Genomic DNA, 48,314 nt, shown 5'->3' on the forward strand with positions numbered 1-48,314 from the left:
TGGTCAAGCACCACGCCCTCGTAGACAGTTCCACCCAGAGTGAGCGTCACGTAGCTCCGGCCCTTCGCATAGTCGTAATCCCAAGTTCCCGTGTAGGCGCCTGTCACCGTACCGTCGGCATTGAGCTGCATGTTCTGTTCCTGGTTCACCGCCACGGAATCTTCCCAGGTCTGCGGGTTGTTCCTGGGCGGGTTATGCATAATCACCTTGTACGGGCCCGCGATATCGCTGCGGTCGAGCGCACGCGCCGGTAGCCCGTAACCCTCGTGATACTCAAAAGGTGCCGCCACAATCCAACCCATCCTGTTAAAGAACAGCTGGTGAGTCTCGACATTGTGCCAACCCGTATGGTTGTTGAACTTGCGGTGATAAACCAGATACATGCCGCCATCGTCGTCGCGCAACAGCGAATTGTGCCCATCCGCAATTTCGGCCCGGTCTTCGGCCCAGAAACTCCAGCGGTAATTCGCGACAATCGGGAATCCGCGGTCGGTATTGCCCCAATAGTTCAGGATAAACTTTTCAAAAATCGCAGGAGTCCCATCCACATCGACATAGGGCCCCTTCACGTCCTTGCTGCGGAACACGCGCATGGTGTAGCCGCCCTCGGGCGAATAGAACCCGTAACTCACGAACAGGTAGTAGTAGCCATTGCCATCCGCATCCTTGAAATACTGGATGTACGAACCCTCGCCACTCACATAATAACCGCCACCCACGTGGATGCCCATGTAAGGGTCCTCGAGCATCGAAGTCCCGCTCCACTTGGCAGCGCCATTGTTCCCGTACTTGTACGAATAGTCCCTGAGACCGGTAGACTCATCGAGCTTGACCAAGAAAAGCCCGCCGCTCCACGAACCGTACAGGAGCCACAGGTTTCCGTCCTCGTCGTAGAACACGTTCGGGTCGATGCAGCTGGAACCATAGCCGCCATCCCACTTGCCCAAATTAGTGACACCGTTGTTCGCGATATAGTAACGCTCGTCGATTGTCGAAGAACCGGTCACCTTCGCGTAGTCGGCATTGGCGGCAGAACCCGCCGTCTGCTTGTCCATCCCGCCGTAGACGACCGCACCCTTGTACTCGTACGGCCCCTCGATCTTGTCGGATATCAGGAGTACAATGGAACTTTTCCAGTCCTCGCCCGCCATCGAAAAGTACAGGCACCACTTTTTCAGCTTCTTGTTCCACACGATATCGGGCGCCCACAGGTTCCCCTTGGCGGTCGCGGAATTCGTATGTTCCGCATAGTCGGCTTCCGCCTTGAACACGCTGTAGTAATCGTCCCTGGCCTCGTTGCCAGTGACATACACCTTGCCGTCCCTCGAAAGCTGCGGCGTAAACGGGGTCCAGTCCAGCATATCGCGGGAATATGCCGCCCCGTTCATGGTCCCGAATATGTAATAATACTTCGTCCGCGACTTGGCCGCATCGTTTTCAGGATACGAATTCCCGCCCGCGTCCTTATAGACCACAATGACGGAAGGATCGTGAACGGCGACCGAGGCCGCAAATGCGGCAACAGCCGCGAGAGATAAGGCGACACACGCCGCCCTGAATGTTTCCAATACACCCATACCACACTCCTTTCCAGAGAATATATAAAAAATCTACACTTTTTGCAATTAAAAGTCAATAGTTTTACAATATTTTAGAATAATATGATGAGGTTTTAACAACACTTTGCTTAAAAAAAGTCTACATTTCGCAAGATGCACCACGAAAGGCGCCTTAAACGCCCGTTTATTCCCTTATAACCGCATATTGCAGGGCGTAGAAGAGCCGCATCCAGTTGTTGGACTGCGTACCATCGAAGAAGAATACCTCGTCGACACCACCGCGGATACCGCCATAACCGATTGTGGGGTTGAATGCGGCAGCAAAGCCTTCGCCCGAATCAAACTGCCTGGATTCCAGCAGCGTTCCGTCAATGAACGTGGTTACGCTATCGCCGTGAATCTTGAACGAGTAGTTATGCCACTTACCGTCGAGCACCCCGTTTGCGCGGCCGAACAGGGCGTTATACGCCCCCGTCCTGGTATCGAGCCTGAGGTTCACCGCACCCGTAGCACCGCGCTTCTGCAGTGCAAAACCCGTACTGTCATTCTTGGCAGAAATAATTTGCGCGTACTCGCTCACCTGCATGGAATCGATATTGAACCAAATGGAAAGCCCCATGTAGTTGCCGTCTTCGGAGAAGGGCTTGAAATCGGGAATGTAGAACCAGTTGTCGGTAGAATCCACCCAGCGTGAATTGCCGAGCACAGACGCAAGCTCGTTGCCGGTGGCGAGCGCCGCTTCGGACGGCGCAACAGAATCAAAATGCTCCACATAGCGGGCCAGAGCCAAATCAATACGGTCGCTGGACTGGCACGATTCCACGATGTCAAGGGAAATCGCGCCATTCTCGTCGAAGGCTACCCGCGGCAGCACGCCCCAATAAACAGCGGAATCAGAAGCCTTTGCCGTGGGGGCGTCCGCAAGTTCGGCGCGGCTGAGACGCACCATGTTGCCGTCAGCATCCAGCAGGCAGGGATTCTTCACATCCGGGAGCCGGACCGCGAAAGGCATATCCTCAAACACTTCATCCGACGAGGCCAAATCCACAAAACCCTCAGGAAGCACGAGCGCGACAGCGCCCTTGAATTCCGCATCCAGTGCACGGTCGATATTCGTGGAATTTTCCTCGACGCTCCAGGATACCGCCACGGAACGCACGTCACCCTCCAGAGGGTGCACCGAAACGGATTCGTAATCGCCCACGGGCAGGCTATCGAGCGACATCACGCCCGACGCGCACTCAATCGAGGTCGCCACATGCCTGTAGTCCACCGTATCTACATACAAAGTATCGCCTACGGTATCGGCGTTGGCCTTGAACACCACGACGGTATCGCCCACGACAACATCCAGGTTCTCGACAGAAACAAGAATCCGCGCAACGCCCTTGTTACCGGTATTTGTCTCGATAAGGATTCCCGCGGAATCCGTAGAAGACGTATTGCTGCAGCCCGCAAAGAAGGCGAGCACGCACACCGCGGCAAAAGCGAACGCGAGTCGCCCCGCATCAAAGATATTCCTAAAGCATCCCATAAACGCCTTCCTCCCTACGCCTCGCCCGTTCCGGACGGTTTATTGTTTTCGCGGATGTTGCTGAACACGTGCAGGTTCACATGTTCCACGACGGTCGGCGTCTCGTTATCGGCCATCACGATCTGGCGCACCTGCGCCTTGAATTTTTCGGCAGCCTTCTCGACCTTCGCCTGCGCGGATTTCGACACCGCGAACGTGAACGTGGTCATGTCGCGGGACTCGCTCCCTTCGGATTCCAGCGCCAGCTTCGAAAGTTCCAGGCACTGCTTCTGGAACTGGAGCACCATCTGGCTCTTGCTCTGCTGCACCGTGGCAAGGCTATCCTTCGTCGGCTTCCAGAACCCGCGTTCGTCCTTGCGCACGAGCGACATCTTCTGCATGAGTTCAAGGCTTGCCTTCAGGCGCTTCTCGGATACAGGCGGGAAAATCTTCGCCGCAAGTTCCGATACGTCGTCGCCCACATCCATCACCTCGAGAATCGCGTAGACAGTACTATTATACCAGTTGCCAAAGAACTCGTAGCTGTCCGGGTCCACAATCGCCTGCGGGTTCTTGTTCAGGCGCATCATGGCATCAAACGCCGCTTCGCGCACCTGGGCAGTCTTCCCCTGGTCGAAATCGACCATCGCCTCGAAATACCTCGCCTCGTTCCCCTTGAGCCCGATAACGTTTATAAAACGCTCGCGCATGTTGTCGGTCACGCGCTTGCCCTGCACCACGTCGTTGAAATAGCTGCGGGTATTCGGGAGCCCCAGCAAGTTGCAGAACTCAGTACGCGAAAACGAAGGCTCCGCCGCCTGACGGCGCTCCTGGTATTCGGCCAGGAACTTGCGGAACTTGGTAAACTCGAAAATGTTTACGAAGGTATTCATGATATTAAATATACATAAAAATGTAGTACATAGTATAGTAAAAACAAAAATATATGTTATTTACCCATTTTTTTGCTAAAAATTGAGAATTATTTAATTTTTTTCTTGCATTTTATAAATTTTTATAGTACATTTTGTAGTACATTGACGATAAAAAGGTAGTACACTACGTAGTATCGTCATCAGGGATGTTAAAAAAATCAAAAAGGAGTAACCCATGTTACGCAAGACCCTTCTCGCCACATGCATTGCCGGGGCAGGCATTGCAAGCGAATCTCTCGCCGCAGGCGAGGCTCTCGTCAAAAGGCAATTTGAATACCTGGACAGGGGCGTTGTCGCCGTACGGCAGAACAATTACAGCGCACTTGTCAGCTGGCGAAGCCTCGCCACCGACGAAAGCGACCTCGGATTCAACGTTTACCGAACAACTGACGGAAAAACCGTCAAGTTGAACCAGACCGTACTTACCAAGGGTACAAATTTCACCGACGGTACCGCCGACTTTTCGAAGGCCAACACCTACTCCGTCAAGAAGGTACTGAACGGCGTAGAACTCGGAACAAACGGCAGCTACACCATGCCCGCGAACAAGGGAATCGGAGCGTATGTCACCGTTCCCGTCCCAAATATCACATCCACCGTCCATTTCGTGTGGGTGGGCGACTTTGACGGGGATGGCGCATACGACTACCTGCTCGACCAGCCCGCACTCGACCACCAACAACTGCAGGCATACTCGAGCCAGGGAAAGCACCTGTGGACTCTTGATCTTGGCCCGAACAGCGAGAACAAGAACAACATTACACCGGGCGCATCAACGCTCGACGTGGGCATGTGGGACGGGGCAACCGTCTATGATATCGATTCCGACGGCTTTGCCGACGTTATCGTACGAATAGCCGACGGTGTCACCTTCGGTGATGGCAAAAAATTCACGCTCAGTGGAACGAACGCCCAGGCCATAGCCGTCCTGGACGGGCGTACCGGCGCACTGAAAACATACGCTCCTGTCCCCGATGACTACATCTCGATCGGTCCGATGGCCTGCATGATGGAAATCGCCTATCTCGACGGAAAAAATCCGAGCGTCGTCACGTGGATAAAGAACAGGAATGCGGACAAGAGCTTCAACAGCATGACCGTCGCCTACCGCGTCGAGAAGGGAAAGCTCACGCAGCAGTGGAAGCACGATGCGCGCAAAAGCGGCGGCGGAGCCGAAGCGCACCAGATTAGAATCGCCGATGTGGATTACGACGGCAAGGACGAAGTGTTGCACATGGGCTACGCACTGAACGGCGACGGAAGCCTGCGTTACCAGATTCCCGAAGTCGTTCACGGTGACCGCTGGTACGTAGGGGCATTCAACAAGGGCGACAAGGTGATGATGGGCTACGGAATACAGCAGGACCATCCGAAAAACCTGCTCGAATACTACTACAACGCCTCCACCGGCAAGGTCATCTGGACCCACTACGGCGACGAGTCCTGCGCAGGCCAGTGCGACGTCGCACGCGGGAACATCGGTGACATCGACCCCGATTACGACGGATTCGAAGTCTGGAGTTTCCAGGGAACCTACAACGGCGTCACCAACAAACTTATCGCCAGCAACTACCTGTACCCCGTACTCCGCTACTGGTGGGACGGGGATCTCGCGGCAGAAAGCTACAATGACGGAAAAATCGAAAAGTGGGATTACAAGAACAAGTCGGTTGGCCGTGTGGCAACCACATGGAAAATCTACGGCAGCAGCGGGAGCGAGAGGGGCGTGGGAATGTTCCACGGGGATATCTTCGGTGACTGGCGCGAAGAATCAATCCTCGTGAACTACGACACGAAGGAACTCGTGATATTCACGACAGACATCGCAAGCGAACACCGCTTCTACTCGCTGATGCAGAACCCCTGCTACCGCATGGGGACTACTGCGAAGGGCTATGTGCAGGCAAGCATGCTCGACTACTTCCTCGGCTACGGCATGGACATGCCCCCGAAACCGGATATCGAGATTGTCGGAGGACTACGCGAAGAATCCTTCGCCGACGTCAACTCCTCAAGCGCAGAAATCGTCGGGCCACAGTCTTCCAGCGCAGCAGAAGGCATATCTTCCAGCGCGGAAGGAACCGAGGGCACCACCGCCGTCGAATCCTTGACACCGCGCAACGCAATTAGCGGCCGTATCGACGGTAGCACGCTCCTTCTCAAGGGCATCGACGGCGGCGCGCACGATATCAGCATCTTCGACATGCAAGGCCACCGCATCGCGGAATTCCGCGCCGCGCAGGGGAACGAACTCCACATCACCCTGCGTCAAGGCGCCTACCTCGTCAAAGTCTCGCAAGGCAACAGGACCCTCGGGATATTCAAGGCCGTAAGGCGATAACTCTCGAAGCAACACACCTCCAAAAAATCCCCGGACACCTCGGCTGGGGATTTTAAACTTTTGAGAATGACTGCGCGGGTTTAATGCACCAAAGATGACCGCGAAGTTTACGGAACCTCAACAGAATCCAGAATCTTCTGCACGACAGTCTCGGCGGAGACTTCTTCCGCTTCGGCCTCGTAGCTCAGGATAATGCGGTGGCGGAGCACTTCCATGGCGACGGCCTTCACGTCTTCCGGCGTCACGTAGGCGCGGCCCTGGATGAATGCGTGGGCCTTCGAGGCCTGGGCAAGGCCGATGGATGCACGCGGCGAAGCGCCCACTTCCACAAAGCCCACCAAGTCGCTACGCTTGATGCTGCCCGGATCGCGGGTAGCAAGCACCAGGTTCACGATGTATTCGCGCACGCGTTCGTCCACGTACACCTGCTTCACCAGCTGGCGGGCGGCAAGGATATCTTCCTTCGTGGCGACGGCCTGCGGCTGGCGGAGTCCCGCACCGGCGACGGCATCGAGAATCTTCATTTCGTCGGCCTTGTTCGGGTAGCTGACCTTCACCTTCAAGAGGAAACGGTCCACCTGAGCTTCGGGCAGCGGATACGTACCTTCCTGCTCGATGGGGTTCTGCGTGGCAAGCACCAGGAACGGCTCGTCCAGCTTGAACGTCTCGTCACCGATGGTGATATGGCGTTCCTGCATCGCTTCGAGCAAGGCGCTCTGCACCTTCGAGGGAGCACGATTGATTTCATCGGCCAGCACCAGATTCGTAAACAGCGGGCCCTTGCGGGTCTCGAACTTCGCTTCCTTCGCGTTGTAAATCGTGGTACCCAGCAAGTCGGCCGGCAACAGGTCGGGCGTGAACTGGATGCGCTTGAAGTCGAGCGACACGGCATCGGCAAAAGCCTTCACCGCAGTCGTCTTGGCAAGGCCCGGCAAGCCTTCCAGCAGCACGTGACCGTCGGCCAAAATACCCGTCAAAATGCTTTCCACCAGAGCCTTCTGGCCAATCACCGTCCCTTCCACTTCACGCAGCAAGTTCATGCAGAATGCGCTCTGCTGCCTAACCTTTTCCGAAAGTTCCTGAATATCCATTTAGTTAACCTCTATGATTTTTACGGACATTAAAATACAAAAATTGCCCCGAGAAAAAAAATTTCTCCCCGTTTATGTTACATTTATTGCGTAACATGGTGCATTTTACCGAAAAAGATCTCAAAATTTACGAGGAAAAAATCCTCAAGCAGCCGCAGCCCCTGCCCGACAAAAGGGGATTTAAGCAATTCCTGATACTCATCGGCATCGTATTCGCAATCTTCGTTTTCGCATTACTTCGCGGACCACGCGGCCGCCCTGAAGACGGTTTACTGTTCACCATCGCCAGCGACCCCTCCGTAATCAAGAGCCTTCAACTTTGGCACGTTTTCGAATTTGCCAAGTTCCTCCCCGCAATCGGGATTTTCATCTGGTATTCGACATGCATCCCCTTTTTCAATAAGCACATCTGGAAAGACAAGGATCCGTCAGCGAACCTCCCTCCCGAGGATTTCTGGCTCAGGAACTTCAAGATTGCCCTGAGCATCGCATCGTTCCTTTTCTTCTTTTCCCTAGAAACTTTCGCCCGCGGGGAATACGACGGCCTGTTCTATTCCGGCCTGGGCCAGCCTGCATACATCATCGCGTTAGGCTACCTGGTCGCATCTACTTTGTACATCATCAACGCGTTCTTCCCCATAATCAAGAGGCTCCGCCCCAAGTACGGCATAACCCTGCTCGCATTCGCCGCAATCCTCGAAGCATGCGTCAAGAACTGCTTTTCGTAAAGGCATAGACGGGGGGGGGACCGCCCTTTTTAAAAAACTAGCCATCAGAATCAAAGCCATAATTTATCATAAAATAAAAGCGATTTCTCGGTTCATCAATTTCCCGTCCATATCGCAACTCTACCGAAAAGGCCTTATACGCCAAATAAATTCCGGTACCAAACTCATGATAAAAACCCGTAGCCGGAGAACCTAAACCAGCTTCATTCTTATCTACACCGTGGGCATTACGCGAAATGTGTTCACTTAGCCCCACTCTAAGATTTTTACTTACAGGATATTCTTCGATCAACATCAATCCGCCGTAAATAGGGACTTGCTTGTCAACCACTAAAACAGACATACCGAACCAGCCTTGAACGCCTACGTATTCCCATCGGGAACCAGCAAGGCCGCTTATCGAATAAAGATTTTCCGAATAAAGTCCCAGAACCAAATGGCTGTATCTAAACAAAAGAGAAACATCTAAATCACCAAAGAGTTCTACATCAGAATAGTCACTCTGCAACCGATTCTTGCCTCGATGGAGGTCACCGACTTTAGCAGTCCCTCCGATAACAATAGCAGTTCCGTCTTCTTTCACATTCATAAACTGCGCTGCAGAAGGCGGATGACTTGAGCACCCCGCAAGCAGCAGGGCGCATACCGTCAAAGCAATCCATAAAATTCCGCGGGCCATTATCTATAAAATAGAATATCTAGGCAAAAACCGAATTCATTCCATCCAACAATTCGTGGACTTCATCAAATAAAACGGACTTACAAATACAGCCCTAATCGGATGTCGCACTTGACGCCGGCAAAATCGGCGTAGTTCATCCACACGGCGCAACCGGCGCTCACGCCGTTGATAAGCACATCCTCGTCCTCGATAATGTTCTTGCGGCTTTGCAGGGTATGCTCGTAACGGATGCCCAGCGAGTAGTGGAACAACGGTTCAACATAATCATCGTTGTCAAACAGCTCATAAGACGAGATGCCTATACCAACTTCGGGCGCGATTTTCCAAATACCGTTCATGTCGATTGGCGGCCTGTAAAAGACGTTTGCATCGACAAATGCCATCGATAAATTAGTGCCGCCACCAAACGACATAAAAAGTTCACCAAACCGGGAAACAAAAGCCCAAACAAGTTCCGCACCTCCCGCCACATCTTTTTCTTCAGCAAAGAAAGGCATGGTCAGCGCAATTCCCAAGTAGCCCGTCTTGTAATTTCGATTCTTCTCGCGCCATTTTTTCTGATTTTCCTTGGCTCGGCGCGCATTTTCATCATTTTCGCGCTTGTGATATTCACCTTGGCGCTTTTTACAATCATAATCGTCGTCTCTGCACGAAGTCGCCCATTCGGCAATACCAAAAATCACATCCAGCACAGAAGGCTTATCATCACTGTTCGAATTCGAGGAACCCGCCCATGCCGGAAAAACAAGCATGCACACGCATGCTAGAACAATCCGCAAATTGTGTTTCGGCGAGAACATACCTAACCCCCATATCCATGAAGATATATTAACGCACTTGAAAATGAGCGTAGGTTATCAGCAAATTCCGTGCGTTCGTCGGGATTATTTCTTCTTCGCTTTCGGGGCGGGCACTTCCGGCAGCATCGCGTCCAGAAGCTTCGCCAAAAATTCGCTGTCTTCAATCTGTTCGTTGGTCACGCGGAGCATGGGCTTCGCACCATCGTAGGGTAATTGCTTCTTTGCGCCGGGGAGCATCGCCACAGCCGCCGGCACGGGCTTCACCAGCAGGCGGTCATCGTAAATCCCGCCGAAGATTTTCCCGTCGGCATACAGAATGTACTCGCCCATCATCTTGCGGGTGGTCACGCGGAAACCACCTTCAAGCAGCTCCCCATTGAACTGCTCCAAAACGTGGTCACGAAACTTCTCTGAACTCGGCATGGTTACAATATAACAATTAATTTGTATATTCTCCCTATGCTCAACTACGTATTCCTTATCCTCGCCATTGTTGCGGAAGCCGCCGGCACCACACTGCTCAAGATGTCGGAACAGTTCACCAAACTCGTCCCTTCCATCGCATCGCTCGTCTGCTACGTGGCGTCGCTTTATCTGCTAAGCCTTTGCATGCGGACTATCCCCATCGGCATCGCATATGCCACCTGGTCGGCGCTCGGCATCGCGCTCATTACCGTCAGCGGCATTTTCTTTTTCAAGCAGATGCCGGATTTGGGCGCCATTATCGGGCTCGTCCTGATTATTTCCGGCGTTGCCGTGCTGAATCTTTTCTCGAAGATGGATATCCACTAGAGCTAGAATTCCGGCATGCTGAAATCGCCGTAAAGCTCGCGGCCGTCGAATACCCAGACAACCATCTTTTTGCCTTCCAGGAATTTTGAACGGCCCTTGAACAAGGTCGGGCCCAGGTTCCCCCCACCGATTCGGCTGCGGGTAAAGGTCTTTATCCCTGTCGCCTGCGCTATGTAAGCGCCGATATTGGAAGAACTGTTCCAGCCAAAATCGGCATTGCTGTCGCCGATAACCACGATGGGAGCGTCCTTGGAACCATGGTAGCGTTTACCTTCGGCATCTACGGTCTTCAGCACACGCACGTCGTAATCGGGATAGCTGTTATACTTCAGGTGGTAAAGATTCCCAGAGCCGGGGACAACCGTATCGCGCAGGAACCACTCTCCCCTCGGGACATCCAAATCCATCTCGTTGATGGTATCGGCAATCATCTGGGCAAGCAATTGCCGGCCAGCGCTGGTATAGTGGCTTTCGTACGCCTCGAACATGGGCGTTTCCTCGTTCTTTTCGAGAAACTCCTCCACGGCATCTACAACGACAACACCTTCGTCCTGCAAAGCATCCACCCATTCTTCATATTGCGGAGCAACAATCCCACCCGACAATTCTTCCGAATAATGTTCCGCCTCGATTTGCAGTTTGTCCGGAACCGGCACCACAACCAGCTTGATACCGCGCACTTCCAGCGAATCGTTGAAGGCGACAAAGGAATTCAAGTTTTCTTTCCAGTCCACCACCAGGTTGACAAGACTTTCCTGCAGGAATATCCAGTCGTCAACGCCGTTCACCGCACAGCGGGCCTCTTTCAGTTCACCGCCGCATTTTTCAAGATCGTCTTCAATCTGTTCCTGAACTTCCGGTGGGATTTCGGGGCGCAAAGACCACCAAGCCGTGACAAGCATCGCCGCCACCGTCGCAAGCCCCAAGGCTACCATCAGACATTTTCGAGAAACCATTGCAGCGTCAAATTTAGTTTTTATATTTGTTTATTGCACACAAAATACTTGTAGGAGAAGATAATATGAACTTCAAACGCTCCAGCAGCATTGTAATCGCGGCTCTTGCCTTCGGGATTGCGCTTGTCGCCTGCGATTCCGATTCGTCTTCCGGCCCGCAAAATGACCCCGCCTCTTCGAATGCGTATGACCGCGTCAGCGTTGGCCCTACTAGTTATGGCGAAATTATTTTGGTTTCAAGCTCCAGCGCCACACCGAAGGACGTCGTTCTGAGTAGTAGCGAAAAATCGAGCAGCAGCGAGACAAGTGTGTCCAGTTCATCTAGCGCAGCCGTCTCGAACGTGGAATACGGCACGCTCGCCGATTCCCGCGACGGCAAGAGCTACAAGACCGTGAAAATCGGCAGCCTCACGTGGATGGCCGAGAACCTGAACTATGACAACAGTGCTACCGCCACGGGTTCCATCGATTCAAGCTTCTGCTACGACGGCATTCCCGCGAACTGCGAAAAGTATGGCCGCCTTTACCAGGAATACGCCGCGACGGCCGTGTGCCCCGAGGGTTGGCGCCTCCCCACTGCGGACGACTGGCGCGACCTGACCACTACGGCGAAGAGCGAGTTCGGCGACAACAACGGCTCCCTGCGCGCTGTGGGTGAATGGGAAAATACGATTTTTGGAGACAACGTAACGGCCACGAACGCAAGCGGGTTCTCCGCTCTCCCGGCAGGTTACCGCGCCAAGACGGGCGAATGCGACGGCGAGGGCACCAAGGCCTATTTCTGGGGCGAAGACAACATGAATCACTACGCCTGGATACTCTCGAACCAGTACGACATGGAGAAGGAATCCATGCAGCGCGGGTACTATGCCTACGCCGTGCGTTGCGTCAAGGAATAGTAAATCAGGAAGCGCGGACTAGGAACCGCGTTTCATCTCGGCCATGACCATGCCCGCGACAATCGCTACCGCACCCGCGATGGCGACAGGCGTGATGCGTTCCCCGAGGGCGATGACCGCCGTGATGATGGTGACGAGCGGGATGGCGTAGATGTAGTTGCTCGCGAGCACCGTGCCGAGCTGCTTCAGCACCTTGTTCCATGCGAGGTAGCCGAGCAGCGACGAGAAAACCGTGAGGCAGACGAAGTTGAACGATACGACCGGTTCCGCGAAATTTTGCCACGGGATATCGAACGTTTTGTGGATATCGCCACCCGCCTCGAAGAATAGCGCGGGCAGCGACATGAGTGCCCCGTAAAAGAACATCTTGCGGGTTATGAACAAAGTAGAATACACGCCGTTGAACTGGCGCACGACCAGCGAATAGATGGCCCACATGACGGACGAGGTGAACGCGAGCATGTCGCCCACGGGCGAAAGTTTCAGGATGAATTTCCCGTTCAGCACCACGAGCACCATCCCGACAAACGTAATCAGGCACCCGACAACCTGCCGCTTGCCGAGGCGCTCCGCCTTGTACAGGATGCCCCCGAAAATCATGGTGAGCAGCGGGTTCGTGCACACGATGAGCGAGACGTTGCTGCTGGGTGAAAGCGAGAGGGCCGTGTTCTCGGCCCAGAAATAGAGCGTGCAGCCCGTGATACCGCAGACGAACAGGATGATTTCGTGCTTCCAGTTCTTGCAGCGGAACTTCTTGTGGGATGCCGCGAGCAGGATAAGGTAGGTGACCGCGAACCGCAACGTAAAAATCTGCACCGCGGTAAAACCGTGATTCAGCAGCACCTTCGTGCTCACGAAACTCGTGCCCCAGAACGCAATCGTCGCGATGGCGAGGATATGCCAGAGGGCCATGTTGTTGCGCGCGGGTGTCATCGGCCACAAAGATAGAAAAAAGGGATGCTTAGCCGTCGGTTGATTTTAAATTTATGCAAATATTTGCATAAACGCATTGACAAGGTATAGTCTTTTTCTATATTTACCTACCGAAAAGATATGCTAAGGCGGCCTTTTTCGAAGACCATACGATGAGATTATCTATCGTCTAGGTTGGTGAGCTTGTCGAACCACGTCTTTCGTCTATCTATATTTTAAGGCTATAACAAACAAGAGGCAAAAATGTCCAAGATCGAAACTTTGTGCGTACAGGGCGGCTGGCAGCCGAAAAACGGCGAACCGCGCGTCCTTCCCATCTACCAGAGCACCACTTTCAAGTACGAGTCCAGCAACGCGATGGCCGACCTGTTCGACCTGAAGGCCAGCGGCTACTTCTACACGCGCCTGCAGAACCCGACCAACGATGCCGTGGCATCCAAGATTGCGGCCATGGAAGGCGGTGTCGCTGCGATGCTCACGAGTTCCGGTCAGGCGGCGAACTTCTTCGCCGTGTTCAACATCTGCGAGGCGGGCGACCACTTCATCAGCACCAGCGCTATTTACGGCGGTACGAGCAACCTCTTCAGCGTTACCATGAAGAAGCTCGGTATCGAATGCACGTTCGTGGACCAGGACGCTAGCGACGAGGAAATCGAGAAGGCTTTCCGCCCGAACACCAAGTGCTTCTTCGGCGAGACGGTGGCAAACCCCGCCGGCAAGATTTTGGACCTCAAGCGCTTCGCCGACATCGCCCACAAGCACGGCGTGCCGATGATTGTGGACAATACGTTCCCGACTCCGATTCTTTGCCGCCCGATTGAATTCGGCGTGGACATCGTGACTCACTCCACCACCAAGTACATGGACGGTCACGCGATGGCTGTGGGTGGCTGCATCGTGGATAGCGGTAACTTTGACTGGGAAGCCCATCACGACAAGTTCAAGGGTCTCACCGAACCGGACCCGAGCTACCACGGCCTTGCCTACACGAAGGCTTTCGGCAAGGGCGCCTTCATCACGAAGGCTACGGCCCAGCTGATGCGTGACCTCGGCAGCATCCAGGCTCCGCAGAACGCGTTCCTCCTGAACGTTGGCCTTGAAACGCTCCATCTGCGCATGCCGCGCCACTGCGAAAACGCTCTCGCCTGCGCGAAGTTCCTGCAGAACCACCCGAAGGTGGCCTGGGTCGATTACGCGGGCCTCGAGGGCAACAAGTACCACGAACTTGCCAAGAAGCAGTTCAAGGGCGGGCTCCCGTGTGGCGTGCTCACCTTCGGTATCAAGGGTGGCCGCGAAAAGAGCATCCAGTTCATGGACAACCTCAAGATGATCTGCATCGTGACCCATGTGGCCGATGCCCGCAGCTGCGTGCTGCATCCGGCAAGCCACACGCACCGTCAGCTCAGCGACGAACAGTTGATCGAGGCAGGCGTTGCTCCGGACCTGATCCGCTTCAGCGTCGGTATCGAAAACGTCGAAGACATCATCGCGGACCTCACGCAGGCTTTGGACAAGGTGTAATTCCCGAAGATGAGAACCTCCTTCGTAAAGGTAATCGCGAATATCTGCGCCGTGGCTCTGGCCACGGCCAGTTTCGCGTTTGCAAAAGGGAACGCACAGGCGGCCGAAGACATCAAGATTGTCAAGATAAACGACAGCAACTTCGAGAAAGAAATCCTGCAGTCGAAAAAGCCAGTGATTCTGGACATCACTTCCACAAGCTGCCCGCCCTGCCTCATCATGATTCCGACCCTCATCGGCATCGCCAAAAATTACAGCGACATCAAGATTGCGACCGTGGGAATCGACGAGCCGAACATAGACAAGATAAAGGCTTCACTCCCGATTCAAGCGTTTCCGACATTCTTCTTCATCCGCGACGGAAAGTTTATCAACCAGCTCGTCGGGGCAGTCAAGGAAGAAGATCTGTTGAACGCCCTGCAGTATACGCCGGACCCGAAAGTGAAGGCAAATGCGGCAAGGCCGAAAAAAGTCAAGAACACGCAGAAGAATCTCGTCTGCAAGGTAAACGGCCAGTTCAACGGTCTCAAGAACCTCGTCACCATTTCGTTCGTGTTCGGTGACTACGAAATCAAGAATGTCGACATCGTCACCGACGTGTTCGTGCCGCCCGAACTGAGCGACAGGCGCGAACAGATGATAGAACACGTGCGTGCAAGCGGCAAGGGCGAGGTCGAGCCGACCATGACTGGATTCCGCATGCACATCGACAACGATTGCCGATTCATGAAGGCGATGGACATGAAACGCACTTCGACCTATGGCGAAATGCGTGCCGGTCTCGAATTGCAGGGTTTTTCCTGCAAGTAGCGGCGCAGGGCTATTTTCCCGTTTCGTTTCCAGTAAAATAATATAGATTTGAAGAGCGTATGCCAAAAAGAAAGACGAACCAGACTCTTCTCGCAGGCATCAGCTCCGTCATGCTGATGCTCACGATGGTCGCCACCGTGGCCATCATCAAGCTTTCCTCCGTTCTGGGAGCGTCCGCCTACCTCCTCTTCATCGCGCTCGTCCTCATTATCTCCGTAACCGGGTTCCTCCTGTGGACCCGCTACCGTTCCACCGAGACGGCGCAGCAGGTTGCCGACCTGATGAAAGAGGTGATGACATCCCCGATGGAGAAGAATCTTTCGGGAGATTCGCAGTATGCCGTTGCCGTGAAGCCGAACGGCCAGATAGACCCGAGGCTCACGAAATACATGACGAAGCTTGCGCCCACGGTAAACGCCATCGCAAGTTTCTTCAAGGATTTCATATATTACGACGGCGTGGCCGAAAAGTTGCGCAACCACTTTGAACTGGGCGAAGGCAGCGACACGTTCCAGGAACTTTCGACCATATTCCTCTCGGACATCAACTACCTTTCCGAAAAGCTCGGCCACGAAATGAGCCTCGACTCGTTCGAGTCCTGCGGTTTTGTTTCGCTACTGCTGCGCCTGCGGACAAACGCACCCGCCACGACGGACTGGAACCGCCTTGTTCTCCAGTCATTCGTCGACAAAGAAATCGAGATGGGTCCCCTGGTGCAAAACCTGGAAAGGAACCACGCCCAGATAGAGACCACCGGAGAGATATTCCTGTTCAGTTCGATATTCGGAGGATTTTCTCCCGATGCCGTCCGCAAGTACTCGCGGCTCCTTTATGACTATTCCGCGGCGCTTGCAAACATCGACGGCAAGCTCACTCCGGACGAGGTGCAATGGCTGCAGTACCTGGAAAGGCACATCGGGAACAACCGCTCGGCAGCATGGCGCCCGGGATTCGTCAAGTGCTCCACGCGACCGGTGAACTACAAGAACACGCCTCTAAAAGAAGCCGTCTCGCGCAACATGCGACCCGCAAAGGAAGAACGCGTCCCGCAGGGCGAGGCGGTGAAGCAGCTCGATTCGCTCATCGGCCTTTCGTCGGTGAAGAAGGAAGTCGTCACGTTCTACAACTTTATCCGCGTGCAGAACGAACGCAAGAAGAAAGGGCTTTCCGTTCCGCCGACATCGTACCACCTGGTGTTCTCCGGAAATCCCGGCACGGGCAAGACGACAATCGCGCGCATCATGGCCGAAATTTTCAAGGACCTGGGCGTTCTCCGCAAAGGCCACCTGGTAGAGGCGACGCGGGCAGACCTGGTCGCAGGCTACATGGGACAGACGGCCATCAAGACAAACAAAGTAATAGACGACGCCCTGGACGGAGTCCTGTTTATCGACGAAGCCTACACGCTCGCGCGAAGCGCCGAAAACGACTACGGGCAGGAGGCCATCGACACGCTCCTCAAGCGCATGGAAGATGACCGTGACAGGCTCGTGGTCATCATCGCCGGCTACACGGACGAAATCAAGCGCTTCGTGAACTCGAATCCCGGCCTCTCTTCGCGATTCAACAGGTACATCAACTTCCCCGACTATTCGGAAGACGAGCTCGCGCAGATTTTCAGGTCGTTCCTCGCGAAATACGACTACAAGATAGGCAAAGCCGCAGAGGCCGCCATGAAGCGCTGCATCGCCGATGCCGTCAGCAAGAAAGACAGCCGGTTCGGAAACGGACGCTACGTGCGCAACCTGTTCGAAAAAGTCATCGAGAAGCAGGCCAACCGCCTTGCAGCTTCCCCGGATCTTGGCAGGGTCGACGTAAGCGACCTCATCGCGACCGATTTCGAGCAGGCCGCCGCCGAAAAATAAAGCTACTCCCCGACAATGACCTTGTAGAATTCAAGGAACTGCGAAGGCGAAAGTTCCTCGGCACGGACCGTCGTAGGATAATCCAGAAGTTCGATGGCTTCCTGGATTTTCTTCTTGTCGTAGGCGCGACCGAAGGAATTCGCGAGCGTCTTCCTCTTCTGCGTAAACGCGGCCCGCACGAAGTCGAAGTAACCCTCGGGGACCTGGAGCGGACATTCCTTGGGCGTGAGGAGCATCGTAGCGCTGTCCACGTTCGGGCGCGGCGTGAAGTGTTCCGGGCCGATCTTCCTCAGTATCTGCGTATCGGCGAACGCGGACACGAGTACGGATAAACTTCCGTAGTTGCTGCTGCAGGGCGACGCGCAGATGCGTTCAGCGACTTCGAGCTGCACCATCCCCATGAATCCCCTGGTCAGATGGAGCTTCGGCATGAGCCCCGCGATAATCGCCGTGGAAACGTTGTACGGGAGATTGCCGGTGACCCACGGTTTTGCGTGCGCATCCAGGAATCCCTGCAGGTCGAACTTCAGGAAGTCGATATTCTCGATGCGGAAGTTTTCCCGGCCCCGGAATTTCTGTTCCAGAAATTCCACGCACTGCTCGTCGATCTCGACGGCAGTGAGTTGCACGGCGCGCCCGAGCAGATGCTCGGTCAGCGCCCCGTGCCCGGGGCCAATTTCAAGCACGTAGTCGCCCGCCTCTGCAGGCAGGTCCCCCGCAATCATCTGCGCGGTAGGTACATCCAGAAAGTTTTGGCCGAATTTGCGGCGGCGTGCTCTATCCATACCGAAAAATTAGCAATTCGAATCCGGCGGAGCAATCCTATTCCTGCGCAAAGCGGAACACATGGCGGTTGCAGCTCGTGGTAAGCAGGTAATGCTTGTCGCGCTGGACCTTCATGAACATGTTCACGAGGTAGGCACGAAGTCCCGTCACCGAACGCTCCAGGTCTGTCAGGTCCATGAGTTTCCCGTCGTCCTTGATGACAAGCAGGAATTCGCCCTGCAGCACCTGCAGCGAGACTTCCATGTAAACCTTCCGTCCCGCATTGCTCTCGTAGACGGTCATGCCGAGTTCCTCGAGCAGGAGCATCGCCTTCACGATTCCGGCGTCATCCACGGACGCATCCTTCAGCTTCTTCCCGATGATATCGCGGTACTTGACCAGGTTTTCGGGATTCAGCAACAGATCGTACATATACCAGTGTCCCGTTCCTTCGGATTCTTCGAGAAGGAGCGGAAAACCGGATCTACCGTAGAGCACGAGCTGGACAATGCAGCACACTGCAAAAGCAACAAACGGAGAAACGCCAAATCCGAGCCACACATTACCATCGCCCCAGAGCGGCACACCGCCCAGGACACAGGCTACCGGGCCGAGGAACACCGCGACAAAGATGAACAGGAACGAGAGAATCGGCTTTTCGTGGACATGATAGGCCGCATATATCTTCACAAAAGCGAGCGGACACAGCCCGACAGCGCAGGCGCGAATCGCAAAGGCGAGTTCGTCCGCGGCGCTTGCCGAACTGATGTGGAACAGGCGCGCGAGCAGGGGCGCAAACGCCAGCAGGAGCGCGGTAGCGACCAGAGTCTCCTTGAGCGACACCCAGTTCACGAATTTCATCATCTGCGCGACCCCGTTACCGTTTTCCTCGCCTCGGTAGATGTTGATAATCGGCTCGGCCGCCATCCAGATGCCATTGAATACGACGCTGAGTTCAAGGATTTCGTAAATAACCGAGAGGATGGCAATCCTGTCGCTGCCGAAATGGGTGACGAAGTAGAAGTTCATGACTGCGGCAAACAGCGCAAAGAAAAGATACTCGCACGCTTCCGCCATGCTGAACCGGACAACCTTCGCGACATCGCGGATCTTGAAATACCACACAAACTTGAGCGTATTGCCCTTCCGCACAAAGTGCGAACAAAGCACAAGGATGCTGAGAACAACGGAAAGCACCGTCCCGAGCGCGATTCCCGACATTCCCCAGAACTTGCAGAACACGCACGAGAAGACCAGGTTTCCAAGCAGCAGCACCGCATACGAGATATTGCATGTCTTCATGTCACCGTCGACATACACCATCTCCTGCAAGATATTGTTCAGCGGGATTACGAAGGCAAGTCCCAGGAACCATCCGTAAAACTCGTTCACGAATTTCAGCTGTTCGGCATCTATTCCCGACGTATCGAGGAACAGGCGCCCGACAGCAAAAAGAGCCACCATCAGGATCCCGACCGCAAAAGAAAGGATTATCCCCTGTCCGAAAAAACGGTCCGCACGGTGCTTGTTCAGGCGCCCCAGCTCAATCGAATAGCAGACGAGGCTCCCCACCATGACCATCGCGCTCAGAAACAGGATGAACGAGAACATCGGCGTGAAGAAGGATATCGCCGCCAGCGCATTTTCGCCCAGGAACCGGGCCGCGACCACCTTGTCGATGAAGATGTTCACGAGTTCAGCACAGACCGAAAACGATGCCGTAAAGAGCATCGACGTAAACCGCCTTCCGCAAAATGTCTGGCTGATGCGCATACGGAATGAAATAATAGAATTTTTACTTCAGGCGACGCAAGATAGCCTTCTGCGCATCGGTAATGCGGTAGCTTTCGCACGCCTTCTGGATGGACTTCGCGTGAATCCACGGCGAAAGCTTTCGGCCCTCGATGTAGGGGAACGTCGCATCCCACTGCTTGGCAAGCGCGGTCGCGAAATACCAGGCGACGACCATCTGCACGTAGTAGCGGTCGGTGGGGCATTCCGCGCGGCCGTCGTCATTAAACAGAGATTCATCAATAGCCGCGACCCACTTCAAAAACTTCTTGTCGAATCGCACGTCCAAAAAGAACGTCATGAGCATGTTCACGCCGAAGCGAACCGTGTAAGGGTGCTTTGACTTGAGCCATTTTTCGATGCACGACACGAACCGCTTTTCGTCCTTGAGCAATGCCTTTGGCGATTTGCCATCGCATACCGCCCAGTTGTCGATGTAGGGCAGGAACTGTTCGATGCGGTACAGGCACTCGTCCGCATCCTTAATGCGTTCGACCACGAAGAGGTGAACCTGGTTTTCTTCAAAGTACTTGTGCGGCAGTTTGTCCAAAAACTTGGCGACATCGGCCGCCGCGAACTCCTTCGCAATCTTTCGCATGGTAGGCACCCGCACGCCGATAATCGATTTCTTGTCGATGTTCGGCAACAGCGACGCATGAAAGTCGCGGTACTTCAAATCCTGTTCGGCCTGCAGTCGCTTTAGGAGTTCGGCATGGGTCATGGGCTACCTTTTTAGCAAAAGCGCCTTTCCGGCGACGCGGCCGTTCACCTGCAGCACGCCCACGTAGCGCCCGCGGGCAATCGCACCGGCATCGAGCGCATCGCTATACGCACCTGCGGCACGGCTCCCCAGGTTGAACGAGCGCACCACGCGACCCTGCATGTCTACAAACGCGAACTTCACGGCGCCCGCGGCAGGAATTTCGAAGCGGAGCGCCACATGCGGGCCATGGAATGCGGCACCGAACCCGAGTCCAGACGCAACCGCAATTTCGAAGTTCCCGACCGTCTTCTCGATTTCAAGCTGCATCGTAGCGGGCTTGCTCCAGAGCGTGTCGGAACCGAGCAAAACGCCCACGCGGTAGGAGACTTCGAACTTCCCAGACGGCGCCTCGACATTTTCGAGCGAATCGAGCAGGGCCTCGCTTGCAGAATCCAGCGCGAGTACCTTCGTTGCCGCCGTATCCATCACGAAGGCATCTTCGAGAAGCTTGGCGCGGACATTCTTTGCAATCCCGGTGTTGCTATTGTACACGGCATTCTCTTCTGCAAGCATCGGCGGGTTCGGCATGCCGCGCAGCAGCGGATAGCTCACACCCTCCTTGATGTACCACACGGAATCGAAATCGAACGCGGAGAAGGATTTTTGCTTACGCATTGCCGAGGGCGAAAGTCCGGTATTCGTCGCCAGTGTATCGATACAGCCGTCGGCAAGGAAGTAGAACTCATCCGAAGGCATCGACCCTCTGGGCAAGTCAACGCAAAAACGGTTTCCGTCCTTAACGGCCGTTCCGGAAGCATACCCCCTCACCTTCGTAGCGCTACCGTTGACACTGGCAAATCCAAAGCCATATGGCGTTTCATTCGCCGACACATCGCCCGTCGAATAGCAATCTTCAATTACAGCCTGATTGATATTGGCAAAACCGCCAGCCTCCTCTACATTTCCCGTAGAATAGGACCGCCTGATAGTTCCATCATTTTCGCCGACAAAACCGGCAGCCGCGCTTGCATTCCCCATCGCAAACGAACGCTCAATCACGCCTTCGTTCTTGCCGACAAATGCTCCAGAATAGGAATAATTTCCACTCCCCTTGACATTTCCGGCAGCATAGCTTTCAGAAATAGTCGCCTGGTTCAAGCCCACAAAGCCACCGACACAATACATGCCCCCAACATCGACAGACGCATGCAGCCCTTTCAATTCCTTGCTATAAGCTTTAGCGATCAGGCCACCGACATAGGCCCCATCCTTCGCGTCAATAACGCCCGTTGCAGCAGAGTTCGTTATAGTCCCGCTATCAATCGCGACAAGGCCACCTATTCCATCAATATAAAAATCCTCGTATTCGTAATCCTTTATTTTGTGGTCAACATAATAATACACGCCGCGTTCTTGGATAATCTGTTTCGCATCAATATTTACAGATGCGTCGACTATACGCCCGGTTCCCGTATTCATGGCGGCAATTCCACCAATCGGGCCACGGCCATTATTCAACGACACCTTGGCAGACGAAAGCTTGATAAGTCCCCTGTTGACAAGAGCAATTCCACCAACGAGTCCCGAGCTATCGCTCCAGACAGCATCAACATTCACGTTGAGGACATCGCCATCGTTTATCACGGAAATACCCGCCAAAGATGACCCGCCAAAAATTCCCTTGACTGAACAATTTTCTATAAGCCCCTTGTTATCGTAAACAAGACCCGCACCGCCAAAAGTTTTCTTGAACAAGACATCCATATCAACATGGCTTACAGTCCCCATGTTCACGCCGGCCAAGGCGCCAACTTTATTTACATTTCCTTCTTCTCTGCTTATCTCATACCTCTTGAAGGACAAGCTATCGATTACACCTGTTTTTGCAATCGTATCCACAAGCCCCGTGGGTTCACTGTCCCAGAAGTCCATATAAAGGTCGCTGATACTGTGACCGCCGCCGTGAATTTTTCCAGTAAACAATCTCGAGGTATCCTGCGGTATATATCCGCCCAAAACAACACCATAGCAATTGCAAAAATCTTCGAGTATTTCAATCTTGCCAATAGGGTTGAATCCAATGCCTCGCCCGCTGAAAAGGGTTTGGGTCTTTGAGGCAGAAGCATCGATATCATTAGCCACACGATAGACGGACGAAAGCTTGTACTTTCCGTACCCGATTGATTTCAAGTCACCGTATGTCTTGATCAGGAACGGATCGCTCTCAGTACCGGAGCCAGCCATTTTGAGCATCGTCTGGTCAACATCCAAATTCGGATAGACTTTTTCCTTCATTGTTTTGGATATACGGTAAGCCGAAGTAAACCAAGACAAATAGGGATAGGTTGTATCTGCAGCAATGCTCCAAGTTGAAACGAAATCCCAATCCTTGTAATTTTCCTTCGTAACCATCTGCCGCGTAGTGCGGAGTTTCCCACCAGCCGTTACATTAACAAACCAAAGAGAGCTATCGCCATACACCGACGTATAAGTCGACTTGTCGGCATCCCCTGCAACAACTCCCCATTTAGAAGACCCCACTACACGGCCTGCGGCAAAGGAGTTTTTCACGGTTGCATTGTCGGAGTAGCCAAACAGACCACCGACATTCTTTGTACCCACGACATTCGCAATCGAATAGCAATCCGCTACGCTAGCCGCGCCCAAATGCCCTACGAGGCCGCCCACATTTTCGTTTCCCGAAACGAGGAACCTGGATGCGCTCTTTGCGAGAGATCCCGAAGATTTCTTACCGACAACGGAGCCTACGTAATTTTCGCCAGAAACATCATACTTTACAAAGATTTTTTCGAGCGTAGCACCTTTATCGACACCGGCGAGGGTACCGACATAGTTCTTGCCATGGATGGCACCCCTAGTATCCGCAGGCCCATACGAATTATCTTTTCCAAGATACGAAGCCGTATCAAAGACGACGCCGCTCACCTTGGCACCCGCCGCCAGAGCCCGGAAAAGCCCTACGGAATCCTCGTCGGGGCGGTTGATGTTCAAGCCCGCAATAAACTTGTTATTCCCGTCAAACACGCCGCTGAATTCTCCAATCGGTTCGAAGCCCTTGCAAAGAGTGCTGTCGGCATTGCAGTTCTCCCTGAACGAACTCGCGGCATTGATATTGCTCATCAGCTTGTAATACTTGTCAAGCCCGTATTCGTACTTGCCGATATACTTGAGGTCATCGTAATCGTAAATCTTGTAGGGGTTCCTTTCGGTACCGGTACCAGCGAGCATATTTACCGTACCGTCGTCTTCGAGCGTGCCCGGCAATATCGGGTCCATGCCCTTGAAGTACGGGTAAGAAACGCCTTCCTGGATAGCCCACACGGTATCGAAGTTGAAACCTTCGTATGTTGACTGTTTCAACATTTCTTCGGTGGTATTCCCTCCGTACACGTTTCCTGTAACAGTACTGTCGAAATAACATGATTTGATGTGTTCGCCCGACCCGAAGAAGTTTCCTCCGATAATTCCTTCCGGGTCGGGAGCCTTCAGGATACTCGCAGAATAGATGTTCTGTTGCAAGGTGCCCGATGAAAACTCATCCGAAATGCCCATAACGCCACCCACGTTCTCGTAACCCTTGACGACATTCACCGAGAACGCGTCTACAACCCTCGAAGCGGAAGCGCCAAAAATTCCACCGACAATATCGCCCGACGTTACATAGCCGGTAGTCCCGACCACATGGATTTCACTTATGCGGGTAGCACCCATCAATCCGCCGACAAACGACATCCCCGACACGTTCCCGTTCAAGGAGACAACGTTAGTGACACGGGAGTTATCGATTTCACCCGCCAGCGCACCGACATACCAATCCCCTTCGACTTTCGCGTTTTCAAGTTTCAGGTTCTTGATGTCAGCGTCATCCGCCACCCCGAACATTCCCGCAAAGTCACGATACGGGTCGACAATCGTCAGGTTCTTGATGGTATGGTTTTTTCCGTCGAAGACTCCCGCGAACACATGCACGCTATCGCCGATGGGCCTAAAATTGACCCCGGCAGCATCGATATCGGCAGTCAGTTCGTAACTTGCCACCAGCGGGTAGGCCATGTCGTTTCCGATTTTCTGGAGTTCCGCAAGTGTCGAAATCTTTATCCCGTTGGGTACAGCCACGTAGCTCGACGTTCCCCAGACGGTATCGCCTTCGTTTACCACGCCGATTCTATAGCCATAATAGAGCGTATCTCTCCTTAATATAAAACTTGTATAATCGCCACTAACGGTATCATATTTATCGCCCAGATTCACCCAGCCGAGCCACTTGCCGACAAGTTCGCCATCGACCTCGGTAAGCGAGGCAACAGGCGGCTGCTCTTGCCACTTTGCCGCCACAGTCGGAGTCGCAATCGGGATAAACGACTTTTTCGAATAGGGGTTGTTCGCCAGGTACGGGAAAGTCTTGCCTTCGTCTATGTCCCAATAACGAATAAAGTTCCCCGTAGGCGAATAGCAAGCGCCTTCATATATAAAGTATTCGCATGTATCCGTACCATCAACGACATACTCATCATAACCCAGAGTGTCCCAGCCCGCAAACGACGAGAGCTTCATCATCTTCGCGGTAGAAAGCCCCGTGCCGCCTGCACTCGTATCGAGTCCCGAAATTTCGGTATTCCAGTAGGAGCTAAAAATTGTATCGGGCGAATATCCAATAAGCCCGCCTACAAGCGAATCGCCCAAGACCTTGTTTGCCGCATAGGAATTGAAAATGGAAGCACCGGAGCCTGCAACGCCACCGACCTTGTTGTTTCCGCGCACCTCGCCCATGGCGAACGAACTCTGTACAAAGCCACCGCTCCCGACAACACCACCCACATAGCGTTCTCCTTCTACCTTTCCGATGGCATACGAATGGGATACCGTTCCCTTATCGTTATCGCCAACAATGCCGCCAATATCTTCATCAAATTCATAGCCGTAACGTACCAAGTCCATTGTAGACACGCACATTTGAACATCACCTTCGGATTCTCCGGCGATGCCACCGACATTATTCACATCGGATTCTCCCGGGACAATCGTTCCATTGGAACGGCTGTTAGTAATACGCCCGTCATTGAACCCGACAATACCGCCGACACGCCCGTCCATAGCAATGATATTCACATCGGCAACGGCGCTATCGATTGTCGCCTCGTCTGTTTCACCCACAATTCCGCCAACCCGTTCCGTACCCTTGATTTCTCCTTGGAACGAAACATCCTTCAAGGCGGGAATCATACCGGAATACCCGATAGCCCTCATCGCAGCACCCACAATGCCGCCGACACGCTTCTTCCCTTGAACAAAACCGTTCGTCACATGCACATTTTCAATCGTACCGACAAGCCTTGCGACAACGCCACCCACATGGTCGGTTTCGCTCACCCTCCCCGTCACATGGAGATGGTCAAAATTCAAGTTCTTGACAGAACCGACAAGTGCGTAGATAAAGCCCACATTCTGTTCACAGGGTAGCCAGATTGTTAAATTGAGAATCGTGTGGTTCTGGCCGTCGATAGTTCCCCAAAACGCCACGCTGTCGGCTGCATCCTTGTTCTTGCCGATAGGGATAAAGCCGTTGCAGCCGCCCTCGTCACTGCACATCTCGTGCGCCGAGGCCGAAGCGTCGATATCGGCAGTCAGCACGTAGTTCGAAGAATAGAGGTAAGTGCCCTTGCCTATCGCCTTCAGGTCTTCGTAATCCTCAATCTGGAAAGGCTTTTCGGCGGAACCATCACCCTTCATGGTGCCGTTCGCCGCGAACGAATGGATCGCAAGCAGCGACAGAACGGCAGCGAAAACAAAACGTAACTTCATCATCTTTCTCTCTCCTAGTCTCTAGCCATCAAAACTTTTTCCATCACCTTGCCGTTCACCTGCAACACGCCGATGTAGCGGCCTCGGGCAATCGCACCGGCATCGAGCGTTTCGCTATACGCACCCGCGGCACGGTTGCCCAGGTTGAACGTGCGGACGACACGGCCCTGCATGTCCATGAGCATAAACTTCACGGCACCCGCGGCAGGAATTTCGAAACGGAGCGCCACATTCGAGCCTCGGAAGGCGGCACCGAAGCGGGCTCCCGACGGGGTGGCAACCTTGCTCAAGCCAACCGACTTCAGGACACCGAGTCTAGCTACGGCTTCGTCGCTCCAAATCGTATCCTTGCCGAGTACCATGCCCACGCTGTACAAAATCTCAAACATCCCGGAAGGGTTCTCCGCCTTTTCCAGAGAATCAATCAGGAAGATACTCGTAACATCCAGATGGACCACCTTCGTCATCGTCGAATCCATCACGATGGCATCTTCGAGTATCTTGGCGCGGATCCTATTTTCGAGGGACCCGTTCCCTTCAAGCTTCAGATTCACACTCGCAGGGAATGGCATGTTCGGCAAACCGCGCAGCATCGGTGTCGAGAAGCCTTCCTTGATGTACCACACGGAATCAAAATCGAAACCGCGGTACTCATCCTGCATGTACATGGAGCCCATGGTAGTTCCCTGGGGCGTATGGTAATTCGTACCATCGACAGGCTTCCCGTTGTCGGACTGTTCCACAAAATACCTCGTCTTGAGAGCATACGAATTTTCGATGGAACCCTTGTTCTCGTATGCAAAGGCGCGATAGCCCTTTCCGACAGAATAAGACTTGCTGATGACACCCGTATTCAGATAAACAGCCGAATAGGCGGAATCGTTCATTCCGAGCACATCACCCATCGAGAACGAATTTTCGATTGTCCCGTGGTTCTCCACGGCAAAGCCAGCTATGACATACGGCATATCCCGTTCGACATCCGCATTAACGTAGCATTCCGATATGGTTCCCTCGTTGATATAGACCAGGCCACCCCCGCGAGGGCCGAAACGCCCGTAACCGCCAAAGAACCCCTCGAAGGAACTCTGCCGGATGGTACCCTCGTTCCGGTAGACAAGCCCCACATCGGCCTCCAGATTGTCGCACTTGACATTTACGTTGTCTACAATTCCCTTGTTCACATAGGCAAGGCCTGCTGTAACGCCGGAGAACTCCACAAACCTTATTTCAAGGCTATCCACGATTGCCGAAGAATCGATAGCAAGGAAGAATCCCGAATTGCGGTACGCTTGGAGCGTACAGATATACAGGTCATGTATCACGTGGCCGTTCCCGTGGAATTTGCCCGTAAAGGTCGTATCCGTCCCGTGTTCGTAGGAACCCCCGAACAGGCCCTTGGAATTTTCGCGATACTTCCCGATAGACGGGAAACCGATGGTGAAATTCAGCTGCGGATGGCTGGCAGAATCCACATAATATAATTCATCCGAGGAGGCCGACGCATCGATATCGTTTGCAAGACGGTAAACCGCCGAGAGCTTGTATTTCCCATAGCCTATCGCCTTGAGGTCGTCGTATGTCTTGACGAGGAACGGGTCTTCCTCGGTGCCGGAACCTTCCATCTGGAATTTCACATCGTGTGTCCTGACAGGGTAAATCAACTTGACACCGTCTGTCCATGCGAGGATGGGATAGGCATCTGCGGCATGTTTCAGCCACACCGTCCCGAATTCCCAGCCCTCGTAAGAAGCCGAATCCAGCATTTCGGCCGTCGTGAGCGACTTTCCGACACTGCTGTTGTCGAACTGCCACACTTCGCCATCGTAGTAGACCGACTTGTAGGTCGACTTCTCGCTTGATCCCGCCAGGTTCCCGACATTTTCGTTTCCGCGCACTTGGCTTATGCTGTAGATGTTCGTGTACGCCGAAGCGGAATCGATACCGACAAAGCCGCCGACATTGGCATTGCCCTGAACACTCGCCCAGGAAAGGTTGTCTGTATAGGAAGCGTTCTTGGAGCTTCCGGCAAAGGATCCGACATAATCGTTGCCTTCAACCGTACCGTTGACATGGTCGTACTTCGCGGTACCACCTTCCTTCGCCCCGACAACCATACCGACATAGTTGTTGCCGCGAACGACCAGGTCGCGTTCCGTACCCATGCTCTCAAGGTCGGCACCCTTGTCCAGCCCGGCAATACCACCCACATAGTTCCTGCCGATAATGGTGCTCTCGCCCAACCCTATTCCCGAAACCTTGGCACCGGGATTGAGTTTCGTGAACAAGCCGACGTAATCCTCGTCGGGGCGGTTGATGGTCAGCTTGAAAATGCCGTCCCTGTGTCCGATGAACGTCCCGCTGAAACCTTCGGTTCCGCCGATGGGTTCAAAACCGGCACACACGCCGTCGACGCAGTTGTCCGTCGCGGATTCGCTTGCATAAAATCCCTGCAATTCGTAATGGGCGTCCAGGCCGAATTCATGCTTGCCGACATTCTTGAGGTCATCGTAGCTGGTAATCTGGAACGGTTTTTCCGCCGTACCTTCGCCCACCAGGGCATAGCTCGTTCCGTCATCGACCAATGTTCCCGGAAGCGAGGGGTCCATTCCCTTGAAATAAGGATACGACACGCCTTCCTGGATAGTCCACACGGACTCAAAGTCGAACCCCTTGAACGTGGCCCGCTTCAGCAGGGAATCAGTCGGGAGCGCTTCACCCAACTCGTACCGATCGACCTGCCATTCGGAAGGCATAAGCGTGCTGTCGAAGTATATGTCCGCATACTTCTCGTCGTAGTAGGAATTCTCCACGGATCCGGCAATTCCCTCGATACGCTTGCGGGGGCCCTTCACAAGGCTCGCGGAGTAAACATTGAGGACGGTATCGGCATTATGGAAATCCAAATTCGCACCGCCCATAACGCCCCCAACCCAATAATGCCCCTTGACGACATTCACGGAATAGGCATCTGTCAACTTCGACGCGAACGCCCCGAAAAGACCTCCGACACAGGTATCTCCCGTGACGGCGCCCGTACTTGCAAGGCGCTCCATGTCGTTTGAGAACGCGATACCGATAAGCCCACCGACATTGCTATGGCCATTGACCGTTGCGTCATACGAGACAACGTTGCTCACAATCGACCCGTCAATCTGGCCCGCAAGCACGCCAACTATTTTCTTACCATTGACATTTGCGTTCCTGAAAACAATGTTCCTGAAGACAGCCTTTTCCGCCTTCCCGAAGAGTCCGGAATAATCCTTCTTGCGGCCATCAATCCTGAATCCACTGATGGTATGGTTCTTTCCGTCGAAGCTACCCGTAAACAAGACACGCTCGTCACCGATAGGTTCGAAATCAACCCCGGACGCATCGATATCGGCCGTCAGCTCGTAATTTGCAAACAGCGGGAAGCCGACATGCCTGCCAATCTTCTGCAGGTCTTCGAGAGTCGCAATCTCGATACGGTTCGGGACCGCCATGTAGCTCGACGTACTCCAGACGGTATCGGATTCCTTGACGTAGCCAATCTTGTAGCCGTAGTAGATGGAATCGCGCGCCGCATTCAGGTAGTTCGCGCCAGTCCATTTGCCGAACAATTCACGGCCGGTATCGTCTTTCGCGGCGACAACCGGATTTTCCTGCCACTTCGCTGCCGTCGTGGGAATCGCATAGACGACAGCATCGGGCTTCTTGCCGAACACAGCCAGGTAGGGGTACGATTCCCCCTCGTCGATAGTCCAGATTTCGGTGTCCCATCCGAAAAAGCTTTCGAACTTTTTCATGGCGACATCGGAAAGTCCCGTCCCGCCGCTGCTTGTATCCAATCCGGAAAATTCCACGTTCCAGTAGGAGCTGTCCGCCTCGCCCGAACCGATCAGGCCGCCTACCTCCTCGACTTCCGTCGTATCAAAAATTTCAACAGGCCCGACCGAGTACGACGTGCTTACCGCTCCCGATGCATCGCCAACGAGTCCGCCTACATACCTATTCCCCCTCACCGCTCCCGTAGCAAAGCAATTACGGATAGTCCCATCATAGTTCTTACCGACCAGGCCGCCAATATCGAACTCGCTCCCAGTGACGCTGCCCGTAGCATACGACTGCTCAATAGAACCATAGTTGGCTCCGATCAGACCGCCCAATTTGCTTTTGGGAACCGCAGTAGTCAAAGGCAGAATATCCACAGATGCCCTGGATGAAGTGATGTAGCCACCGCTTATGTTATACCCCACAAGCCCGCCGACTTCGGTGATTGAACTTCCGGCAATGGGGAGGATTAAACCAGCCGCTTCGCTTTTTTCAATATCTCCTTTATTTTCGCCAACAAGGCCACCAATATCGCTTCCCTTCGCATATATCTTGACATCCGCCTTGCTTTCGGCAATCGTACCACGGGATCTTCCGGCCAGCCCCCCTACACTGGATCCGCCCCGGACAACGCCCTCATACGAGACATTATCCAAATTGGCCGTCGTCTTTTCCATGTCGCCCACGATACCGCCCACATACTCACGGCCCTGCACTTCGCCATTTGTAACGTGCACATCGAGGATATACCCGGTAGCCGTGCCCGCAACGGCGCCGACATATTTCGAATGGGGCGCATAGATATCATCCAGGCCGCCCCACACCACAAGGGAATCAAAGTTCAAATGTGAGACCAGTCCACCCTGACCCAGGTTCGCGAAAAAACCCACGTTGTGCGCACAGGGCGTCCATATGCGCATATTCCTGATCGTAAATCCACGCCCCCAAAAATAGCCCGTGAAAACGGAAGCGTCCGCAGCATCCTTCTCAAGTCCCAAGGGAATGAACCCGTTGCACACGCCTTCACTGCACCATTCGCCATACGAGGCCGAAGCGTCGATATCGGCAGTCAGCATATAGGCTGAAGAATACAGGTAGGCACCCTTGCCTATCATCTTCAGGTCTTCGTAGTCATCGACCAGGAATGGGCTTTCGATGGTACCTTCGCCCTTCATGGTACCGTTCGCCGCGAACGAACAAACCGCAAGCAGCGACAATGCGGCTACAAAAGCAAGCCTGATTTTCATTGCGTTCCTCACCGACATCATGAACATAATATATACTCTCCTAATCCATTACGCAACGGACCGCAAACCCGTTTGCCAAGGGGAATGCCTTCAAAGTGACCGAATCGTCACTCCCGACAAGGATTCCATAAGCGGACTCACGGTCTTCCGAATCATTTTCGGCGCTCCACAGGTACGCCTTCAGCCCTTCGGAATCGAACGAACCGCTGCGGTAGCGTTCGCCGACAGCGACCGCCGAGAACCCGGTCCCGTTCGTGCCCGCGCCGCTATCCCAGCCTGCTGCCGACTTGAGCGCAGATGCAGCCGCGCTCCCCCCAGCCGCCGCCATCAGGGCGTTCCATTCCGTCGTATCGGGCAAATGCCAACCATCGGGGCAAACGGCCGCCCTTGCGACACTCCAGGTATAGAGGCGCCCCGCCTCCGCGCATTTCGCGGGATTGTTGTCGTAGCACCAGCTGCTGTCCTTAAGTCCGGGTACCGCCACGGTATCGAAGTAGTCCAGGTTCTCCGCCATCCACGTCTGGCCACCGATTTTTATCGTCGCGTAGGCATGGCCGTCGCGGGCATCCACGAGCGTCCCGTATTCCACTTCGGGGTTTAGGTAGGGGTTCCTGGAAACTTCCTCGACAATCTCGTCCACGTAGCTTTCGAACGACGGCGCCACGCCGCCCTCGCTCCAGCTTTCGACATTCCTGCGGATAGCGTCGAACCCGCCGTTTGCCTCGGCCGCGCGCGCCCAGCCTGCCATAGCCTTCTTCGTTTCGGCATCGTCCCACGAGCCGGCCGCGACAAATGCGTCATCGAACTTGTCGAGGCGTTCGGCCAGTTCCGCGACACCGCCATCGGCCTGCATCATCACGCTCACGGCAAGCAGGGCCGCATTGCCATCTCCCGGTTCTGCGATGTTCATGTCCTCGAACTCTTCAAGTTCGCCCGCAATTCCGAACGCCGCCAGAACTTCGGCCTCGGCCTGTTCCTTCGCGTCGTCAAAGTCCATGCCCTTCGCGGTCACCAGGCGCACCACGCGTCCATATTCCATGTGGGTGAACAGGTTCACGTTCACGCTGTTGCGGTCCGTAAGCCTTGTCACCGCGCGAAGAGTAAACTTGTCCGCAGTCCGCTCGCCCGTCAGTTCGTTCAGGTAATAGCCCGTCGCCTCGAATATGGCGCACGATGTAGACAAAGTAAGTTTCGCGAAATTGAATTCGCCCCTGCTGTTCGCAACAGAGCCCTCGGCAATCTCGCCCGTCGGTTCGAGAGTCTCGCAGTTGACGCCCTTCACCTTCACGGGCGTTCCCTCGACAAACGGGCCCTTCTGGAACACGCCCGATACGTCGGCGACAATGCCCGCATCTTCTGTAACGCCGCCCGCAACCTCGCTGTCGCCACAACCCACAACTACAAACGACAAAATGGCCAGAGGCAGCAACAAGACCGGCAATACGCCACCGACACACTTAAACAGTTTTCTTTTCATCATCCGTCCAGCCCCTTTTCAAATAGTCCTTGTCCTTGATGTTTTCGCTCACCGGGAACAGCTGCATGTTCAGGCGATACACCCGCTCCGTCTCGTCGTCTTCCACGACAATGGCCATAATGCGCTTGCGGCATTCCGCAAGTTCGTTCTTTATGCGCTCGTAGGCACGGCTCGTTATCCCCATGGTAAGCCCCGACATGTCGCGTTCCGATAGCGGCAAATCCAATGCACTAACCGCAAACTCCCCCATTTGCCTTTGCATCTCGCGAGCCGCCACCGGAACCGCGTCCACCTTCCCCATGGAAATGGCCTTGTCTGTCTGCTGGTAGTTACCGCTCCCGTCCTTCTTCAGGAGTTTCGCCTTCACCAAAAAATCGAGCGTCTCCGCAACCTCCGCCGCAGAAATCTTCTGCTTGCAGGCACGTGCGATATCGAGCGGCTTCGCGCCGGGCATGTGCGATGCGAGTTCACGGATCACCGGGTTTTTCCACGACTTGAAATAGTCGAATTCCTCGTTGCCCAGAACGCGCACCTTGTGCGCCATCGCGAGCGCGCACCGCTGTTCGAACGCCGCACGCTTCGCCTTGTCGTTTTTCGCGTGCGCATACGAGACCATGAGCACAAAATATTCGGCCTCGAAACCGACAAGCCCCATGGCGCGCGCGACCGAACCCGCAGCCGACACGCTCAGGTTCTTTTTCCCCTCGCTGACATACTTCAGGTACACCGCCGACGAAAAACCGACATCCCGGGCAAAATCTCGCCAGGTAAATGCCGAACTCCGCTTACGTTCCTCGTAGTAGTCACGAATGAACTTGCGATAATCAGTGTATTCTACAATCGCATTCATCACTACAAATATAGCCTTTTTCCGGGGCTGTGCAACGGAATAGAGCACAAAAATGCCGTTTTTACTTCAAATTTTACACTTTTGGAGAATTCTTATAAAATTTCAGTATTCTAGAACACAAAAGTGTATTCTCGGAACACGGCTGTATTCCTGGAACACAAAAAAAGGGCACATAAAACTAGGGATTTTTCTTTTCCTGGCCGCGGAGCATCCGTTCGCGGGTCTTTTCGCGGCTCATCCAGGTGAGCACCAGGTTCTGCCAGATAACGTAACAGGTCGGGGCGAGCGCCACCACCGGGCCTGCGAACAAGGTAGATACCCAGATGACGAGCGTCGTGTTCTTCTGCCCCATGCTCTGCGACCCCTCGATGGGGCGGCGCTTGCGTTCACAGAACCAGCCGAGCCAGAACAGCAAAATGCAGAGCACCAGCGAGACCCCCGCCATCATCGGGAGCTTGCCGCTGTTCCACAAGTCGGTGAACCCCATCTCGCGGATATCGAAACTCGCCTTCGAAATGATGACGAACACCGAGAACGTCCAGATGAACATCGTGTACTTCTGGAATTTCGCGGCGCGGTCGGCAAGCTCCGGGTAGAACGCGCGCAGGCCCAGCGCAAACGCGAGCGGTATGCTGATGATGGGCTGGATGGTATTGAAAATCTTCATCGCGATTTCGGAGAGGCTCGCATCGGCGCCGGTAAGGCACCCGAAAATGACGGGGATCGAAAAGCACGCGAGCAAGTTCCCGCTCAAAAAAATCTTGAGCGCGAGCGAAGCCGATCCGCCGAGCATCTTGGCCATCGTGGGGGCGGCATTCGCAGGCGGGCAGAGAGCGATGATGGCACCGCCCAGCAGCACCTCGCGCGGGAGCCCGAACAGTTCCACGATACCCCACAGGGCGGCAATCAGCACAAGGCTTGCGACAAACGCGCGGGCCTCGATCTTGAACGTGTAGCCGTGAGTCTGCGGCGGGATCTTCGTGACAAACGTCAGGAACATCATCGAGCCGATAAGGAAGGGCATCATAGGCGAAAGCACGTGCGCCTGCGGGAGCAGAATCCCGAGAACAATCGCCAGCGGCATCAATATGGACCGCAAATTCCTCATAGCGTGCCCAAATGTAGAAAATTGCTACATTTCGCTCCATGCTTCGTTCCAAGTACCAAGCCTTCTCGGATACGACGTCCGAGAACGTCTTCAAACCGAAAAAACAGGCAAACCCGATTACCCTGGTGGTGCTCGGTTATCTTATGCTTATAACCGTCGGCGCGGTACTCCTGCGCCTGCCGGTCTCCACCCGCGAGCCCATCGACTTTCTCCAGGCGCTCTTCACGGCCACATCCGCAGTGTGCGTGACAGGCCTTTCCGTCATCGACATCAGCTCGACCTTCTCGACATTCGGCAACTGGGTGCTCGTCGTCCTCATGCAGCTGGGCGGCCTCGGCATCATGACCGTGTCTACCGTGCTTATCCTGCTTGCGGGCATGCACCCGGGCTTTAACCACCAGTCCGTGCTGCTCGCCGACTTCACGCAAGAGGGAAACGTCGACGCGAAGCGCATCCTCATGGCCGTCCTCCCCTTCACGTTCATACTGGAAGCCATCGGCGGCGTGCTCTACTTTACGCAGTTTGGAGACATGGAGCTCCACGACCGCATCTTCTGCTCGCTATTCCAGGCAGTCAGTTCGTTCTGTAACGTCGGGTTCACGCTGTTCCCCGACTCGCTCGTACAGTTCCAGCTGAACCCGGTCATGAACATCACCACCTGCATCCTCGCGCTGGCCGGGGGCTTCGGGTTCCTCGCCATAACCGAGTTGCAGTATTCCTTCGACTTCAAGCAGCGCAAGTTCCGCAAGATTTCGCTCCATACCCGCATCGCGACGTTCTGCACGTTCGTCATCATCGGCGCAAGCATCGTCGCCTTCATGATAACCGAATGGGGCAACACGCTCGACGGCTTAAGCTTCTTCGACAAGCTCCAGACCACGTTCTTCATGGCCTTCACGAGCCGCACCGCGGGCCTCAACACGGTAGACACCCCGGCCCTGTGCGCAAGCTCCCTGTTCTTCTTCGCCATCATCATGTTCATCGGCGCAAACCCCGGCAGCTGCGGCGGCGGCATCAAGGTAACGACCGCGGCGGTCATCGGGCTGCTCGGGTTCAACCGCCTGCTCGGTCGCGAAAAGACCCAGGTCATGGGCCGTACCATCCCCGAAACCACGGTCGACAAGGCCGTGCGAATCTTCGTGGTCGCCATCGTCGTTATAGCGCTTGCAACGATGGTCCTCCTCATCACCGAGATTCCGGCGGGCACCGGGTTCAACGAGAACGGCACCCCCTTCCTCAAGATCCTCTTCGAGGTCATCAGCGCCTACAGCACCTGCGGACTCTCGATGGGGCTTACCGGCGAACTTTCCACCGTGGGCCAGATTGTCATCTGCTGCGTGATGTTTATCGGCCGTATGGGCCCGCTTTTCCTCATTTCGGCGGTCGCCGGCAGGGTCCAGAACACTACCTGGTATGCCGAAGAAGACATCATGGTGGGCTAATCATCAATTGATAATTGATAATTAGGGATTGATTACTAAATTATAGCTCATGGCATCGAAGCAGTACATCATCATCGGGCTCGGCAACTCCGCCATCTTTCTGGCCCGTCACCTGACCAGTCTCGGCCACGACGTGCTCGTGGTGGACAACCACCCCGAAAAGGTGCAGGACATCTCCAGCACCGTATCGCAGGCCATGGTCGCCGACTCCACACGCAAGAAACAGCTCGCGAGCATCCCGCTCCAGAAGGCGGACTCCGTCATCGTCTGTATCGGCGAGAACCTGGAAGCAAGCCTCCTTACCGTACTGAACCTGAAGGAACTCGGCGTAAAGCACATCATCGCGAAGTCCTCTAGCGCCGCCCACTCGAGCATCCTCGAGAAGCTCGGCGTCTCCGACATCTTCCACCCGGAACGCGACAGCGCCATCGCGCTCGCCGAACGCCTGAACAGGCCGAACATGCTCGACTTCCTGCCGTTCATGGAAGGCTTCTCCATCGTCGAGGTCGTGTGCCCCGAAAAGTTCCAGGGCAAGACCCTCAAGGACCTCTCGCTCACGCACAAGTACGGCATCCAGGTCATCGCCATCCGCGACCCGCTCGAGACCAAGCCCAAGATAGGCAACCTCGCCGACTACGTGCTCAAGGAAAACGACGTGCTGTTCCTCATGGGCCCGAACGACGCCCTCGACGACTTCAAGGGCTAGCAGGGACCCGCCGCAAGCCGAAAAAACAAAATTTCTGTAATAATTACAAAAATTTATAACAAAACGATTGACAAAGCGCGATCGTGATTTTATAATTTCCATAATCACAGTTACAAACACCCAAACCCCCGCCAAGCGGGACAGGAGACACAAATGAAAGTATGGGTTTGCAAAGTCTGCGGTTATGTCCACATGGGCCCCGAGGCTCCGGACGAATGCCCCCAGTGCCACGCTCCCAAGAGCAAGTTCTTCGAAAAGGAGGACAAGTCTAGCGGCAAGATCGTATGGGCCGACGAACACAAGATCGGAGTCGCCCAGGGTCTCGATGCCGAGGTCGTCCAGGGACTGCGCGAGAATTTCGCAGGCGAATGCACCGAAGTCGGCATGTATCTCGCCATGAGCCGCCAGGCCGACCGCGAAGGGTTCCCTGAAGTCGCCGAGGCCTACAAGCGCATCGCCTTCGAGGAAGCCGAACATGCCGCCAAGTTCGCAGAACTCCTCGGCGAAGTCGTCTACCCCGACACCAAGAAGAACCTCGAACTCCGCGTCGCCGCCGAAGCGGGCGCCACCGAAGGCAAGCTCGCCCTCGCGAAGCGTGCGAAAGAACTCGGCTACGACGCCATCCACGATACCGTCCACGAAATGTGCAAAGACGAGGCCCGCCACGGCGGAGCCTTCCAGGGCCTGCTCGGACGCTACTTCAAGTAAGCGATGGCATCCGCTTCCGTCATGCTTCAAGAATGCGGGATCCGCCCGTCGCTACAGCGGGTCCTCATTCTCGACTACCTGAAAAGCGTCCATTCGCACCCGTCGGTGGATTCCATCTACCAGGCGCTGCTGCCAGGCAATCCCGGGCTCTCGCGGACGACCGTCTACAACACGCTCGAACTGTTCGCGGAAAAAGGGCTCGCCCTCTCGCTGGACTTCGGCGAAGGGTTCCTGCGCTACGACGGCGAGACCAAACCGCACAGCCATTTCCGATGCGAAAAATGCGGCAGGGTCATCGACATCGACAGCGTCCCGGAAGGTTGCGAACAGATGCTCCCCGAAGGCTGTTCGCTCACCGGAGCGTCGCTCTACATGTTCGGGCTCTGCCCGCAGTGCAACAGGGACCGCGACGTGTGACAAAGTTTACATAAGTTTATTTTTTTTCAGAACAAAATAACAAACCCCGCATAGGCGGGGTTTTCTTTTTAACTTATTATCTATCTTAGACTTAGGGGCGAGGTCCGACCTAGAACACCGGCTGGTCGCTTCCCTTTTCCTTGCCCTTCTTCTGCGCGAGCCCTTCCTTCGCGAGGGTGCGGTGCTCCACGTAGCCAAGAACGAAATAGCGGTTGGACTTGCCGACGACAGCCGTAAAGGCGTTCAGGACCTTGACCCCGAACCATTCCTGGTAGTTGTTGCGGCCTTCCTTGATGGCGGATTCAACAAGCGTCGGCGCCTGCGAAGGCTTGCCGTACTTGAGCGTAAACTGTTCCGACATGTATTCCGCAGCCTCGATGGCCTTGAACCTGCGGCTCGCCTCCACCTTGCCCGTGCGGATTTCAAAAGCGTAGAACTTGTCGTTCGCGTTAAAGATGAAAGAAACCTGAACCGGCAGTTCGCCGAAATTGAACATGGGAAGCACAACCCGCTCACCCTTGCCCATCTGGCCGAAGGGCTCGTAGCCCATCTTCATCACCTCTTCAATCACTGTCTCGCGCGAGGCGCCAAAGGGGATACCGGCAAATTCGAGTTCGCCATTGCGCTGTGCGAACGCTTCCATGGAAAGCGCCAGCAGCAACAAGACGATGATATTTCTAAACATGGACACGGACTATCTCCTAAAACCTTTGTAAAAGATAGTAAACTTTCAGCAAAAATGGGCCGTCCGGACGGTTTTAGGGCCTCTTTATCTATATTTTGCAACATGGCTAGCACTTTTGGCAAAATTTTCAGCGTGACGACCTGGGGCGAATCCCACGGTCCGGCAGTAGGCGCCGTCGTGGACGGATGCCCGGCAGGGCTTCCCCTCTGCGAAGAAGACATCCAGTTTTACCTCGACCGCAGGCGCCCGGGGCAGGGCGCGATGACCACCGCCCGCGACGAAAAGGACAAGGTCAGGATCCTGAGCGGCGTTTTCGAAGGCAAGACGACCGGGACTCCCATCTCGTTCGCCGTATTCAACGAGGACCAGCGAAGCCATGACTACGCGGATATCGAGAAATGGTACAGACCGGGACATGCCGACCTCTGCTACGACATGAAGTACGGGTTCCGCGACTACCGCGGCGGCGGACGCAGTTCCGCACGCGAAACCATCGGCAGGGTCTGCGCGGGCGCCGTCGCACGCAAGTTCCTCGCACAGGTCGCCGGAACAGAATTTATCGCGTGGGTCGATTCCGTCGGCAACATCGACTGCCCCGAATTCGACATCGGTACACTCACGCACGAATCTATCGAAGCCTCTCCCGTCCGCTGTCCCGTTCCCGAAGCGGGCATGAAAATGGAAGAAGAAATCCTCGACGCGAAGAAGAACGCCGACAGCATCGGCGGCACGGTGCGGCTGCTGGTGCGCGGCGTCCCCGCCGCACTCGGCGAACCCGTGTTCGACAGGCTCGACGCGCTGCTCGCCCAGGCGATGCTCAGCATCCCCGCCTGCAAGGGTTTCGAGATCGGCAGCGGGTTCGCCGCTGCGCGCATGCGCGGCAGCCGCCACAACGACGAAATCTACTTCGACGGCAAGCAATACCGCACGCGCACAAACAACGCGGGCGGCTGCGTCGGAGGAATCAGCAACGGCGAAGACATCCTCTGCCGCATGGCGTTCAAGCCCACCGCGACAATCGCGCAAGCGCAGAAGACCGCCGGCCGCGGAGGGGAGAACGGAGAACTCGCCGCCAAAGGCCGCCACGACCCGTGCGTCGCGGTACGCGCGCCGGTCATCGTCGAAAGCATGGCCGCCATCGTGCTTGCCGACCTCTACCTGCAGCAGAAACGCCACTGCCTGTAGCATGGCCTACGGCCAGGACGCCGCAACGACATGAACACATTAACGCGCCTCCCGCTCACATGCCTTGCCGCCTTTTACCATGCCGCATACCGGCTCCACCACCGCCTTTGCCTCAAGCCCGGGCAGCCGCTCCAAAATTCTAGCTTGTATGTAATAGGAAGCTTCCGCATCGGGGGCGCGGGCAAGAGTCCGTTCACCGCGTGGTTCGTCCGTTTTCTCCGCGAACAGGGCGCCGGGCGTATCGCGGTCCTTTGCCATGCGAAAGCCCGCGACGAAGCGCAAATGCTACGGCAGCGGCTTGCGCAATTGCCGCAGGTCCAGGTATTCTCGACAGGCAACCGCTACCGCACCGCCCACGAACTCGACGGCGAATTCGATGCGATCGTCTGCGACGACGGATTCGAGGACACCCGACTTTCCGGTGCCATAGTCATCCGCCTCGACTGGGAAGACCCGCCCATGCACACCGAAAGCCTCGTGCCCGCGGGCATGTTCCGGAGCATGGCTACGGATCATGCGGCGCCCGCAATCGCGCTCCGTTGCGCGAGCGCGCATACGGGCGCCGATGCCGATGTCACCTTCGGCATCGCGGGCATCAAGAACGCAGCGGGCAATTCCCTCAGCCACGACCCGGTCCTCCTCTGCGGCATAGCCGACCCGTCCCGGTTCGCAAGCGACGTCGCCGCTTCGGGAATCCGCGCAACCCGCACCATCGCACTCCGCGACCACGACAGGCGCCTGCGGCGCATCCTCGAAGCCCTTCTCCGCGATGGCGAACAAGTCGTCATCACCGAGAAGGACTTCGCAAGGCTCCCCCCGGAACTCCAAAATGAACATGCAGTCTTTATCGCCCGCCAGCGGGTTCTCGTCTCGGACTCTGCCAAAAACGCGCTTATCGCAGCCCGCGCGAACGCAGGGCGCTAAACGGATGGCCTCACGTTATTATTTTTTATGCAACGTGCAAACCGCAAGAAGGAATAGAAAATGAATCTCACTACGCGTATTAAGGATTTGATGAACGCCCTCTCCGCAGGCATCCCCGAACGCGAATTCTGTATCGAACTTGCCTTTCTCACGACCATCGTCCGTGAACCGTTCTACCTCTACGGCCGCTCCGGCTCCGGCAAGGCCATCGTCATCGACAGGCTCGTCGCCGCATTCAAGAACGCCAAGGTGCTCCGCATCGGCAGGCGCGTCCAGGAGATTCCCTCCAAGCTCAGCGACTATAACCTTATCGTATTCCAGAGCTACGACGTCACGAACGAACGCCAAAAAGAGAGCGTGCAGATTGCGCTCCAGGATCGCGCCGGCACGCCGGTTATCATTTCGGGCGACCTGCGCCCCGAAGTGGCCCTGACCCGCGGTGAGATTGTAGACAAGATAGCGCTCACCGTCGCCCTCCCCGACAGCATCTCGGCAAGCGCCCTCTGCCAGCTGCTCACGACCCCCCGCGATGTGACCCTGACCGACATCCCCGCAGAACTCACCATCACGCCAGAAGAATCCGCGGAATGGAAAGAGAAAATCAACAAGATTGCATTCTCTGCCGATGCGCTCGACATGATCGGCAAGCTCGCCGAACTCTGCGACTCAAACAACATCTACGTCTCCATCAAGAAATGGATGGTCCTAAGCAACATCGCAAAGGCCGCCGCCTTCTTCAACGGGCGCACCGAAGCCAGCCTCATGGACACCTTCTTCCTCGGCACAAACATCTGGGGCCGCACCATTTCGAACAAGATTATTGTCGAAGGCTACAAGAAGATAGCCCTCGAAATCCTCCTGAAAAACATCCCGGAAATCCATGAAAAGCGCTACGATGCCGACGACCTCCTCGCCCGCATCGACAGGCTGCTGAACAGCAGCAACAACAAATACGACACCAGGGAATTCAACAACGAAGCCTGCGTTATGTACAAAGTTACAATCGCCGGCGAATCCACGCCGCTCTATGTTCCGCTCCGCTATATCGAAACGGATGGCGACTTCAACCCGTACAACGAACTGCGCCAGGTCGAAAAGCGCGTGCGCTGCAACTATCACGGCACTTCCAACTGTTCCATCGCCATCGACTCCGCAGTCAAGGGCATCGGGCTGCGCACCAACGTGGTCCGTTCCAGCAACAGCACCCTCAAGACAGGCAAGTTCGAAGATTACGCAACGCTCCCGACCTATATCCTGAGCGAAAACGACCCCGACATCATCGCGCAAAAGAAAATCCAGCGCGAAGAAATCCGGAAGGAAGTCAACGCCTCCATGGAACGCGAATCCAAGACGCTCCTGAGCCTGCGCGATACCTACCGCAGCCTCAAGCAGAACCGCAACGAGCTGTTCTGTAACCAGCAGCTCTTTGACGAAATCCTCGGACAAATCAAGGAAGAATTCGACGCGACTTCCGTTCTGATTTCCAAAATCAAGGAAGCGCACGCCAAACTCGACGGCAAGGCGTCCTAGAGGTTATCGATACTGTCGGGAATCTCGTTTCGCATCACGAGCAGGATCGCGTTCTGCCCGACGATGACATACTTTTCGCCGTTGATTTCTATTTCGGTTCCGCTCGCATGCAGGTAGAGCGCCTCGTCGCCTTCATGGACCTGGAGCGGCACATAGTTCACCGCATCTTCCCTTTCGCCCGTAAAGATGGAATCCGGATCGCGGTTCGCGGGAATCGGGTATCCGGGTCCGACCCGCATCACGAGCCCCGCATGCACGGCGTCATGGTCCTTCACGCTCGGCGGCAGGTATAGCCCGCTCCCCGTTCGGTTCGACGCCTCCAGGGACTTTATCAACACTCGGTCGCCAATTACAACAACATTTTTCAAAGCATCCATCATGGGCGCTAAAATAGAATTTATATTGCAGCTGTGGTCATCGCAATTCTCATAGCGCTCTGGTTTGCCATATCCATCGGCATGCTCGGTATCGTCCTCTCGACACCGAAAGGGAGGGCCATGCTGAAAATCCTGTGGCGCAGCCGCAAAATCCGCATCGCGTGCGCCGCGGCTGTCGTAGCGATCATCGCCATCGCCACCATCTTCGTGCTCCATCCGAAGCCAGCCGCCCCCGAACCGCTGGACGCAAGGCACATATTCGAGAGCTACTCCCGCACGCTCGTCTCCGCAATGGAAGCAAGCGGTGCCATCGCGATCGATTCCCGGTGCAACCTCGAAAGCCCGAAGCCCGAACTTGCGCACACGCTCCCCGTCCTCGTCGAAGTCTACCACGAAATGGTCAACAGGCCCACCACGGCAAGGCTCGTGCGCCTCGACGACACGCTGGTCCTCTCCTTCGACGGCTACAAGCAATTCAAGAACAGGACTATCAAGATTACGAAGGGCGTGCAAAAAAGACTCGGCCCGCGCTATTCCATAAGGATGCAAAGCAAGGGCGAAAGCCACGAGCTCGAAATCACATACAGGGGAAGCCCCTGGGACAACGAACAGCTCTGCGCCCTTCCCGTCCTGGAAGCAAGCCTCCGCGAAAAGGTCGACCCCGCCATGCTCATGTCCATCATCCGCCACATTTCGGGATTCGACTTCAACTACAAAGGCGAAAAGACCGGACGCGGCCTGCTCGCACTGGATTCAGGAGACGGCCTCGCGCAAATCCGCACCGGGGCGCGCATGCTGAAGGCAGCCCTCGATACCGCCAAGAGCGAAGAAGACGCCATCGCCGCCTTCTATCCCGAAAACAGCATCCAGGGGCTAAACGCCGAGTGGCGCAAGAGCCCGCTCAAGAACGGCTGGGTGCAGGATGTCCTTGCCGACATCCCCTTCTACAGGAACAACGGATTGTCCCACGCGCAGGTCGGCCGCTAGGCTACTTCCCGCGCTTTACCCCCATCGTGAACGTGTCGTCGCGCTTGCCGACAGTCTCGCGCCCCGCCTTCACGCGCCATTCGAGCTTCGATACATACGCGCCCGTGCCCACGAGCCTTCCATTCTCGCTGCGGGCGTTCCATGCGAGGAATACCTTCGCCGGATTCGAGCGGCAGTCTCCATTGAACACCGCAGTGTCGGAACAAGCCACGGAACCCTTCGCCCGGTTCACAAACTGGCCAAGGTTCGAAAAATAGCTCACTTCCCATTCGATGCGGATAGAATCGATGGACACCGAATCGCTCGCCGTAAGGCCCAGTTCCTGCAAATCGTAGTTCAAAAGCTGCCCCGGAAGGCCCGTCTGTTCCACGGCATCCTTCAAGGACATCTCGGGCGGAATAGCGAACGTGTGCACGCCGCCTTCCCAGGATGCAGTCTGTTCCGCAGTCTCCTGCGAAAGCGTAACCACGCCCGGCACGTCCACCAGCAATCTCTGGCCGCCAATGACCCTCACCCACGGATTGTTCGCATGGGGCACGTTCCCGCCCAGGTCCCGGATCGCGCCCGGCATGAGCCGCACCGAATCACCCACGGCAGGCAGCACCTCGTCTTCGCCGCCATAGAAGTAAAGGTCATAGCGCACGCCATTCTGCAACCTGGTCCTGCGTGGCGATACCATCTGCGCCGACGCCTGTTCGCCCATCCGCCAAATCCTGAAATCGAACAAGTCCTCCGCGGCGAGATTCGTATCGAGTGATCCCTCGCTCAACAGGAGCGTCAACGTCGTCATCTTGTCCTTGCCCGGATTCACTATGGCGCTCAACAGCACGGGTCCGACCCTGTCCTCTATCATGCCGTTCATCGAAAGCGAAATCGAGTCTCCCTTGTCCTCGTCCCAGTAGGTGTAATGGTAATGCAAGCCTCCCTGGTAGATTTCCTTGTTTCCGCCGGTAAAAACCTTGTCGAGCAGGGAATCCGCCGTCACTACGATATCGGACGCGTTCTCGATTTTCGTGCGGACACTTTCAACCCCCACGATTCTGCTCCAGGCCGAATCACCGAACGACCATGCAAGCGTATCGGGAATGTCGGAATCGAAGGCCTCGCTGAAGGGGATGTGCAGACTGTCGGGAACGCCGTCGCCATCTCGGTCGAACATGTAGCCCTTGCTCGCAAACGGCACGGGCGGTTCCATCATGTTGATGTTCTCCCACACGATCTTGTTCGCAACCTGCGAACCGGAAACCGTGAACGAGGCATTGTTGACCGCCGCAAGGCCCATCACGTTGAATATCGCATAGCCCGAAGAATCCGTCGTGACACTCGTGATCGGCTGTCCGTTCGCATCCAGGAACGAGAGCGAATCCGCAGTCGAGAGGTCCACCGACACGATACAGTCGGCGCAGACCTGCCCGATATACATCACCATGATGCGTACCGGGTAAGACACAAAAGCCATCAGCGTATCCTTGCCGCCATTGTCACCCGGGACCCCCATCGGTTCGAGCAGCAAGTTGTAGCCTTTCGGGTCAAACGGTTCGCCCGCCGCATCCGCAAACGCGATATCCGGAAGCGGGTACTCCGGCACCTCGAAATACACCTGCGAACGCTGCGAGGGGTCGGCCACCAGGTAAAAATCGAGCATGTACATTCCCGGCGGGAGCGCACGCGCACGCACGATCGCCGCCGTATCGATAACAAAGCCCGCCATGTTCTCGTTGACGGTAATGCCGCCGTAGTTCACGCCCGGCTTCAGCACCTCGCCCTCCTGCAATGCAGTCTGTCCGTACAGAATGAAGGACGATTCCGCAAGCGTCGTATCCACCTTCCCCACGCTCGAAATGTCGCAGGTCAGGTTCTCTTCCGTAAGAATCTGCAGAATCACGTACTCGATGGTTCCGTCATCCGTATGCTGTTCCACCGGGAAGTAGCGCTTTTCCGTCTGCAGGTTGATGGAGGTGCGCATCTTGAAGTTCGAACCCGTCGCGTTCCTTTCCGAGAAGAATATGTGGAACGGATAGATCTTGCCTTCCTCGAGCCCCATCGTGTCGAGATTCACCGCGCCTTCCACCGGGTTGTGGCACCCGCCTATATCCACCGCGAGGCGGTTGTCGATAAACACCCACACGTCATCGTCTCCGCGGAACTCGAAGTACTGCCCCGGAATGTACTGGAACTGCGCCGAAATCTTCATCGCGAAGCTGTAATTGTGCCTGCAGCCGCTCACGTTCCAGTCGAATTTCGGGTTCTTCACCGTCTTCGCGGAATCCAGGTACTCAAAATCGTCAATCGGATAGAATCCCGGATTCAGCGTGTCGTTGCAGTCGTTCTCGTTCGTAAAGTCCGCAAGCCAGAACCCTTCCTCGTCGAGCGTGAGGTCGATATCGCGGCAAGTCGCATTCGTGTATTCCTTGCCCCCGGCATCGGTCGCCACTACCTGCGGCACAAACCATTTTTCAATCTCGTGCGCCGCGGAACACTGGTTCCACGGATAAACTAACGAATCCACGCGCGCAGGCAAGCCGTTCACTAGTTTATCCTGAACCATTCCCAACACGTGACCGCCACAGGTCTTGAGCGAATCGAGTTCGCCATTCTGGTTCTTCTCCCACACCGTCGTATAGGGGTTGCCGTTATAGATGTTGCCGAAGTCCACGTCAATCGCGTCCGCATACGATTCTCCGGCCCAGTCCACCACCATCGCCGAAATCTTCATCTCGGGGCAACGTCCCAAGTGGTTCGGGAACGTCACGTCCAGCAGCGGGGCACTGCTCGAAACCGGGTAAGGGTGCACCCACACCGTATCGCGCACCTTCAGCACCGAATCAAGACGCACCATCTCGCCCAGATCCTTGCCCTCGACCGCAATGCCGCCCATGCTGTAGTAATCCATGCCGAACGTCTGCTTAAAATAGACGCCCCAGTCATCCACATGCTTGTAGTAGGTACCCTCGTACCAGCCGCAGGTATCCTTCTGGCGATCCATCGGCAGCGGGCCCATCTTTACCGTATCGTCCATCGAAACCACGAGCATCGAGGGCGACATGTCGTCCCACGGCGAAAGCAGGCGCACCACCTTCGGTTCGGGCGGGTAGTACACGAAATCCTTTACATGCAAAGACGTACTCGCGAACATCCACGTCTCGTAAATGCCGGCAGGGAACAGGTCCGTGGCCAGCGGGCGTTCCGCATCGTCAAAATACTTGTGCTGTGGCCACTCGTTCTGCCCGCGATAGAACTGCACCCACGCCCACGTCGAATTCCACTTCGGCGAACTCACCAGCGAATCGTCAAAACTGATATGCCGCCAGTACTTGTATTCGCCCTCGGCCGTGAGCGGAGTCGGCTGGTTCATGATGTTGTTGTCCACCGAGATGTAGAAGGCGCTGTCGCGGTAACTCGTGTTGGTGCGCCACGGGTGATAAACGTGAAGTACCCGCGTCGGGTCAAAGCATTCGCCCTTCGTTCCTATCGTAAGCGAGGCCTCGGGAGTTGCCGACGTGCCATCCACATAGACGGTATCCCCCGCAGCGAGGACCGCCGACAAATCGACGACCGAATCGGAATCCGCAGGCACAACATACCACGGAGCCTTGTAGCGGACAAAGTAAGCACTCTGTATCGGGTTCGCCGCCATCATCGTGGGCGTAACCGAGCCGTAGAACCACCCGCACTTCGAGGCATCGCCCGGAATGAACCGCATCAGCACGGAATCCGCACCGAAAATCATCTGCGGCAAGGACTTGTTACCCCACGGGCTCTTGAACCACACAATTTTCGAACCCGGAGCCATGAACGACTTCTCGTAGGTACCGTCAGCCTTCGTGTATAGCCAGAGCTCCGTCTCCGCGCCAAAGAACTCGCCCATCTTGAATTCGTTCGAGCCCCACGTGACGCAGTTGTTCTGGTTAAAATTATAGTCGGCAGTATTCGGGCAGGCCTTGATGTTGAAGCTCATCCAGTCCTGAAAATCGGCAAGCGTCTTGCCCACCCAAATGTAGGTGAACCAGCCGTCGCCATCGCTCTTCATCATCGTCGAGGAATTTGCGTCGAAATGCGGGTTGTAGTCGCCACCCGCACCGCCCAGTACATGCGGCACATAATCGCTCCGGGTCGCATCGTCACGCCACGGTGACTGGAAATGCAGAATAAGGTCGGCCCAGGCAGCAGATCCGAACAAAAAAAGCAAACAGACACCCAAACAAATGCGCTTCATACCAACTCCTTTCCGAGCGCAATAAACAACTATAGGTAATGTATATTCAAAAAGCGGAAAAAGAGCGTCTAGCAATCGCAAAAAGCGGAAAGCGTTGTCTTAAACGCAATAAAAAAAGCCCGCGGGAATGTGGCG

General features: G+C 55.2%; 35 protein-coding genes. 15 read left to right on the plus strand and 20 right to left on the minus strand.

Annotated elements, in window-relative coordinates:
- From B2310_RS06325 to B2310_RS06335, 3 genes are all read right to left on the minus strand, one after another.
- Nucleotides 1–1,577: glycoside hydrolase family 43 protein (locus B2310_RS06325; RefSeq protein WP_290729708.1), on the minus strand; the 1,577-nt coding region annotated here is incomplete at its 3' end.
- A 166-nt stretch (nucleotides 1,578–1,743) separates the two neighbouring features.
- Nucleotides 1,744–3,093 (minus strand): LamG-like jellyroll fold domain-containing protein, encoded by a 1,350-nt coding sequence (locus B2310_RS06330; protein WP_290729711.1) that lies wholly within the window; start codon nucleotides 3,091–3,093, stop codon nucleotides 1,744–1,746.
- Nucleotides 3,094–3,107: 14 nt separating this feature from the next.
- Nucleotides 3,108–3,965 (minus strand): TIGR02147 family protein, encoded by an 858-nt coding sequence (locus B2310_RS06335; protein ID WP_290729714.1) that lies wholly within the window; start codon nucleotides 3,963–3,965, stop codon nucleotides 3,108–3,110.
- A gap of 217 nt (nucleotides 3,966–4,182) precedes the next feature.
- Between B2310_RS06335 and B2310_RS06340 the strand changes: the two genes are divergently transcribed.
- Entirely contained in the window at nucleotides 4,183–6,348 is a 2,166-nt protein-coding gene (locus tag B2310_RS06340; protein ID WP_290729717.1) for a T9SS type A sorting domain-containing protein, read from the plus strand.
- Between the two features lie 107 nt (nucleotides 6,349–6,455).
- Here the strand turns inward: B2310_RS06340 and B2310_RS06345 are convergent, their stop codons facing one another.
- On the minus strand, nucleotides 6,456–7,439 hold the full coding sequence (locus B2310_RS06345; protein WP_072807678.1) for an AAA family ATPase: 984 nt from the start codon (nucleotides 7,437–7,439) through the stop codon (nucleotides 6,456–6,458).
- A 95-nt stretch (nucleotides 7,440–7,534) separates the two neighbouring features.
- On the opposite strand from B2310_RS06345, the gene B2310_RS06350 reads away from it, so the two are divergent.
- Nucleotides 7,535–8,167, plus strand: a complete 633-nt coding sequence (locus B2310_RS06350) for a hypothetical protein (protein ID WP_290729720.1) — start codon at nucleotides 7,535–7,537, stop codon at nucleotides 8,165–8,167.
- Nucleotides 8,168–8,204: 37 nt separating this feature from the next.
- Here B2310_RS06350 and B2310_RS06355 read toward each other — a convergent pair whose 3' ends face one another.
- The 3 genes from B2310_RS06355 to B2310_RS06365 form a co-directional block, all read right to left on the minus strand.
- On the minus strand, nucleotides 8,205–8,846 hold the full coding sequence (locus B2310_RS06355; RefSeq protein ID WP_290729723.1) for a hypothetical protein: 642 nt from the start codon (nucleotides 8,844–8,846) through the stop codon (nucleotides 8,205–8,207).
- Between the two features lie 80 nt (nucleotides 8,847–8,926).
- Complete coding sequence (locus B2310_RS06360) at nucleotides 8,927–9,649, minus strand: hypothetical protein (RefSeq protein WP_290729726.1); 723 nt, start codon at nucleotides 9,647–9,649, stop codon at nucleotides 8,927–8,929.
- An 84-nt stretch (nucleotides 9,650–9,733) separates the two neighbouring features.
- Nucleotides 9,734–10,072: a TfoX/Sxy family protein gene (locus B2310_RS06365; RefSeq protein ID WP_290729729.1), complete on the minus strand. Its 339-nt coding sequence runs from the start codon at nucleotides 10,070–10,072 to the stop codon at nucleotides 9,734–9,736.
- Between the two features lie 36 nt (nucleotides 10,073–10,108).
- Between B2310_RS06365 and B2310_RS06370 the strand changes: the two genes are divergently transcribed.
- Entirely contained in the window at nucleotides 10,109–10,441 is a 333-nt protein-coding gene (locus tag B2310_RS06370) for a DMT family transporter (protein ID WP_290729731.1), read from the plus strand.
- A gap of 2 nt (nucleotides 10,442–10,443) precedes the next feature.
- Here B2310_RS06370 and B2310_RS06375 read toward each other — a convergent pair whose 3' ends face one another.
- A complete protein-coding gene (locus tag B2310_RS06375) occupies nucleotides 10,444–11,397 on the minus strand; it encodes an alginate O-acetyltransferase AlgX-related protein (RefSeq protein ID WP_290729734.1) in 954 nt (317 codons plus the stop codon).
- Nucleotides 11,398–11,462: 65 nt separating this feature from the next.
- Between B2310_RS06375 and B2310_RS06380 the strand changes: the two genes are divergently transcribed.
- Entirely contained in the window at nucleotides 11,463–12,296 is an 834-nt protein-coding gene (locus tag B2310_RS06380) for an FISUMP domain-containing protein (RefSeq protein ID WP_290729737.1), read from the plus strand.
- Between the two features lie 18 nt (nucleotides 12,297–12,314).
- On the opposite strand, the gene B2310_RS06385 is transcribed toward B2310_RS06380, so the two are convergent.
- Nucleotides 12,315–13,229, minus strand: coding sequence for a DMT family transporter (locus B2310_RS06385; protein ID WP_290729740.1), 915 nt, complete (start codon nucleotides 13,227–13,229; stop codon nucleotides 12,315–12,317).
- Between the two features lie 243 nt (nucleotides 13,230–13,472).
- Here B2310_RS06385 and B2310_RS06390 point away from each other — a divergent pair, with 243 nt between their 5' ends.
- From B2310_RS06390 to B2310_RS06400, 3 genes are read left to right on the plus strand one after another with little or no spacing between them, the layout of a single operon-like run.
- Complete coding sequence (locus tag B2310_RS06390; RefSeq protein ID WP_072807659.1) at nucleotides 13,473–14,750, plus strand: O-acetylhomoserine aminocarboxypropyltransferase/cysteine synthase family protein; 1,278 nt, start codon at nucleotides 13,473–13,475, stop codon at nucleotides 14,748–14,750.
- Nucleotides 14,751–14,759: 9 nt separating this feature from the next.
- On the plus strand, nucleotides 14,760–15,560 hold the full coding sequence (locus tag B2310_RS06395) for a thioredoxin family protein (RefSeq protein WP_173381600.1): 801 nt from the start codon (nucleotides 14,760–14,762) through the stop codon (nucleotides 15,558–15,560).
- 59 nt (nucleotides 15,561–15,619) lie between these two features.
- Nucleotides 15,620–17,425, plus strand: coding sequence for an AAA family ATPase (locus tag B2310_RS06400; RefSeq protein ID WP_290729746.1), 1,806 nt, complete (start codon nucleotides 15,620–15,622; stop codon nucleotides 17,423–17,425).
- A gap of 2 nt (nucleotides 17,426–17,427) precedes the next feature.
- Here B2310_RS06400 and rsmA read toward each other — a convergent pair whose 3' ends face one another.
- From rsmA to B2310_RS06440, 8 genes are all read right to left on the minus strand, one after another.
- Entirely contained in the window at nucleotides 17,428–18,210 is a 783-nt protein-coding gene (gene rsmA / locus B2310_RS06405; RefSeq protein ID WP_290729749.1) for a 16S rRNA (adenine(1518)-N(6)/adenine(1519)-N(6))-dimethyltransferase RsmA, read from the minus strand.
- A 37-nt stretch (nucleotides 18,211–18,247) separates the two neighbouring features.
- On the minus strand, nucleotides 18,248–19,963 hold the full coding sequence (locus B2310_RS06410) for an MATE family efflux transporter (RefSeq protein ID WP_290729752.1): 1,716 nt from the start codon (nucleotides 19,961–19,963) through the stop codon (nucleotides 18,248–18,250).
- Between the two features lie 22 nt (nucleotides 19,964–19,985).
- A complete protein-coding gene (locus B2310_RS06415; protein WP_290729755.1) occupies nucleotides 19,986–20,702 on the minus strand; it encodes a DNA alkylation repair protein in 717 nt (238 codons plus the stop codon).
- Between the two features lie 3 nt (nucleotides 20,703–20,705).
- Nucleotides 20,706–26,510, minus strand: a complete 5,805-nt coding sequence (locus B2310_RS06420) for a GLUG motif-containing protein (protein ID WP_290729758.1) — start codon at nucleotides 26,508–26,510, stop codon at nucleotides 20,706–20,708.
- Between the two features lie 11 nt (nucleotides 26,511–26,521).
- Complete coding sequence (locus B2310_RS06425) at nucleotides 26,522–31,588, minus strand: GLUG motif-containing protein (protein ID WP_290729761.1); 5,067 nt, start codon at nucleotides 31,586–31,588, stop codon at nucleotides 26,522–26,524.
- Between the two features lie 19 nt (nucleotides 31,589–31,607).
- Nucleotides 31,608–33,047, minus strand: coding sequence for a fibrobacter succinogenes major paralogous domain-containing protein (locus B2310_RS06430; RefSeq protein ID WP_290729764.1), 1,440 nt, complete (start codon nucleotides 33,045–33,047; stop codon nucleotides 31,608–31,610).
- Nucleotides 33,025–33,894 carry a TIGR02147 family protein gene (locus B2310_RS06435; RefSeq protein ID WP_290729767.1) on the minus strand — a complete coding sequence of 290 codons (870 nt, stop codon included), beginning with the start codon at nucleotides 33,892–33,894 and terminating at the stop codon, nucleotides 33,025–33,027. The genes B2310_RS06430 and B2310_RS06435 overlap by 23 nt, the downstream gene beginning before the upstream one ends.
- A gap of 178 nt (nucleotides 33,895–34,072) precedes the next feature.
- On the minus strand, nucleotides 34,073–35,002 hold the full coding sequence (locus B2310_RS06440; protein WP_290729770.1) for a bile acid:sodium symporter family protein: 930 nt from the start codon (nucleotides 35,000–35,002) through the stop codon (nucleotides 34,073–34,075).
- Between the two features lie 38 nt (nucleotides 35,003–35,040).
- Between B2310_RS06440 and B2310_RS06445 the strand changes: the two genes are divergently transcribed.
- The 4 genes from B2310_RS06445 (at nucleotide 35,041) to B2310_RS06460 (ending at nucleotide 38,275) form a co-directional block, all read left to right on the plus strand.
- Entirely contained in the window at nucleotides 35,041–36,444 is a 1,404-nt protein-coding gene (locus tag B2310_RS06445) for a TrkH family potassium uptake protein (protein ID WP_173381590.1), read from the plus strand.
- 49 nt (nucleotides 36,445–36,493) lie between these two features.
- Complete coding sequence (locus tag B2310_RS06450; protein ID WP_173381589.1) at nucleotides 36,494–37,150, plus strand: potassium channel family protein; 657 nt, start codon at nucleotides 36,494–36,496, stop codon at nucleotides 37,148–37,150.
- 153 nt (nucleotides 37,151–37,303) lie between these two features.
- A complete protein-coding gene (locus B2310_RS06455; protein WP_173366272.1) occupies nucleotides 37,304–37,858 on the plus strand; it encodes an NADH peroxidase in 555 nt (184 codons plus the stop codon).
- 3 nt (nucleotides 37,859–37,861) lie between these two features.
- Nucleotides 37,862–38,275, plus strand: a complete 414-nt coding sequence (locus B2310_RS06460) for a Fur family transcriptional regulator (RefSeq protein ID WP_173381588.1) — start codon at nucleotides 37,862–37,864, stop codon at nucleotides 38,273–38,275.
- Nucleotides 38,276–38,384: 109 nt separating this feature from the next.
- On the opposite strand, the gene B2310_RS06465 is transcribed toward B2310_RS06460, so the two are convergent.
- A complete protein-coding gene (locus B2310_RS06465) occupies nucleotides 38,385–38,960 on the minus strand; it encodes a hypothetical protein (RefSeq protein WP_290725814.1) in 576 nt (191 codons plus the stop codon).
- Between the two features lie 102 nt (nucleotides 38,961–39,062).
- On the opposite strand from B2310_RS06465, the gene aroC reads away from it, so the two are divergent.
- From aroC to B2310_RS06480, 3 genes are read left to right on the plus strand one after another with little or no spacing between them, the layout of a single operon-like run.
- Nucleotides 39,063–40,145 (plus strand): chorismate synthase, encoded by a 1,083-nt coding sequence (aroC, locus tag B2310_RS06470; protein ID WP_173381586.1) that lies wholly within the window; start codon nucleotides 39,063–39,065, stop codon nucleotides 40,143–40,145.
- Nucleotides 40,146–40,175: 30 nt separating this feature from the next.
- Nucleotides 40,176–41,069, plus strand: coding sequence for a tetraacyldisaccharide 4'-kinase (locus B2310_RS06475; RefSeq protein WP_290729773.1), 894 nt, complete (start codon nucleotides 40,176–40,178; stop codon nucleotides 41,067–41,069).
- A gap of 60 nt (nucleotides 41,070–41,129) precedes the next feature.
- Nucleotides 41,130–42,599: a hypothetical protein gene (locus tag B2310_RS06480; RefSeq protein WP_173381584.1), complete on the plus strand. Its 1,470-nt coding sequence runs from the start codon at nucleotides 41,130–41,132 to the stop codon at nucleotides 42,597–42,599.
- Here B2310_RS06480 and B2310_RS06485 read toward each other — a convergent pair.
- On the minus strand, nucleotides 42,596–42,979 hold the full coding sequence (locus tag B2310_RS06485) for a co-chaperone GroES (protein WP_290729778.1): 384 nt from the start codon (nucleotides 42,977–42,979) through the stop codon (nucleotides 42,596–42,598). The genes B2310_RS06480 and B2310_RS06485 overlap by 4 nt on opposite strands.
- A gap of 30 nt (nucleotides 42,980–43,009) precedes the next feature.
- On the opposite strand from B2310_RS06485, the gene B2310_RS06490 reads away from it, so the two are divergent.
- Nucleotides 43,010–43,963: a hypothetical protein gene (locus B2310_RS06490; protein ID WP_290729781.1), complete on the plus strand. Its 954-nt coding sequence runs from the start codon at nucleotides 43,010–43,012 to the stop codon at nucleotides 43,961–43,963.
- A gap of 1 nt (nucleotide 43,964) precedes the next feature.
- Here the strand turns inward: B2310_RS06490 and B2310_RS06495 are convergent, their stop codons facing one another.
- Complete coding sequence (locus B2310_RS06495; RefSeq protein ID WP_290729783.1) at nucleotides 43,965–48,179, minus strand: fibro-slime domain-containing protein; 4,215 nt, start codon at nucleotides 48,177–48,179, stop codon at nucleotides 43,965–43,967.
- Nucleotides 48,180–48,314: the final 135 nt, after the last annotated feature.

It is taken from the genome of Fibrobacter sp. UBA3629 (assembly GCF_002374005.1).
Classification (GTDB): Bacteria; Fibrobacterota; Fibrobacteria; order Fibrobacterales; family Fibrobacteraceae; genus Fibrobacter.

Bases quoted from the DNA above. Each gene is read 5' to 3' on its own strand.
- B2310_RS06330 (WP_290729711.1), bottom strand. From the start codon at position 3,093: ATGGGATGCTTTAGGAATATCTTTGATGCGGGGCGACTCGCGTTCGCT.
- B2310_RS06335 (WP_290729714.1), bottom strand. From the start codon at position 3,965: ATGAATACCTTCGTAAACATTTTCGAGTTTACCAAGTTCCGCAAGTTC.
- B2310_RS06340 (WP_290729717.1), top strand. From the start codon at position 4,183: ATGTTACGCAAGACCCTTCTCGCCACATGCATTGCCGGGGCAGGCATT.
- B2310_RS06345 (WP_072807678.1), bottom strand. From the start codon at position 7,439: ATGGATATTCAGGAACTTTCGGAAAAGGTTAGGCAGCAGAGCGCATTC.
- B2310_RS06350 (WP_290729720.1), top strand. From the start codon at position 7,535: ATGGTGCATTTTACCGAAAAAGATCTCAAAATTTACGAGGAAAAAATC.
- B2310_RS06355 (WP_290729723.1), bottom strand. From the start codon at position 8,846: ATGGCCCGCGGAATTTTATGGATTGCTTTGACGGTATGCGCCCTGCTG.
- B2310_RS06360 (WP_290729726.1), bottom strand. From the start codon at position 9,649: ATGTTCTCGCCGAAACACAATTTGCGGATTGTTCTAGCATGCGTGTGC.
- B2310_RS06365 (WP_290729729.1), bottom strand. From the start codon at position 10,072: ATGCCGAGTTCAGAGAAGTTTCGTGACCACGTTTTGGAGCAGTTCAAT.
- B2310_RS06370 (WP_290729731.1), top strand. From the start codon at position 10,109: ATGCTCAACTACGTATTCCTTATCCTCGCCATTGTTGCGGAAGCCGCC.
- B2310_RS06375 (WP_290729734.1), bottom strand. From the start codon at position 11,397: ATGGTTTCTCGAAAATGTCTGATGGTAGCCTTGGGGCTTGCGACGGTG.
- B2310_RS06380 (WP_290729737.1), top strand. From the start codon at position 11,463: ATGAACTTCAAACGCTCCAGCAGCATTGTAATCGCGGCTCTTGCCTTC.
- B2310_RS06385 (WP_290729740.1), bottom strand. From the start codon at position 13,229: ATGACACCCGCGCGCAACAACATGGCCCTCTGGCATATCCTCGCCATC.
- B2310_RS06390 (WP_072807659.1), top strand. From the start codon at position 13,473: ATGTCCAAGATCGAAACTTTGTGCGTACAGGGCGGCTGGCAGCCGAAA.
- B2310_RS06395 (WP_173381600.1), top strand. From the start codon at position 14,760: ATGAGAACCTCCTTCGTAAAGGTAATCGCGAATATCTGCGCCGTGGCT.
- B2310_RS06400 (WP_290729746.1), top strand. From the start codon at position 15,620: ATGCCAAAAAGAAAGACGAACCAGACTCTTCTCGCAGGCATCAGCTCC.
- rsmA (WP_290729749.1), bottom strand. From the start codon at position 18,210: ATGGATAGAGCACGCCGCCGCAAATTCGGCCAAAACTTTCTGGATGTA.
- B2310_RS06410 (WP_290729752.1), bottom strand. From the start codon at position 19,963: ATGCGCATCAGCCAGACATTTTGCGGAAGGCGGTTTACGTCGATGCTC.
- B2310_RS06415 (WP_290729755.1), bottom strand. From the start codon at position 20,702: ATGACCCATGCCGAACTCCTAAAGCGACTGCAGGCCGAACAGGATTTG.
- B2310_RS06420 (WP_290729758.1), bottom strand. From the start codon at position 26,510: ATGATGAAGTTACGTTTTGTTTTCGCTGCCGTTCTGTCGCTGCTTGCG.
- B2310_RS06425 (WP_290729761.1), bottom strand. From the start codon at position 31,588: ATGATGTCGGTGAGGAACGCAATGAAAATCAGGCTTGCTTTTGTAGCC.
- B2310_RS06430 (WP_290729764.1), bottom strand. From the start codon at position 33,047: ATGATGAAAAGAAAACTGTTTAAGTGTGTCGGTGGCGTATTGCCGGTC.
- B2310_RS06435 (WP_290729767.1), bottom strand. From the start codon at position 33,894: ATGAATGCGATTGTAGAATACACTGATTATCGCAAGTTCATTCGTGAC.
- B2310_RS06440 (WP_290729770.1), bottom strand. From the start codon at position 35,002: ATGAGGAATTTGCGGTCCATATTGATGCCGCTGGCGATTGTTCTCGGG.
- B2310_RS06445 (WP_173381590.1), top strand. From the start codon at position 35,041: ATGCTTCGTTCCAAGTACCAAGCCTTCTCGGATACGACGTCCGAGAAC.
- B2310_RS06450 (WP_173381589.1), top strand. From the start codon at position 36,494: ATGGCATCGAAGCAGTACATCATCATCGGGCTCGGCAACTCCGCCATC.
- B2310_RS06455 (WP_173366272.1), top strand. From the start codon at position 37,304: ATGAAAGTATGGGTTTGCAAAGTCTGCGGTTATGTCCACATGGGCCCC.
- B2310_RS06460 (WP_173381588.1), top strand. From the start codon at position 37,862: ATGGCATCCGCTTCCGTCATGCTTCAAGAATGCGGGATCCGCCCGTCG.
- B2310_RS06465 (WP_290725814.1), bottom strand. From the start codon at position 38,960: ATGTTTAGAAATATCATCGTCTTGTTGCTGCTGGCGCTTTCCATGGAA.
- aroC (WP_173381586.1), top strand. From the start codon at position 39,063: ATGGCTAGCACTTTTGGCAAAATTTTCAGCGTGACGACCTGGGGCGAA.
- B2310_RS06475 (WP_290729773.1), top strand. From the start codon at position 40,176: ATGAACACATTAACGCGCCTCCCGCTCACATGCCTTGCCGCCTTTTAC.
- B2310_RS06480 (WP_173381584.1), top strand. From the start codon at position 41,130: ATGAATCTCACTACGCGTATTAAGGATTTGATGAACGCCCTCTCCGCA.
- B2310_RS06485 (WP_290729778.1), bottom strand. From the start codon at position 42,979: ATGATGGATGCTTTGAAAAATGTTGTTGTAATTGGCGACCGAGTGTTG.
- B2310_RS06495 (WP_290729783.1), bottom strand. From the start codon at position 48,179: ATGAAGCGCATTTGTTTGGGTGTCTGTTTGCTTTTTTTGTTCGGATCT.